This is a genomic window from Saccharopolyspora griseoalba (assembly GCF_042665275.1).
Taxonomy (GTDB): Bacteria; Actinomycetota; Actinomycetes; order Mycobacteriales; family Pseudonocardiaceae; genus Saccharopolyspora; species Saccharopolyspora griseoalba.
The window spans coordinates 1-57,033 of record NZ_JBHTCJ010000003.1 but is presented as its reverse complement, the minus strand read 5'-3'; the positions used below and the strand labels follow the sequence as shown (position 1 = coordinate 57,033).

47 protein-coding genes and 1 tRNA gene (1 of these 48 only partly in view) are annotated in these 57,033 nt (G+C 72.6%); 17 read left to right on the top strand and 31 right to left on the bottom strand.

The genetic code is table 11. The features are described 5' to 3' along the window. The 7 genes from folP to dacB form a co-directional block, all read right to left on the bottom strand. Positions 1-727, bottom strand: the 5' portion of a protein-coding gene (gene folP / locus ACFQRI_RS06820) for a dihydropteroate synthase (RefSeq protein WP_380665669.1). It extends 122 nt beyond the left edge of the window; the window shows 727 of its 849 coding nt (coding positions 1-727); it begins with the start codon at positions 725-727; its stop codon lies beyond the left edge, outside the window. After that, positions 727-1,341 carry a GTP cyclohydrolase I FolE gene (folE, locus tag ACFQRI_RS06815; protein WP_380666404.1) on the bottom strand — a complete coding sequence of 205 codons (615 nt, stop codon included), beginning with the start codon at positions 1,339-1,341 and terminating at the stop codon, positions 727-729. The genes folP and folE overlap by 1 nt, the downstream gene beginning before the upstream one ends. Positions 1,342-1,421: 80 nt before the next feature. Then, entirely contained in the window at positions 1,422-3,728 is a 2,307-nt protein-coding gene (gene ftsH / locus ACFQRI_RS06810) for an ATP-dependent zinc metalloprotease FtsH (protein WP_380665667.1), read from the bottom strand. A gap of 253 nt (positions 3,729-3,981) precedes the next feature. Continuing rightward, entirely contained in the window at positions 3,982-4,533 is a 552-nt protein-coding gene (hpt, locus tag ACFQRI_RS06805; RefSeq protein WP_380665665.1) for a hypoxanthine phosphoribosyltransferase, read from the bottom strand. Positions 4,534-4,611: 78 nt separating this feature from the next. Beyond that, positions 4,612-5,598 carry a tRNA lysidine(34) synthetase TilS gene (tilS, locus tag ACFQRI_RS06800; RefSeq protein WP_380665663.1) on the bottom strand — a complete coding sequence of 329 codons (987 nt, stop codon included), beginning with the start codon at positions 5,596-5,598 and terminating at the stop codon, positions 4,612-4,614. A 70-nt stretch (positions 5,599-5,668) separates the two neighbouring features. Then, positions 5,669-6,688, bottom strand: a complete 1,020-nt coding sequence (locus ACFQRI_RS06795) for a zinc-dependent metalloprotease (RefSeq protein ID WP_380666402.1) — start codon at positions 6,686-6,688, stop codon at positions 5,669-5,671. Between the two features lie 117 nt (positions 6,689-6,805). Next, positions 6,806-9,871 carry a D-alanyl-D-alanine carboxypeptidase/D-alanyl-D-alanine endopeptidase gene (gene dacB / locus ACFQRI_RS06790; protein ID WP_380665661.1) on the bottom strand — a complete coding sequence of 1,022 codons (3,066 nt, stop codon included), beginning with the start codon at positions 9,869-9,871 and terminating at the stop codon, positions 6,806-6,808. 146 nt (positions 9,872-10,017) lie between these two features. Here dacB and ACFQRI_RS06785 point away from each other — a divergent pair, with 146 nt between their 5' ends. Beyond that, entirely contained in the window at positions 10,018-10,506 is a 489-nt protein-coding gene (locus tag ACFQRI_RS06785; RefSeq protein WP_380665659.1) for an inorganic diphosphatase, read from the top strand. 133 nt (positions 10,507-10,639) lie between these two features. Here the strand turns inward: ACFQRI_RS06785 and ACFQRI_RS06780 are convergent, their stop codons facing one another. After that, a complete protein-coding gene (locus ACFQRI_RS06780; protein ID WP_380665657.1) occupies positions 10,640-10,849 on the bottom strand; it encodes a hypothetical protein in 210 nt (69 codons plus the stop codon). Positions 10,850-11,005: 156 nt separating this feature from the next. Between ACFQRI_RS06780 and ACFQRI_RS06775 the strand changes: the two genes are divergently transcribed. Beyond that, positions 11,006-13,582 (top strand): PEP/pyruvate-binding domain-containing protein, encoded by a 2,577-nt coding sequence (locus ACFQRI_RS06775; RefSeq protein WP_380665655.1) that lies wholly within the window; start codon positions 11,006-11,008, stop codon positions 13,580-13,582. A gap of 152 nt (positions 13,583-13,734) precedes the next feature. On the opposite strand, the gene ACFQRI_RS06770 is transcribed toward ACFQRI_RS06775, so the two are convergent. From ACFQRI_RS06770 to ACFQRI_RS06760, 3 genes are all read right to left on the bottom strand, one after another. Next, on the bottom strand, positions 13,735-14,559 hold the full coding sequence (locus tag ACFQRI_RS06770) for a hypothetical protein (protein ID WP_380665653.1): 825 nt from the start codon (positions 14,557-14,559) through the stop codon (positions 13,735-13,737). A gap of 162 nt (positions 14,560-14,721) precedes the next feature. Next, positions 14,722-15,537, bottom strand: a complete 816-nt coding sequence (locus ACFQRI_RS06765) for a DUF4231 domain-containing protein (RefSeq protein ID WP_380665651.1) — start codon at positions 15,535-15,537, stop codon at positions 14,722-14,724. Positions 15,538-15,857: 320 nt separating this feature from the next. Beyond that, the gene (locus ACFQRI_RS06760; protein ID WP_380665649.1) at positions 15,858-16,451 is read right to left on the bottom strand and encodes a M23 family metallopeptidase; all 594 of its coding nucleotides are present in this window, start codon (positions 16,449-16,451) and stop codon (positions 15,858-15,860) included. 432 nt (positions 16,452-16,883) lie between these two features. On the opposite strand from ACFQRI_RS06760, the gene ACFQRI_RS06755 reads away from it, so the two are divergent. Then, positions 16,884-18,029 (top strand): trans-sulfuration enzyme family protein, encoded by a 1,146-nt coding sequence (locus tag ACFQRI_RS06755; RefSeq protein ID WP_380665647.1) that lies wholly within the window; start codon positions 16,884-16,886, stop codon positions 18,027-18,029. 83 nt (positions 18,030-18,112) lie between these two features. Beyond that, positions 18,113-19,396, top strand: coding sequence for a DUF1266 domain-containing protein (locus ACFQRI_RS06750; protein ID WP_380665644.1), 1,284 nt, complete (start codon positions 18,113-18,115; stop codon positions 19,394-19,396). 16 nt (positions 19,397-19,412) lie between these two features. On the opposite strand, the gene ACFQRI_RS06745 is transcribed toward ACFQRI_RS06750, so the two are convergent. Continuing rightward, entirely contained in the window at positions 19,413-20,042 is a 630-nt protein-coding gene (locus ACFQRI_RS06745) for a TetR/AcrR family transcriptional regulator (protein WP_380665642.1), read from the bottom strand. Between the two features lie 99 nt (positions 20,043-20,141). On the opposite strand from ACFQRI_RS06745, the gene ACFQRI_RS06740 reads away from it, so the two are divergent. Continuing rightward, positions 20,142-20,486, top strand: a complete 345-nt coding sequence (locus ACFQRI_RS06740) for a glutaredoxin domain-containing protein (RefSeq protein ID WP_380665640.1) — start codon at positions 20,142-20,144, stop codon at positions 20,484-20,486. Between the two features lie 44 nt (positions 20,487-20,530). Here ACFQRI_RS06740 and ACFQRI_RS06735 read toward each other — a convergent pair whose 3' ends face one another. Beyond that, entirely contained in the window at positions 20,531-21,487 is a 957-nt protein-coding gene (locus ACFQRI_RS06735; RefSeq protein WP_380665638.1) for a threo-3-hydroxy-L-aspartate ammonia-lyase, read from the bottom strand. Between the two features lie 126 nt (positions 21,488-21,613). After that, entirely contained in the window at positions 21,614-22,198 is a 585-nt protein-coding gene (locus ACFQRI_RS06730; RefSeq protein WP_380665636.1) for a PadR family transcriptional regulator, read from the bottom strand. A gap of 107 nt (positions 22,199-22,305) precedes the next feature. Here ACFQRI_RS06730 and ACFQRI_RS06725 point away from each other — a divergent pair, with 107 nt between their 5' ends. Genes ACFQRI_RS06725 through ACFQRI_RS06715 form a run of 3 tightly spaced genes read left to right on the top strand, consistent with a single transcriptional unit; the run spans position 22,306 to position 25,812 of the window. Next, entirely contained in the window at positions 22,306-23,439 is a 1,134-nt protein-coding gene (locus tag ACFQRI_RS06725; RefSeq protein ID WP_380665634.1) for an aromatic ring-hydroxylating dioxygenase subunit alpha, read from the top strand. Further along, a complete protein-coding gene (locus ACFQRI_RS06720) occupies positions 23,439-24,440 on the top strand; it encodes a PDR/VanB family oxidoreductase (RefSeq protein WP_380665632.1) in 1,002 nt (333 codons plus the stop codon). The genes ACFQRI_RS06725 and ACFQRI_RS06720 overlap by 1 nt, the downstream gene beginning before the upstream one ends. A gap of 37 nt (positions 24,441-24,477) precedes the next feature. After that, complete coding sequence (locus tag ACFQRI_RS06715; protein ID WP_380665630.1) at positions 24,478-25,812, top strand: MFS transporter; 1,335 nt, start codon at positions 24,478-24,480, stop codon at positions 25,810-25,812. A gap of 183 nt (positions 25,813-25,995) precedes the next feature. Here the strand turns inward: ACFQRI_RS06715 and ACFQRI_RS06710 are convergent. Further along, positions 25,996-26,069 (bottom strand) — tRNA-Thr (locus tag ACFQRI_RS06710). A gap of 191 nt (positions 26,070-26,260) precedes the next feature. Here ACFQRI_RS06710 and ACFQRI_RS06705 point away from each other — a divergent pair. After that, on the top strand, positions 26,261-27,616 hold the full coding sequence (locus ACFQRI_RS06705; RefSeq protein ID WP_380665628.1) for a hypothetical protein: 1,356 nt from the start codon (positions 26,261-26,263) through the stop codon (positions 27,614-27,616). A 19-nt stretch (positions 27,617-27,635) separates the two neighbouring features. Here ACFQRI_RS06705 and ACFQRI_RS06700 read toward each other — a convergent pair whose 3' ends face one another. The 5 genes from ACFQRI_RS06700 to ACFQRI_RS06680 all read right to left on the bottom strand — a co-directional run bounded on the left by ACFQRI_RS06700 (position 27,636) and on the right by ACFQRI_RS06680 (position 35,883). After that, complete coding sequence (locus ACFQRI_RS06700; RefSeq protein ID WP_380665626.1) at positions 27,636-28,859, bottom strand: DNA polymerase III subunit delta'; 1,224 nt, start codon at positions 28,857-28,859, stop codon at positions 27,636-27,638. A 73-nt stretch (positions 28,860-28,932) separates the two neighbouring features. Next, the gene (topA, locus tag ACFQRI_RS06695; RefSeq protein WP_380665624.1) at positions 28,933-31,818 is read right to left on the bottom strand and encodes a type I DNA topoisomerase; all 2,886 of its coding nucleotides are present in this window, start codon (positions 31,816-31,818) and stop codon (positions 28,933-28,935) included. Positions 31,819-32,030: 212 nt separating this feature from the next. Further along, positions 32,031-32,615 carry a hypothetical protein gene (locus tag ACFQRI_RS06690; RefSeq protein WP_380665622.1) on the bottom strand — a complete coding sequence of 195 codons (585 nt, stop codon included), beginning with the start codon at positions 32,613-32,615 and terminating at the stop codon, positions 32,031-32,033. 165 nt (positions 32,616-32,780) lie between these two features. Next, on the bottom strand, positions 32,781-33,401 hold the full coding sequence (locus ACFQRI_RS06685; RefSeq protein WP_380665620.1) for a hypothetical protein: 621 nt from the start codon (positions 33,399-33,401) through the stop codon (positions 32,781-32,783). Positions 33,402-33,501: 100 nt separating this feature from the next. Next, positions 33,502-35,883: a sodium-translocating pyrophosphatase gene (locus ACFQRI_RS06680; RefSeq protein ID WP_380665617.1), complete on the bottom strand. Its 2,382-nt coding sequence runs from the start codon at positions 35,881-35,883 to the stop codon at positions 33,502-33,504. A 381-nt stretch (positions 35,884-36,264) separates the two neighbouring features. Here ACFQRI_RS06680 and ACFQRI_RS06675 point away from each other — a divergent pair, with 381 nt between their 5' ends. Continuing rightward, positions 36,265-38,634: a DEAD/DEAH box helicase gene (locus ACFQRI_RS06675; RefSeq protein ID WP_380665615.1), complete on the top strand. Its 2,370-nt coding sequence runs from the start codon at positions 36,265-36,267 to the stop codon at positions 38,632-38,634. An 81-nt stretch (positions 38,635-38,715) separates the two neighbouring features. Here ACFQRI_RS06675 and ACFQRI_RS06670 read toward each other — a convergent pair whose 3' ends face one another. From ACFQRI_RS06670 to ssd, 8 genes are all read right to left on the bottom strand, one after another. Then, entirely contained in the window at positions 38,716-39,369 is a 654-nt protein-coding gene (locus ACFQRI_RS06670; protein WP_380665613.1) for a bifunctional DNA primase/polymerase, read from the bottom strand. 239 nt (positions 39,370-39,608) lie between these two features. After that, a complete protein-coding gene (locus ACFQRI_RS06665; protein ID WP_380665611.1) occupies positions 39,609-40,010 on the bottom strand; it encodes an Rv3654c family TadE-like protein in 402 nt (133 codons plus the stop codon). 17 nt (positions 40,011-40,027) lie between these two features. Beyond that, a complete protein-coding gene (locus ACFQRI_RS06660) occupies positions 40,028-40,396 on the bottom strand; it encodes a TadE family type IV pilus minor pilin (RefSeq protein ID WP_380665609.1) in 369 nt (122 codons plus the stop codon). Next, a complete protein-coding gene (locus ACFQRI_RS06655; protein ID WP_380665607.1) occupies positions 40,396-40,587 on the bottom strand; it encodes a DUF4244 domain-containing protein in 192 nt (63 codons plus the stop codon). Before ACFQRI_RS06655 ends, ACFQRI_RS06660 begins: the two co-directional genes overlap by 1 nt. Positions 40,588-40,606: 19 nt before the next feature. Continuing rightward, positions 40,607-41,299 (bottom strand): type II secretion system F family protein, encoded by a 693-nt coding sequence (locus ACFQRI_RS06650; RefSeq protein ID WP_380665605.1) that lies wholly within the window; start codon positions 41,297-41,299, stop codon positions 40,607-40,609. Further along, positions 41,296-42,075, bottom strand: a complete 780-nt coding sequence (locus tag ACFQRI_RS06645; protein WP_380665603.1) for a type II secretion system F family protein — start codon at positions 42,073-42,075, stop codon at positions 41,296-41,298. The genes ACFQRI_RS06650 and ACFQRI_RS06645 overlap by 4 nt, the downstream gene beginning before the upstream one ends. After that, entirely contained in the window at positions 42,069-43,235 is a 1,167-nt protein-coding gene (locus ACFQRI_RS06640; RefSeq protein ID WP_380666400.1) for a TadA family conjugal transfer-associated ATPase, read from the bottom strand. The genes ACFQRI_RS06645 and ACFQRI_RS06640 overlap by 7 nt, the downstream gene beginning before the upstream one ends. Before the next feature lie 47 nt (positions 43,236-43,282). Beyond that, on the bottom strand, positions 43,283-44,365 hold the full coding sequence (gene ssd, locus ACFQRI_RS06635) for a septum site-determining protein Ssd (RefSeq protein WP_380665601.1): 1,083 nt from the start codon (positions 44,363-44,365) through the stop codon (positions 43,283-43,285). 611 nt (positions 44,366-44,976) lie between these two features. Here ssd and ACFQRI_RS06630 point away from each other — a divergent pair. The 4 genes from ACFQRI_RS06630 (at position 44,977) to ACFQRI_RS06615 (ending at position 51,135) form a co-directional block, all read left to right on the top strand. Further along, positions 44,977-45,819 (top strand): HAD-IB family hydrolase, encoded by an 843-nt coding sequence (locus tag ACFQRI_RS06630; protein WP_380666398.1) that lies wholly within the window; start codon positions 44,977-44,979, stop codon positions 45,817-45,819. Positions 45,820-46,379: 560 nt separating this feature from the next. After that, a complete protein-coding gene (locus ACFQRI_RS06625; protein WP_380666396.1) occupies positions 46,380-48,146 on the top strand; it encodes a glycoside hydrolase family 3 protein in 1,767 nt (588 codons plus the stop codon). 5 nt (positions 48,147-48,151) lie between these two features. After that, a complete protein-coding gene (locus ACFQRI_RS06620; protein WP_380665599.1) occupies positions 48,152-49,390 on the top strand; it encodes an exo-beta-N-acetylmuramidase NamZ family protein in 1,239 nt (412 codons plus the stop codon). Positions 49,391-49,398: 8 nt separating this feature from the next. Next, positions 49,399-51,135 carry a serine hydrolase domain-containing protein gene (locus ACFQRI_RS06615; RefSeq protein ID WP_380665597.1) on the top strand — a complete coding sequence of 579 codons (1,737 nt, stop codon included), beginning with the start codon at positions 49,399-49,401 and terminating at the stop codon, positions 51,133-51,135. 59 nt (positions 51,136-51,194) lie between these two features. On the opposite strand, the gene ACFQRI_RS06610 is transcribed toward ACFQRI_RS06615, so the two are convergent. Continuing rightward, positions 51,195-52,808 carry a purine-cytosine permease family protein gene (locus ACFQRI_RS06610; protein WP_380665595.1) on the bottom strand — a complete coding sequence of 538 codons (1,614 nt, stop codon included), beginning with the start codon at positions 52,806-52,808 and terminating at the stop codon, positions 51,195-51,197. 210 nt (positions 52,809-53,018) lie between these two features. Here ACFQRI_RS06610 and ACFQRI_RS06605 point away from each other — a divergent pair, with 210 nt between their 5' ends. Further along, positions 53,019-53,939: a MurR/RpiR family transcriptional regulator gene (locus tag ACFQRI_RS06605; protein ID WP_380665593.1), complete on the top strand. Its 921-nt coding sequence runs from the start codon at positions 53,019-53,021 to the stop codon at positions 53,937-53,939. 24 nt (positions 53,940-53,963) lie between these two features. Then, complete coding sequence (locus ACFQRI_RS06600; protein WP_380665591.1) at positions 53,964-54,875, top strand: N-acetylmuramic acid 6-phosphate etherase; 912 nt, start codon at positions 53,964-53,966, stop codon at positions 54,873-54,875. Between the two features lie 15 nt (positions 54,876-54,890). Here ACFQRI_RS06600 and ACFQRI_RS06595 read toward each other — a convergent pair whose 3' ends face one another. Continuing rightward, on the bottom strand, positions 54,891-55,826 hold the full coding sequence (locus ACFQRI_RS06595) for a nucleoside hydrolase (protein ID WP_380665589.1): 936 nt from the start codon (positions 55,824-55,826) through the stop codon (positions 54,891-54,893). Next, a complete protein-coding gene (locus tag ACFQRI_RS06590) occupies positions 55,823-56,569 on the bottom strand; it encodes a Fic family protein (RefSeq protein WP_380665587.1) in 747 nt (248 codons plus the stop codon). The genes ACFQRI_RS06595 and ACFQRI_RS06590 overlap by 4 nt, the downstream gene beginning before the upstream one ends. Positions 56,570-56,842: 273 nt before the next feature. Here ACFQRI_RS06590 and ACFQRI_RS06585 point away from each other — a divergent pair. After that, on the top strand, positions 56,843-57,033 hold a 191-nt coding region (locus tag ACFQRI_RS06585), incomplete at its 3' end, for an acetyl-coenzyme A synthetase N-terminal domain-containing protein (RefSeq protein ID WP_380665585.1).

Sequence of the window (57,033 nt, the reverse complement as noted above, 5' to 3'; positions counted from 1 at the left end):
CCGCGGTCGCGGTCTCCCGGCCGTCCGCCGGCCGCGGCGTGCCGTCCTCGGCGGCCAGCAGCGAGCCCAGGAAGCGCTTGCGGGAGGCGCCCACCAGCACCGGGAAGCCCAGGTCCACGAAGACGTCCAGGCGCTGCAGCAGCAGCCAGTCGTGCGCCGCGGTCTTGGCGAAGCCCAGGCCCGGGTCCAGCACGATCGCGTCCTCGGCCACCCCGGCGGCCAGCGCGCGGTCGACCTGGCGCAGCAGCTCCGCGCGCACGTCGGCGACCACGTCCTCGTAGACCGCGAGGCTGCCCATGTCGCGGCTGTGCCCGCGCCAGTGCATCAGCACCCACGGCAGACCCGCCTCGGCCAGCACCGCGGCCATCTTCGGGTCGGCCAGGCCGCCGGAGACGTCGTTGATCACCACGGCCCCGGCCGCCGCGGTCGACTCCGCGACCTCGGCCCGAGTGGTGTCCACGCTGACCGGCACGCCCTCGGCCACCAGGTCGCGCACCACCGGCAGCACCCGCTCCAGCTCGGTGGCGGCGTCCACCCGCTCCGAACCGGGCCGGGTCGACTCGCCGCCGACGTCGATGACGTCCGCGCCCATCCGGTGCATCTCGACGCCGTGCTCGATCGCGGCGTCGCGGTCGAGGTACCGCCCGCCGTCGGAGAACGAGTCCGGCGTGACGTTGAGGATGCCCATCACCGCGCAGCGCGCGGGAGCGGGCAGCGCGGCGTGCATCAGCGCCCCCTGATCAGCGACAGGGCTTCCGACCGCGAGGACGCCGAGCTGCGGAAGATGCCCCGAACCGCCGACGTCGTGGTCGTCGAGCCCGCCTTGCGCACGCCGCGCATGCCCATGCACAGGTGCTCGGCGTCGACCACCACGATCACCCCGCGCGGCTCCAGCCTGCGCACCAGGGCATCGGCGACCTGCGAGGTCAACCGCTCCTGCACCTGGGGCCGCTTGGCGTAGAGGTCGACCAGCCGCGCGAGCTTGGACAGCCCGGTCACCCGGCCCTGCGAGTTCGGGATGTACCCGATGTGCGCGTAGCCGTGGAACGGCAGCAGGTGGTGCTCGCACTGCGAGTACACCGGGATGTCCCGGACCAGCACGAGCTCCTCGTGGGCCTCGTCGAAGGTCTTGCTCAGCACCTCGTCCGGGTCGGTGTACAGACCCGCGAACAGCTCCCGGTAGGACCTGGCGACCCGCGCAGGGGTGTCCTTCAACCCGTCCCGGTCCGGGTCCTCGCCCGCGGCGAGCAGCAGCTCGCGGATCGCGGCCTCGGCCCTGGCCTGGTCGAAGTTGGGGGCGTGGAAAGAACCGTCGGGACGGGAGCCATCTCCCGCCCCGATCGGCTCGTCGACCGCATTGGTCACTTCTCGATCCTCCACTGGCCTCTCAGCGCCCGAACGGGCGCCGTGCCCGCCAGCTGTCAGCGACCGCTGCCGCTGTTGTCGTCCTGCGAGTCGCCGCCGTCCGGCCGCGACTGCTCGGGCTGCGTCTCACCCTGCTCCGGCTGCCCGCGTTCCCAGGACGGCGTCCAGTTGTACTGCTGGCCGCCGCCCGCCTGGTAACCGGAGCCCGACGGGTTGGTCGCCGGGGTCCACCCGGGCGGCGCGCCGTAGTTCGGCGGCACCGCCGAGGGAGCCTGCTGACCGGACTGCGGCTGCTGGATCTGCACGGTGCTCTGGTTGGCACCGGCCCCGGCGGGCTGCTGCTCGGCCTGCTGCGGCTCCGGCGACTGCTGCGGCTGGGCGCCGTTCTGCACCGGTGCCGGAGCGGGCGTCGGGTCCTCCTTGACCGGGGGCCACGGCTCGCCGCGCTCCTTGGCCAGTTCGCCCGGCGTCTTCACCGGCGGCTTGTCCGACGGGACGCGCTCGCCGAAGTCGTTGAACGCGGTGATCCGCGGCCGCTTCTCCACCCGCGCGAAGATCCGCTCCAGGTCCTTGCGGTTGAGCGTCTCCTTCTCGATGACCTCCAGCACCAGCTCGTCGAGGACGTCGCGGTAGGTGTTGAGCACCTCCCACGCCTCGGTGTGCGCGGCCTCGATGAGCCTGCGCACCTCCTCGTCGATCTCGTGCGCCACCTCGAGCGAGTAGTTGGCCTGCTGACCGGCGGTGCGGCCCAGGAAGGGGTCGCCCTCCTCCTTGCCGTACTTCACCGCGCCCAGCCGGGCGGTCATGCCGTACTCGGTGACCATCGCGCGAGCGATCTTGGTCGCCTGCTCGATGTCGCTGGAGGCACCGGTGGTGGGCTCGTGGAAGACCAGCTCCTCGGCGGAGCGGCCGCCCAGCGCGAACACCAGCCGGGCGATCATCTCCGAGCGGGTCATCATGTCCTTGTCGTCCTCGGGGACGACGAGCGCGTGACCGCCGGTGCGCCCGCGCGGCAGGATCGTGAGCTTGTAGACCGGCTCCAGGTCCGGCATCGCCCACGCGGCCAGCGCGTGCCCGCCCTCGTGGTACGCGGTGATCTTCTTGTCCCGCTCCGAGACGATCTTGCTCTTCCGCCGCGGGCCGCCGACCACGCGGTCGACCGCCTCCTCCAGCGCGCCGCCGGTGATCAGCTGACCGCCCTCGCGCGCGGTCAGCAGCGCCGCCTCGTTGACCACGTTCTCCAGGTCCGCACCCGACATGCCGACCGTGCGCTTGGCCAGGCCCTCCATGTCGACGTCCTGGCCGATCGGCTTGCCCTTGGAGTGCACGCCCAGGATCGCGCGGCGACCGCGCAGGTCCGGAGCCGACACCGGGATCTGCCGATCGAAGCGGCCCGGGCGCAGCAGCGCCGGGTCCAGGATGTCCGGGCGGTTGGTGGCGGCGATCAGGATGATGCCGCCGCGCGAGTCGAAGCCGTCCATCTCGACCAGCAGCTGGTTGAGGGTCTGCTCGCGCTCGTCGTGCCCGCCGCCGAGCCCGGCGCCGCGCTGGCGGCCGACCGCGTCGATCTCGTCCACGAAGACGATGCACGGCGCGTTCTGCTTGGCCTGCTCGAACAGGTCGCGGACGCGGGATGCGCCGACGCCGACGAACATCTCGACGAAGTCGGAGCCGGAGATCGAGTAGAACGGCACCCCGGCCTCGCCGGCGACCGCTCGGGCCAGCAGCGTCTTGCCGGTGCCGGGCGGGCCGTAGAGCAGCACGCCCTTGGGGATCTTCGCGCCCAGGGCCTGGTAGCGGCCCGGGCTCTGCAAGAAGTCCTTGATCTCGTGCAGTTCCTCGACGGCCTCGTCAGCGCCCGCGACGTCGCCGAACAACGTCTTGGGCATGTCCTTGGTGAGCTGCTTGGCCTTGGACTTGCCGAAGTTCAGGACGCGGTTCCCGCCGCCCTGGACGTTGTTCATCATCCACATCAGCAGCAGCACGAGCAGGCCGATGGGGATCAGGTAGAACAGCATCTGCACCCAGACGGAGTCCTGGGTGACCTTGGTGTTCCAGTTGTCGATGTTGGCGTCGCGAATCTCGCCGACCAGCTGGTCGGTGGCCCCGGCCGGGTACTGCGCGATGAGCTGGTTGCTGCCCTGGAAGCTCTGTCCGTCGTCGAGGGTCAGCCGGACCCGCTGCTCCTTGTCCTCGATGGTCGCTTCCTTGACCTTGCCCTGGGCGATCTGTTCCAGGGCCTGCGAGGTGGAGACTTCGTGGTAGGCACGAGTCTCGTCGAAGAGCACGCTGAAGGCGTAGATCAGCAGAAACGCTGTCAGGATCCACAGCAGCGGGTTGCGGAGCAGGCGCTTTCGGTCCATTCACTTGCGGCCGACGGGCGGCCTCGACCCTCCCTGACTGTCACTTCGGGTGACGGTTCCTCCGGGTGAACACCCACCGTCAACCCCTTCAGACCAGCGTACCGGCCCGTGCGCGGACGCGACCACGCCGCGCCCGGCACCGGGCGCCCAGCCTACTCCGTTCACCTGGCCCGGAGTGGGCGGGACGCCCGAATCGGACACCCCTCCGGCAACAGCAGCGGCCGCCTGCACCGCGGGTGACCGCTGCCGAGGCTCATGCCCCGGAGGTGTAAACCTTCGGATCGAGGGTTCCGATGTAGGGCAGATCACGGTATCGCTCCGCGTAGTCGAGACCGTAACCGACCACGAACTCGTTCGGGATGTCGAAGCCCACGTAGCGCACCGGGACGTCCACCTGCACCGCGTCCGGCTTGCGCAGCAGGGTGCAGACCTCCAGCGAGGCGGGGTTCCGCGACGCCAGGTTCTTGAGCAACCAGGACAGCGTCAGCCCGGAGTCGATGATGTCCTCGACGACCACCACGTTCTTGCCGGCGATGTCGCGGTCCAGGTCCTTGAGGATGCGCACCACCCCGGACGAGGAGGTCGACGAGCCGTAGGAGCTGACCGCCATGAACTCCAGCTGCGCGGGATGCGGCAGGGCCCGCGCGAAGTCGGTCATGAACATCACCGCGCCCTTGAGCACTCCGACCAGCAGGAGGTCGCCGCTCTGCGGGTGGTCGTCGTCGACCTGCTTGGCCAACTCGCTGACCTTGTCCTTGATCTGCCGCTCGCTGATGAGCACAGAAGCGATATCGCCGTCGTACACGGCCCGGCTTCCCCTCTTGTCGGATCGACTTCTTCCCCAAGCTGGAGACCGCCCCGGACGCGATGGTTCGGTGCCCCGTCAGCCATTCGGCGGCTTGCGGCCCGCCGTCTCCACCCGAAGCCTGCCATGCGCCCGGCGGAGCACAAAGTCACCGGGCAGGGCGGGACCGCCTTGGCCGCGCCAGTTCGCCACGAGCGCATCGGCCGCCCGCAGGTGCGCGTCGGAGAGCTCGCCGACCCCTTCGGCGAACAGCCAGTCGCGCAGCGCGCGACGCCGCACCGCGGCCGGAAAGTCCCGCAGTGCCAGGACATCCAGGCCTTCCGGGGTCCGGGCGCGGCGCAACACCTCGGCCGCTGCGGCGTCCAGCGCGTCGGCGTCGTCGCGCAGCTGCCGGGCGGTCCGGGCGAGGGATTCGGCGACCCCGCCCTGCAGCACTTCTTCGAGGAGCGGGAGCACTTCTGTGCGCAACCGCACACGGGTGAACTTCGGGTCAACGTTGTGCGGATCGCTCCACGGGTCCAGCCCCAGCGCCCGGCACGCGGCCTCGGTGGTCTCCCGGCGGACGCCCAGCAGCGGCCGCACCCACGGCGGGTCCACCGCCGGCATCCCGGCGATCGAGCGCGCCCCGGAACCCCGGCCGAGCCCGAGCAGCACCGTCTCGGCCTGGTCGTCGAGGGTGTGCCCGAGCAGCACCGGCGAGCCCGCTGGCCGCTCGGCGCGCAGCGCCGCGTAGCGGGCCCGGCGCGCAGCGGCCTCCGGCCCGCCGGGACCGTCGACCTCCACCGCCAGCACCTGAGCGGAGCAGCCGATCGCGGTGAGCTGCTCGACCGCCCGCTCGGCGACCGCGGCCGAGCCGACCTGCAGACCGTGATCGACCACCAGGCCGCGCACCTCGGTCCCGAAGTGCCGCGCCTCGTGCGCGGCCGCCGCGGCCAGCGCCAGCGAGTCGGCACCGCCGGAGCACGCCACGACCCACGGCACCGAGCGGTACGACTCCGCCTCGGGCGAGGAGAGCACCCGGCGCAGCGCGGTCCGGGTGGCGCTCACAGCGGGATCGGGCGGCATCCCGCGATTCTCGCACCGCGGTGCCGACCGCGACCGCCGCGTGATCGCGCCCGCTCCACCGGGGCGGGGCTCACCCGTGCACGCGGCTGATCCAGGTCTCCGGGGCGGTGATCTCCGCGCGGGTCGGGAGGGCTTCCGGGGAGGTCCAGACGGCGTTGAAGCCGTCCATGCCGACCCGGCCCACCACGTGGCGGGTGAAGGCCGCGCCCTGGGCGTACTGCTGGATCTTGGCGTCCACGCCGAGCAGGCTGCGCAGGATCCGGTCCAGCAGCCCGCCGCCCTTGCGGCGGTCGGTGAAGCGCGAGCGGATGGTCGCCACGCTGGGCACCACCTGCGGCCCGACCGCGTCCATCACGTGGTCGGCGTGGCCCTCCAGCAGCGTGGAGATCGCGATGATGTGGTCGAACGCGGCCCGCTGCTCGGGGGTCTGCAGCAGCTCCAGCACGCCCATCACGCCGGGACTGGAGGCGTCCTCGCCGGAGCGGGTCCGGGCCTCGCGCAGCACCTGCGGCAGCCGCGTCAGCAGCTCGCCGGTGCCGCCTTCGAGCTGGCCCAGCAGCTCGCCGAGGCTCTCCGCGAAGTGCTCGCGCAACCAGGGCACGGCGTTGAACTGCAGCCGGTGGGTGGACTCGTGCAGGCACACCCACATCAGGAAGTCGTCGGCGGGCACGCCCAGCGCCCGCTGCGCTGCCACGATGTTCGGCGCGACCAGCAGCAGCCTGCCCTTCTGGCCCGGCGTCCGGGACTCCCCGTAGGGATCGAACTGCCCGAGCACCTTGCCGCCCAGGTAGGCCAGCACCACCCCGGCCTGGACGCCCGCGCTGCGCGCGCCGAGCTGGCCGAGCAGGTCCTCGCCGTGCATCCCGCGCGAGTCGACCGCGGACATCGCCGCGCCGGTGAGCTCGGAGAGCCCGAAGGCCGCCCCGCGCACCCAGGACGGCCGGTCCACCACGTCGCCCTCGGCGATCGGCAGGTCGCGCCCCAACCCGGTCGTCTCGCGCACGTGGCTCTCCGCCTCGACGCTGAACCGCCGCAGCGACCGCACCGCCTCCTCGGCGTGCTCCCTGGGCACCTCCGGTCCCGGCCGCATCAGCCGGACCGCGGTGCCGACCGCGACGTTCCAGTCCAGGGCTCGCGGGCCGGTCTCGGCGGGCGGCGCGGTGGGCGTACCGGAGTTCACATCACCGACGGTACCCGCCGGGCATCGTCAGCGGCAGCCGCACGAGCGGAGGGTGTCGGCGAGCTCGTCGAGGGCCGGGCGGGCCGCCGTGGACGAGGTGCCGTTGGAGATCATCGCGAACACCAGCTGCCTGCCGTCCTCGGTGACCACGGTGCCCGCCAGGCTGTTCGCGCCGTCGAGGGTGCCGGTCTTCGCGCGCACCCAGCCCTGGCCCGCCGAGCCGCGGTAGCGGTCCTCCAGGCTGCCGCTGCCACCGGCGATCGGCAGCGCCGGGATCAGCGCGCGCAGCCTGGCGGTCCGGTCGGGCACCGAACCGTCCGGGTTCGCCGGCCTGGTGACGGCGCGCATCAGCTCGCTCAGCAGCTTCGGCGTCACCCGGTCCTCCAGCGACAGCCCGCTGCCGTCGGACATCGTGCTGCCGCCCAGGTCGAAGCCGTTGCGGCGGAGCACCTCGCGGACCGCCCGCACGCCACCGGCGAACGAGGGCTCCTCGCCGGTGGCGATGGCGACCTCGCGGGTCAGCGCCTCGGCGAGCACGTTGTCCGAGTGCTGCATCACGGCGTCCACCAGCTGGTACATGGGTGCGGACCGAACCTGGCCCAGCACCTGCGCGTTCGCGGGCGCCTCGACCGGCGAGACCGGGGCGGACACGCCCAGCCGCTCGGCCAGCTCCTGCCCGGCCTGCAGCGCCGGGGTCGGCGAGCGGGTGCTGACGTCCTCGGCCGGGTCGGCGCGCCCGCCGTCGAGCATCACCGGCTCGATCGGCGAGTAGTACCCGGCTTCGACGTCCTCGGGCAACCAGCCCGGTGCGGTGGTCGGTCCGGTGTAGCGGCTGGTGTCCACCGACACCGAGGTCACGTTCCCCCCGGTGGCCCGCTCGACCTGCGTGACCAGGTCGTCGAGCCGCGGCGCGCCCGGGTAGACCGATTCCCGGTCGCCGCCGAGCTTGGACAGCGTCGGGTCTCCCCCGCCGACGAGCACGATGCTGCCCGGCGCGCTGCCCCGCACGACCTTGGTGGTCAGCCGCGCGTCGTGGTCCATCGACAGCAGCACCGCGCTCATCGCCAGCAGCTTGCCCGTGGAGGCGGGCATCATCGCCTGCGCCGGGCTGCGCTCCCACAGCGTCTCGCCGGTGCGGCTGTCCAGCACGATCCCGCCCAGCTGGCCGAGCGCCGGGCTGGCCGCCGGACCGGTCAGGGCCCGCTCGACGCCGGAGCGGGTCGGCTCGGGCGCCTGCCGCGCCAGCGGCTCGATCGCCGGGTCGGTCAGCCGCACCGGGGCCGGCGGGTCGGCGATCTCCTGCTCGAACAGCCTCGGGACGAACGCGATCCCCGCGCCCAGCACCACCACCAGCGCGGCGGCGAGGCCGACCAGGCCCCAGCGCCGCGAGCCGGAGCCGTCCTCCTGGCTGGGGATGTGCTGCGGCACGGCTCGCTGCGCCGACTCCACCGGGACGGTGGCGCCGGAGGCCCCCTCCGCGGGCGCGGCCTCCTGCGGCGCGGCGAGCCCGGAGAAGTCCGCGGGCGAAGCCGGGCGCGGCTCCTCGAAGTCGGGCCGCGGGATCTGCTGGGTCCGCTCGGCGTCCGCCGGGGCGGATCCGCGCAGCTCGGCGAGGTCCGAGGCCTCGATCCGGGCGGTGCGCTCGGAGGCCGATTCCGGCGGGGTCTCGGCGGGCACGCGCGGGATCCGCTGGGTGCGCTCGGCCTCCCGCTCGGCGGGCTCGGCCGGCGCGGCGTCGATCTTCGGGATCAGCGCGGTCGACTCGGCCGCTCCCTCCGCCGGCGCGGGTGCGTCGTCGGTGACCCGGGCGATCTTCTGCGTCCGCTCCGCCGGTGCTTCGGGCTCCGCGACGGCGCCCGGTTCGGCGGACCCGGTTCCCTCGACGCGCTCCTGCTCGGCGGTGTCGCCCTCGGTGACGGGGTCTCGCCGCCCGGCCGGGCTCGGTTCGACCTCCGGTTCGGCGGGGTCCGGCTCAGCGGTGCCGGTCTCCGCCGCCGGCCGCGCACCGGCGTCCCCCTCCGGGGTCTCCCGCGGGGGTACCTCCGGGGCATCGGCTCCGCCGGCGCTCTCCGGCCCAGCCCCCGAGGTCTCCTCCGCGGGTTCCGGCCGCTCCGGTTCCTCGCCGGAGGTCTCCGGCTCCGGTTCGTCGGCGGCCTCCGCCGGCTCCGAGCCCTGCCCGGTCTCACCGGGCGCCGCCTCGGCCGCGGGTTCGTTCCCGGTGCCCTCGCCGGACGTCGCTTCGGCCCCAGTTCGGTCCCCGGCATCCCGGTCGGATTCGCCGCTGCCGCGGGAACCGTCGGGCGTCGCGCCGTCGGCCGCCGGTTCGGCTAGGTCCGCGGTCGCGTCCTCCGCGTCGGCTCGGTCGGTCTTCCCGGGCGCGGCCGCGTCCGAGTCGCCCGGTCGCGCGGTGTCCTCGCCGGTGCTTCCGAGCGCGGGTGCGGGCTCGTCCTCCCCGGTCGCGGTCTCGGCAGGGCCGGTCTCGTCCTCCCCGGACTCGGCGGAGCCGGACTCGGCGGAGCCGGACTCGGCCTCCCCGGTCCCGGCGGCTGCGTCTTCCGCCGGGGCCGCTGCCCGCTCGGGGACGTCCCGCTCGGGGGGCTCGGCGTCGGCCTCGGGCTTGGCGAGGTCGCCGGTCACGGACCGCGCGGTGGCGACGTTCGACTCCCCGCCGTCCCCGGTCCGCTCGGGCTCCGGCTGATCGGCCTCCGCGGTGGGGTCCCCGGTGGTCCTCGCCTTCGCGCCGGTCCCGGCCTGCGCCATCGAGGCCGCGGCGGCCGCGGCGCCACCGCTGCTCACCTCGGGCACCGCACCCGCCAGGTCGCCCAGGCTGCCCGCCACCCGCCGGGTCGGACCCGAGGGCTCGGCGGAGTCGTCGAGGACGCCCGCGACTCGATTCGGGGAGGCTGTGTTCTTGGTCTCAATCGCCTCGGAATCGGCCTGCGCACCGGACTCCGCGGGGGCGGTCGCGCCGCTGCCGGGCGGGTCGGGCGCGGGCGGGTTCTCCTCCGACTTCGCGGCGGTCGGACCGGTCGACTTCGCCTCCTCGGCGTTGGTCTCGGCCGCCGCATCCCCGCTGTTCTGGGGTTCGGGCACGTGCTCCTCCTCGACGGCGAGTCAGATTGCCAGACTGCGAGCTCCCGCACTGCGGTGGGGCCCGGGCCCCCGCCGTAGTCCACACTAGAACCCGGTCGCGCGCGCGAGCGGGCGACGCATCCGACGCAAGACGAGTGAGGAACCGCGTGGACTTCGACGTCACGATCGAGATCCCCAAGGGGAACCGGAACAAGTACGAGATCGACCACGAGACGGGACGCATCCGCCTCGACCGGACTCTGTTCACCGCCACGCAGTACCCGGCCGACTACGGGTTCATCGAGAACACCCTCGGTGAGGACGGCGACCCGCTGGACGCTCTGGTGCTGGTGCAGGAGCCGACCATCCCGGGCTGCCTGATCAAGTCCCGCGCCATCGGCATGTTCCGCATGCGCGACGAGAAGGGCGGCGACGACAAGGTCCTGTGCGTGCCCTCCGATGACCCGCGCCAGGAGCACCTGCGGGACATCCACCACCTCGCCGAGTTCTACAAGCTGGAGATCCAGCACTTCTTCGAGGTGTACAAGGACCTGGAGCCGGGCAAGAGCGTGGAAGGCGCCACCTGGGTCGGCCGCGCCGAGGCGGAGGCCGAGATCGAGCGCTCCTACCAGCGCCTGAAGGAGCAAGGCCACTGAAGGCGGATCGCGCCCACCGGGCGATGCGGAAGACCCTCCACGCAGCTGCGCGGAGGGTCTTTTCACATCCGCGGCCGAGTTCTCCCCAAGCTGTGCACAGTTGTCCCCAAGGCTGTGGATGACTGTGCACAACTCATGTGGACAACTGCCGGTCCCCGGGCGCGCGCAACGCGTGCCGCCCGTAGGCCCGCCGCGGGGTCCGAGGCCGCTCCTGCTGGTAGAACCACGCCATCGCGGTCCGCGCCCGGACCACCGCGCGCCTGCGCAGCAGGTGTCTGCGCAGCACCGGGACCAGCGACCCGGCGCACCCGACGAGGACCGCGCTCACCATCAGCCAGCTCACTGCCGCTCCTTCCTCCCACGGGTGGGATCGCCCGCTCGCGCGGGCATGACGCGGCCCGGCTCGATCACCACCCCAACGGCCCAATCGGGCTAGATTTCAACGCTCGTTGAGTTCCTGCTCCGCGCGGAGCTACCGTGCTCGGAGGGGGTGGTCCCGATGCTGCTTCCGTTGAGCCGGGTTCGGGCGGAGATGGGCGCCGAGGTCGGCGGCAAGGCCGGCAACCTCGGCGAACTGCTCGCGTCCGGGTTCCGCGTGCCGCCGGGCTTCGTGATCCCCACCGACGCCTACGCCGAGACCTGCGATCCGCTGATCGCCGACCTGCTCGACGGGCTGCCCGGCACCGCGGCCGAGATCCGCGACCGGATCCGCGGCGCCGAGCTGCCCGCGCCGCTGCGCGAGGCGATCACCGCCGCTCGCGCCGAGCTGGGCGCCGAGCACCCCGTCGCGGTGCGCTCCTCGGCCACGGCCGAGGACCTGCCCTTCGCCAGCTTCGCCGGGCAGCAGGACACCTACCTCAACGTCGTGGGCGCCGAACCGCTGCTGGACGCGGTGCGCCGGTGCTGGGCCTCGCTGTGGACGGACCGCGCCGTGGCCTACCGCGGGGCGAACGGCGTCGACCACCGCGTCGTGCGGCTGGCCGTGGTGGTGCAGCGGATGGTGGACGCCCGCGCCGCGGGCGTGCTGTTCACCGCCAACCCGGTCACCGGCTGCCGGGACGAGGCCGTCATCGACGCCAACCGGGGCCTCGGCGAGTCGGTGGTCTCCGGCGCGATCACCCCGGACCGGTTCGCCGTCTCCGGCGGCGAGATCACCCGCGAGCTCGGCGCGAAGACCGCCAGCGTCCGGGCCAGGCCGGGCGGCGGCACCGAGATCGTCGAGCGGCTCGATCGGCGCGCCTCGATCACCGACGCGCAGGTCCGGGAGCTCGCCGAGATCGGCGGGGCGGCCGCTGCGCACTTCGGCGCTCCGCAGGACCTGGAGTGGGCGATCGACGGCGACGGCGAGATCTGGCTGACCCAGGCCCGCCCGATCACCACGCTCTTCCCGCTGCCGCCGGACCCCGGGCGAGGGCTGCGGCTCTACCTGTCGGTCAACTCGGCCCAGGGCGTGCACCGGCCGCTTACCCCGATGGGCATCGCGGTGCTCGGGCTGCTGTTCACCGGGCTGCTGCAGCACCTCGGCCTGCGAACCGAGGGCTCGCGGCCGGCGCTGCTCCGCGACGCCGACGGCTGGCTCTTCGCCGACATCACCGGCACCACCCGCAACCCGATCGGGCGCGCGGTGCTGCCCAGGGCGCTGTCGGTGGCCGAGGCCAGGTCGGCGCGGATCTACGAATCCGTGCTCGCCCGAACGGAGTTCGCGCCGCGCGGGGGCGTTCCGCGGAAGCTGCTGCGCGATCTCGCCCGCGTGGTGCGGCGGACGCGCGCCCCGCAGCGGTTCGCCGCTGCGCTGCGAGCGCCGGAGATCGCCCGCGAGCAGTCCTTCGACCTGGTCGACCAGGTCCGCGCCGACCTCGACGCGATGCGGCCGGTGACCGCGCGGGAGCGGCTGGCGGCCACCCGCGACGGCTTCCTCGAAGTCCTCGCCCCGCGGCTGGCGCAGCTGCCCGGGCGGGTGCTCCCGGTCCTGGCGCTGAGCAAGCTGCTGCCCGCGATCGCGGGCACCGCCGCCACCGATGCGGAGCTGCAGGTGGTGCTGCGCGGCGTCCCGCACAACATCACCACCGAGATGGACCTGCAGCTGTGGGGGATCGCGCGCCGGATGGACCCCGGCACCGCAGCGCTGTTCGCCGACTTAGAGCCCGCGGAGCTGGCGGCCCGGTACCGCGACCGCGACCTGCCCGCGGACGTCCTCAGCGGACTGGACCTGTTCCTGGCGCAGCACGGGCACCGGGCGTTCGCCGAGATCGACGCGGGAATGCCGCGCTGGTCCGACGATCCGACGCACCTGCTCGGGCTGCTCGCCGGGTGCGCGCGCTCGGCCGCGGCGGGGCACGACGCCGCCGAGCAGTACCGCTCGGGCGCCGAGGAGGCCGAGCGCGAGCTCGACGAGATCGCGCGCCGGATCCGGAACCCGTTGCGCGCCCGCCTGGCCCGGTTCGCGATGCGCCGGGTGCGACGGCTGGCGGGCCTGCGCGAGCTGCCGAAGTACTGCGCGGTGCTGGCGATCGCGCACGCCCGCGCGCAACTCCTCGCCATCGGTGACGAACTCGCCCGCGAGATGCGGATTTCCGATCCGCAGGACGTGTTCTTCCTGGACTTCGAGGAGCTCTCCGCGCTGCTCGACGGCGCCGACCAGAGCGGGACGATCGCCGCTCGGCGCGCGGTCCGCGAGCGCGAGCTGCGCCGATCGCACCTGCCCCCGATGCTGCTCTCCGACGGGACCGAGCCGGAAACCTCGCTCGGCGCAACGGGTTCGGCGGACGAACTGGTCGGGATCTCGGCCTCGGCCGGAACGGTCACCGGGACCGCGCGGGTGGTGCGCGATCCGACCGGCGCGCGCATCGGCCCGGGCGAGATCCTCGTCGCGCCGTCGACCGATCCCGGCTGGACGCCGCTGTTCCTCACCGCGGGCGGGCTCGTCGTGGAGACGGGCGGCCCGAACTCGCACGGCGCGACGGTCGCCCGCGAGTGCGGGATCCCCGCCGTCGTCGGCGTCGCCGGGGCCACCCGGCGCATCCGGGACGGCCGCACCATCACCGTTCGCGCCACCGCGGGGATCGTCGAGCTCTGACGAGCTGAAGGGCACCTCCCGGCGCCGGGAGGTGCCCTTCAGCGGTCGCTCGGGTGATGCCGCGTCAGGGGGACGGCATCGACAGGGGGTTTCGGCGGGCGTCCGCACGCCCACGGGGTGGCTGCGGACCGCTTGGGGGCTCCGCCGCGAGATCAGTTGCCGAGCTGGGTGGCGCCGCCGAGCGGGCCGTGGCTGACCAGTCCGGTGACCTCGTCGACCGGGGAACCGGACTTGCCGACCGGGAGGTTGCCGGTCACGTTGCCGAGCGCACCGCCACCGGTCAGGCCGCCCAGCGGCGAGTTGCCGATCAGACCGCTGACGGGGTCGCCGCTGCGACCGAGCGGAACGTTGGTCCCGGCGTTCTCCACGATGCCGCTCGCCGTTTCGCCGACGACGTTGGTCGAGGGCAGCTGGCCGGGCTTGGCCTGCGGGGTGGCGACGGGCTCCAGGTTCTCCAGCGAGCCGGTCAGGCTGGTCGGCAGAACGCCGTCCACGACACCGGTCTTGGCCACCGGCAGGTCACCGGCGACCGGCAGCTGGCCGACGGTGTTCGTGACCGGACCGGTGAGGTCGCCGGCACCGGACTTGGACGCGGGGAGCGTCTCGCCGACCGGCTTGGCCTCCTGGACCGCGGAAACCGGGTCCAGGCCCTGGGTCTGGCCGGACGTCGCCTGGCCGAGGGCGTCGACGACCGGCTTGAGGACGCCGCCGGCCGGGGTGGAGCCCAGCGCACCGGTGACCGGGTCACCGGCACGGCCGGAGAGCTGCTGGTCCAGCGGGACCACGTCTCCGACGGTCTTCTGCGCCGAAGCCAGGGTTCCCGCGGCGTGGAAGGCGGTGTTGGCCACGCCGTTGTCCGTGGGCAACGTGGCCGGCAGCTGCGAGTCACCGGCGGCGAGGGCGGGGGTGGCCATGCCGACGGCGCCGACGCCACCGGCCGCCAGCACAGCGGCCGCCGTGGTAAAGGTGCGCTTCATCGAAATGCTCCTCTCTGCACAGGCCGTGTCCTGTGCCCGCCGGAGATTACGGATCAGACACCCACCACTATTCAGTGATCACACATCTCAGGAAGATCTACGTTGCGTGTTCAATTCGCCGGTGCGTCGACTCCACTTTCGTGGGATGCAGCCACAACCTGATTACTGCGCGAGCCGGTCGACAACTGCGGAAGGCAACCGTCCGGCCTTCTCCGCGCGCAGCGCTTCGACCGCCTCGGCGAATTCCGCGTAGGCCTCCCGCTCCTCGGTGAACCGGCGGTACCGGCCGACCCGCAGCTCGACCGACTCGTACTCGCGCTCCAGCGCGTCGGCGACCTGCTGCCAGGCGGCGCTGCGGTCGCGGTACTTGGCGTATCCGGCCAGCGCCGCCGACAGCGCCACCAGCAGGCTCAACCCGACGGCCAGGAACGCCACGTCGACCACCGAGGTGGCGGTGGCGGTCACCGTCGCGGCGACGATCGAACCGCCGATGACGACGGTTTGCAGCACCTGGTCCTTCCAGCGGTCCCGCCGCGCCTCGGTGCGGTAGCGCTCGATCAGATCGGGCAGCTGCGCCCGGTAGCGCTTGTGGGCGTCGAGCAGGTCCCCGGTGGCCAGTTCGTCCAGCAGTTGTTCGCGGTGCGCGCCTTCCAGCGCGCGCAGTTCGGTGTCCACCGCCCGGACCTTAAAGTGCTGGCGGTACACGAATGCGGCCGCCACGCCCACGGAAACGGCGGCCAGCGCGAACAGCACCAGCACGGCTGACAGCGGGGCCGATAAGACCGCCAGCAGCACCCCCGCGGCGACCACGAGCAACGTGCCCGGCACCGCCCAGACCCACAACAACCGCTGCACGAGCCGCGCCCGGTACAGCTCTTCGGACCGCTCGGCGATCCGGCGCTCCCAGTCCCCCTGCTGGCGATCCTCGGCGGCGAGCACTCCGCCGCCCACGATCCCGGCCGTATCCACTCGCTCCATCACATCCGGTCCTTCCAGCGCGTTAGTGAGATCGAAGTGGCTCCTGGAGTTCTACGACAATCGACCAGCAGGGTGACGCTTGACTCGGCTGTTCGGCTGATTATCGACTGCGCCGAGTGATCACCGCTGGGCTCCCGGGCCGTTCGAGGCGGATTACCCGGCAGTGATAACAGCGAGTGGTGCGATGCCGCGCACGGGTTCCAGGTCGTGCCACTGTGGCAGCGCCCCCGGACCGCCGATCAACCGGGTCGGCGGTCGGCGTCCGAGGGCACCGCGCTGCGCCGCGAAGGGCGCGTTGCGCTGGAATTCGGTGGTGGAGATCAGGAATTCGACGGGTGTCCGGGCCAATCGGTCAACGCCTCCGGTTCGCCGTAGAACGCGACCGGGTCCACGGCCTTCCCCGAGACGTCGATCTGGAAGTGCAGGTGCGGACCGGTGGATTGACCGCGATTTCCCAGCGTCGCGATCGGATCAGCGGATTCGACCTTCTGGCCCACGTGCACGCGCGTCGCGTCGACGTGCCCGTAGGTGGTGACCCGGCCGCGCCCGTGGTCTATTCGAACCCACAACCCGTAGCCGGACGCGGGCCCGGAATCGATCACCGTTCCGGCCGAGGCCGCGCGGATCGGCGTGCCGACCTCGTTGGCGATGTCCACGCCCTCGTGCATGGAGCCCCACCGCATGCCGAAGCCGCTGCTGATCTCGCCCCAGGTGGGCGCGACCCAGGGAGCCGGGCTCTTCGCCGGCTCGCCGGACTCCGCCCTGGGGACCTGGGCTCTGGCGGATGTGGCGCGGTCCTGCGGACCGGGGCGGTCGTCGGCTGCTGCGGCGGAACCGGCGCCCGCGGACAACCCGACCGCCAGCAGCAGTCCGAGCGCAGCAATGTTCGCTTTTCTTCCTGGCAAGGTGGCCATTGCGATTCCACTCCTGACACCGCACGACTCGCGTCGCGACGGCTCGGATGAATTCCTCAGCAGGCACCGGGCATTCGTCGACCGGTGCCGGGGCAGCCCGAAGATGATTCCAACCGAGCGAACTCGGCGGCGCATTCGGAGAAATCGATGGCGCAAATACGTTTAACCGCCGCTCGATGGCCCGAAAGGACCATTCGAACAATCCACCACAAGAAATCGAACGGGCACGCAGCGTCCACAGTGGCCACGATTCTCGGTGACGCCGGTTGGCCGGACCTGTCGCGCGCGGCGTGCTCATCACCCAACGTGCGGGGACCGGCCAGCCAGGCGGCGGGCCGGCAATCCACCCGCTCGAAGTCACCCGATCAGGTGGATCTTCGGCGAGTGACGGCTTCCTAGGGTGGGCACGACGGCGGCGAGAGGAGACGGGGCATGGACCGGATGGAGACGCGCGCGGTGCACGGCGGCGAGCGGCGCCCCGGGCCGGAGGGCTCGGTGGTGTACCCGATCTACCAGGGCACGGTCTACTCGGTCCCCGAGGAGACCGACTACCACGACATCCGCTACCTGCGGCTGAACTCCACGCCCTCGCAGCACTACCTGCACGACAAGCTCGCCGCGCTGGAGGGGGCCGAGGCCGCGCTGGCCACCGCATCCGGGATGGCGGCCATCTCCACCGCGCTGCACAGCGCGCTGCGCGCCGGGGACCACCTGCTGGTCGGCGACTGCCTCTACGGCGGGACGCACGACTTCCTGACCCAGCGCGCCGCCGACTTCGGCTGGACCTACAGCTTCATCGACCCGCACCGGCCGGACACCTGGCCGCGGGCCCGCAGGCCGGAGACCAGGGCGGTGCTGGTCGAGAGCATCACCAACCCGCTGGTCCGGGTCGGCAGGCTGGCCGAGGTCGCCGAGTTCGCCCGCGCCGAGGGCCTGGTCTCGCTGATCGACAACACCTTCGCCACGCCGGTGAACTTCCGCCCCGCCGAGATCGGGTTCGACCTGGTGCTGCACAGCGCGACGAAGTACCTCAACGGGCATTCCGACCTGGTCGCGGGCGCCATCATCGGCCGCGCCGAGCACGTCGAGCGGGCCCGCACCGCGGCCAACCACTTCGGCGGGAGCCTCGACCCGCACGCCGGGTTCCTGCTGGCCAGGGGCCTCAAGACGCTCGCGCTGCGGGTGCGCGCGCAGAACGCCAACGCCAGGGCGCTGGCCGCCCACCTCGCCGAGCACCCGGCGATCGCCCAGGTCAACCACCCGAGCCTGCCCGAGCACCCGGACCGCGCGCAGGCCGAGGAGCTCTTCGACGACTGCGGCGGGATGCTCAGCTTCCGCCCGCGCGGCGGTGCGGACGCCGCGCAGCGCATCATCGACGCCCTGGAGATCCCCTACGACGCGCCCAGCCTCGGCGGGGTGGAATCGCTGATCACCCGCCCGGCCGCCACCTCGCACGCGGGCATGAGCCCGGCCGACCGCGAGGCGCTGGGCATCACCGACGACCTGGTCCGGGTCAGCGCCGGGGTGGAAGCCGCCGAGGACCTCCTGGCGGACTTCGACCGCGCGCTGAGCGCCTGAGCGCGACGGGCGGGCGGACGGTCCGCTGGCGATTTGTCGCAGTGCGGACTGGTTTGGTCGGACCAGTGGGTAGCGTCGGTCGCGTGACTCTGGGCGGACCGTTCGACCCCGTCGGCGCGACCGGCATCCCCGTTGGCGCCGAGGACGACCACGACGAGATCTTCCCGCTGATCCCCGACGCCGGCTCGTGGGTGCCGCCCACCGGTGTCGAGCGCGAGCTGCGCGAGCACCTCGCCCGCGCGGACGTGGCGGGCTACCTGCGACTGGTCGCCGCGGTCGGCGGCTACCAGCCGGTGCCGCGAGCCGCGGCGGACCGCAACCCGGCGCGGCGCCTGCCGGTGACCACCGCCGCCGACGGCGAGACCGCGACCTACCTCTACACCCAGGACGTGCTGCCGCGCCCGCACCCGCACGTGGTCTACGAGTTCGTCTCGCTGCGCTCGCTGGCCGAGGTGCTCCCGCCGGACGTGGACGTGCTGGCGATCAACCCGAACACCCCGTGCGAGCTGCGGCTGCGCGTCGACCGGGCCGAGCGGGCGCGCTGGGTGGCCGCGCACGAGGAGTGCTTCACCCCGGACCGCACCAACCACCGCCTGGTCACCCGGCGGGACGGCGCGACCGATCCCGAGCTGCTGCACGGGCTGGCCTGCGGGGCCCACCTGTGCGTCACCAACGGCGACGCGTGGAACACCCTGGACTGGCACGGCGCCGGCTACAGCGCCGAGGTGCAGCGCCTCGACCAGTGGTGGGGCGTGCAGGACCGGCAGGGCTGGATCGCAGTGCAGAACCGGTTGCTGCACTGCGACGTCAGCACCTCGGATTGGGACTTCGTGCTGGGCGCGCGGAACTTCCTGGCCGAGGCCGAGGACCCGCGGGTTGACCCGCAGCGCTGGCGGGAGTGCGTGGACAGCACGATCCGCACCAACATCGCGAGCAACGTGCCGGGCACCTCGACCGAACCGGGCGAGAACCCCGACGTGGACTCCTTCGCCGAGTTCCTCTGCGGACTGGTCGGCAAGATCCTGCGCTACGAGGCGAGGTTTCGAGCGGACGAACTGCTGCCACCGGACGGGCGGGTGCGCACGGTCGCGGCCTGGGACCTCGGCCGGGCCTCGAAGATGGCCCGCTGGGGACGCGGCGCGCGCTACGCCACGGAGGGGGAGATGCACCGCGCGCTGCGGATGACCTCGCAGGAAGCGCGATCGCGGTACTCCTCGTGGGCGGAGTTCTCGGCGGGCTACGTGCTCGGCCGCTGCCTGCACTTCGACGAGGAGGCCTTCGGCGACTGGTACGCGGAAGTGCTCCTGGCGCACCGGGTCCTCGTCGCGGAGGACGAAAGCCCTTGGCACCTGGTGCCGTTCGCCTGACCGCCGGCGGGACCGCTCAGCTCGTCGGGGCCAGCCAGAGGCCGGTGAGCGCGTCGACGAGCTGGTCGGCGGTCTGCTGCCAGCTCAGGCGCGCGGTGCCCTCGGCGATGGCGCGCTCCTGCTCGGCGCACATGTGCACCATCAGGTGCCGGGTCATGTCGTTGCGCGCGACCTTCGCGGGCAGCGGGAGGTCCGGCAGGCAGGCGTTGAGGCCGTCCATGGTCCGCTGCAGCGACGGCTGCGCCAGGCTCTCCTCGACCACCAGCGGGCGCAGCGCGGGATCGGTCATCAGCTGCGTGGAGAACCGCGCGAGCGTGGAGTCGCGCAGCGAGGCGTGGTAGTCGGTGGAGGGCCGCACCAGGCAGCCCAGCCAGGACCGCACCGAATCGGCCTGCACGGCCTCCAGCAGCTCCGCGCGGCGCTGCTCGACGGGTCCGGAGTGCTTGCGCACGATGGCCAGCAGCAGGTCCGACTTCGTCCCGAAGTGGTAGCCGACGGCGGCGTTGTTGCCCTGCCCGGCGGCCTCGCTGATCTGCCGGTTGGACACCGCGAACACGCCCCGCTCGGCGAACAGCCGCTCGGCGGCGCTGAGGATCCGCTGCCGGGTGGCCTCGGCCCGGTCGGTTCGCGCGGTAGCTGCGCTCATGGTCACCACCTAGGATTAAGTCAGCTGACTTATCCAGCGTACTCCCACGCGCCGCTCCCGGCCAACCGGCCCGCGCTCCAGCCCCTGCTCGGGAGCGCGGTGGAGCCGCGCAGCGCCACCCGCACCGCCGAGCTCCTAGACTGCGCGCAACCGATCGAGGAGGCCACCATGCCCGACCGGAGCGGAGAGGTCGTCCTCTACTGGCGCCCGGGCTGCCCGTTCTGCGTGAAGCTGCGGCTGAGCCTGCTCGGCTCGAAGCTGCGGTTCCGCCAGGTCAACATCTGGAAGGACCCGGAGGCGGCCGCCCACGTCCGATCGGTGGCCGGCGGCAACGAGACCGTCCCGACCGTGGACGTGGCGGGCCACCCGCTGGTGAACCCCTCGCGCAGGCGGCTGCTCCGCGCGGTCCGGGAGCACGCCCCGCACGCGCTGAGCTCCTCCTAGGAACTGGTCCGCGGCGCGGGGAGCGCTGCGTTCCCGAACGGGGTTCAGGAGGTCAGCAGCGCCGCGTAGCGGTCCAGGTCGACGTTGCCGCCGCTGACCAGGACTCCGATCCGCTCGCCCGCGAGCTCGCCGGGCAGCTGCCGCGCCCCGGCGAGACCCAGGCAGCCGGTGGGTTCGACGACGAGCTTGAGATGAGCGGCGAACAGCCGCATCGCCTCGACGAGCTCGTCGTCGGAGGCGGTGAGCACGTCGTCGACCTCCCGCCGGATGACCTCGAAGGTGTGCTCGCCGAGGTGGGTGGTCTGCGCGCCGTCGGCGATGGTGCGCGGGGTGTCGATGCGCACGACCTCACCGGCGCGCAGCGACCGCCGCCCGTCGTCACCGGCCTCGGGCTCCACGCCGTACACCCGGCACCCCGGCGACATCTCCCGCGCGGCCAGCGCCGAACCGGAAAGCAGTCCCCCGCCGCCGAGCGGCGCGAACAGCGCGTCCAGCTCGCCGACCTCGTCGAAGAGCTCCTTGGCCGCGGTTCCCTGCCCGGCCAGCACGTCCGGGTGGTCGTAGGGCGGGATCAGCGCCAGCCCCTCCTCCTCGGCCAGCGCGCGCCCGATCTCCTCGCGGTCCTCGGCGTAGCGGTCGTAACCGACGATCCGGCCGCCGTAGCCCTTGGTGGCCGCGACCTTCGAGGCGGGCGCGTCGTGCGGCATCACGATCGTCGCCCGCACCCCCAGCAGCTGCGCGGCCAGCGCGATCGCCTGCGCGTGGTTGCCCGACGAGTAGGCGACCACCCCGGCCTCCCGCTGGCGCGCGCTCAACCGGGCGATGGCGTTGAACGCCCCTCGGAACTTGAAGGCCCCCATGCGCTGGAAGTTCTCGCACTTGAACAGCACTCGCGCGCCGACGACCTCGTCGACGATCCGCGAGCTCAGCACCGGAGTCCGGTGCGCGTACCCCTCGATCCGCTCGGCAGCGGCCACCACGTCGGCGAACTTCGAAACCATCAGCCACCTCCGCCCCCGACTAGACCCGACCGCACCGGCGCTGACCAGATCCAATCCGGGACCGCTGGCCCGCCTCCCCGGGCGAGAGACCCCGCGGGACCTCCGCGACCCGACGGCCCCCGGAGCTCAGGAGCCGTGCAGCTCCTCGACCAGCGCGAGACCGTCCTCGATCCACGCCAGCTCGGTGCGGGCGCGGGCGATCAGCCCGTCGTAGGCGTAGATCTTGAAGCGGACGGCGAGCTCGGCGTCGCGCTCGGTCAGCTCGGCGATCCTCGCCGCCAGCGTGGGGTGACTGCGGTCGACGAGGGTGGCCCGGGTCCGCTCGAGCATCGCCAGGTGCTCCTCCCAGTACTCCTGCTGCTCCCGCAGCTGCTCGCGCACCGCCGCGGGGTCGGCGAACTCGAAGTACGCCGCCTTCAGGTAGGCGGGATCCCGGGGCCGCTGCGGCACCAGCGGCGATTCCATCCACGCCCGGAAGTCGGCGAGCCCCGCGTCGGTGACGTGGTACTCCTTCTTGGTCGCCCTCTTCCCCCAGGGCACCTCGACCGAGGCGAGCAGGCCGTCGCGCTCCATCCGGTTGAGCTCGGGGTAGATCTGCGAGTCCGGCGCGTGCCAGACGTGCGCGACCGAGCGGCTGAAGCTCTTCGAGATGTCGTACCCGGTCATCGGCCGACCGGTCAGCAGCGCGATCAGCGCGTATCGCAGCGACAAAGCGGCTCCCTCCCGGCCGATCCACGCTATCCGCCCTTGCCAACTAACTATATCCATAGATAGCTTGTGGCCCACGCAACACATACCTCTCTTCGTAGGGAGTTGCCATGACCCTCACCACCCCTCCGCCGGTGGAAGCGGCAGCACCGACCAAGGCAGCGGCGAAGATCTTCAACCACCCCCGCAACGCCTGGTACGTCGCGGCCTGGGACCACGAGGTCACCGGCAAGCAGCCGCTGGCGCGCACCGTCGCCGGCGTTCCGCTGGCGCTGTGGCGCAACACCGAGGGCCGCGCCGTCGCCCTCGCGGACGCCTGCTGGCACCGGCTCGCACCGCTGTCGAAGGGCGAGGTCCTCGGCGACGAGCTGCAGTGCCCCTACCACGGGCTGCGCTACAACTCGACCGGTCGCTGCACCGGGATGCCCGCGCAGGAGACCCTCAACCCGAGCGCGGTCGTCCCCTCCTACCCCGTGGTCGAGCGGTACCGGTACGTCTGGGTGTGGGTGGGCGATCCCGACCTCGCCGACCCGGCCGGCGTGCCCGACATGCACCAGATGGACGACCCGGCCTGGGCCGGCGACGGCGAGACCATCCACGCCGACTGCAACTACCAGCTGGTCCTCGACAACCTCATGGACCTCACCCACGAGGAGTTCGTGCACTCCTCGAGCATCGGCCAGGAGGAGCTCTCCGAGGCCGAGTTCGACGTGACCCACGAGGGCAGCACGGTCACCGTCACCCGCTGGATGCGCGACATCGACCCGCCGCCGTTCTGGCTGAAGAACATGCGCGACAAGTTCCCCGGCTTCGAGGGCAAGGTCGACCGCTGGCAGATCATCAGGTTCGAGGCGCCGGGCACGATCTGCATCGACGTGGGCGTCGCCAAGGCCGGCACCGGCGCGCCCGAGGGCGACCGCAGCCAGGGCGTCAACGGGTGCGTGATGAACACGATCACGCCCGAGACCGACCGCACCTGCCACTACTTCTGGGCGTTCATGCGCAACTACTGCCTGGACAGCCAGACCATCACCACCCAGCTGCGCCAGGCCGTGCACGGCGTCTTCGGCGAGGACGAGGACATGCTGCGCGCCCAGCAGCGCGCGATCGACGCCAACCCCGAGCACGAGTTCTACAGCCTCAACATCGACGCGGGCGGGATGTGGGTGCGCCAGATCCTGGAGCGGATGCTGGCGGCCGAGGGGCGGCCGTCCGCGGCTCCCGCGGCGGGGAAGGGCGCCTGATGGCGGCCCGGTCCCGGTCCCGCTGGCAGCGGGGGCGAGTCGTCGAGGTCAGCCGCGCGGCCGACGGCGTCCGCCGGATCGCGTTGGAGGTCGAGCACCCCGAGCACGCGACTCCCGGCGCGCACATCGACGTCGACCTGCGCACCCGCGCCGGGCGGCAGACCCGTTCCTACTCGGTCGTCCGGTCCGAGAGCGGCGGCCGCCGGCTCACCCTCGGCGTGCAGCTCTCCCCCACCTCCCGGGGCGGTTCGGAGGCGATGCACGCGCTGGCGGTCGGTGATGAGCTCACCGTCACCGGTCCGGTGCAGAGCTTCCCGCTCGCGGTCGGCGCCGGCCGCTACGTCCTGGTCGCCGGCGGGATCGGCATCACCGCGCTGGTCGCGATGGCGTCCGCGCTGCGCCGCCGCGGCGTCGACTACGAGCTCGTGCTCGTCGGCCGCAGCCGCCGGGTGATGGCCTACCTCGACGAGCTCGGCGCCGAGCACGGCGACCGGCTCCGGGTGCACGCGTCCGACGAGGGCGCGCGGCTGTCGGTGCCCGATCTGATCGGCGAGATCGCCGCGGCGCCGAACGCCGCCACGACCGAGCTCTACACGTGCGGCCCGATCGGCCTGATGGACGCGATCAGGTCGAGCTGGGCCGAGCACGCGCTCCCGCCGACCAACCTGCGGTTCGAGACCTTCGGCTCCAGCGGCAGGTTCGACGCCGAGGAATTCCTCGTGCGGCTCCCCCAGCTCGACCGCGAGGTCGTGGTCGCCCCGGACACCTCGATCCTGGACGCCCTGAACGCGGCGGGGGTGGACGCGCTCTCGGACTGCCGCAAGGGCGAGTGCGGGCTCTGCCTGGCCAAGGTCGTCGAGGCCGACGGCACCATCGATCACCGCGACGTATTCCTCAGCGAAGCCCAGAAGCAGCGGTCCACCGAGCTGTGCCTCTGCGTCTCCCGCGCGGTGGCGGGCAGCACGGGCGACCGAGCCTCCGTCACCCTCCACCTCACCTGATCCGGGCGCACCGGATCCGTCACCTCGGGACACCTCCATGAACATCACCGAACGCATCGGCGCGGCTCGGATGTCCGGCTACCAGTGGCTGGTCGTCGCGCTCTGCACCTTGATGAACTGCCTGGACGGCTTCGACGTCATGGCGATCGCCTTCACCGGCCCGGCGATGACCGACGACTTCGGCCTGACCGGCTCCCAGTTCGGCCTGCTGGTGTCGGTCGGCCTGATCGGGATGGCCGTGGGGTCGATGCTGCTCGCCCCCTTCGCCGACCTGATCGGGCGTCGCCCGCTGATCCTGATCAGCCTCGCCCTCGGCACCATCGGCATGTTCGGCGCCGCGATGGCCGGGTCGGTTCCGGTGCTGGGCCTCTTCCGGCTCGTCACCGGCATCGGCGTGGGCGGAATCCTGGCCAGCAGCAACGTGATCGCCAGCGAGTTCTCGAACGCCAAGAACCGCGGGCTCGCGATCGGCATCTACACCGCCGGGTACGGCATCGGAGCGACCGTGGCGAGCCTGGTCGCGAAGTCCGCGGTGGGCGGCGACTGGCGGATCGTGTTCTACGCGGGAGGTTTCGGAACCCTGCTCGCCCTGGTCGTCGTCGCCGCGCTCCTGCCCGAGTCGGTCGCGTTCCTCGAACAGCGCCGCCCGCGGGGTGCCCTGGAGCGGATCAACCGGACCCTCGCGCGGATGGGGGCGGATTCGGTCAGCGAGGCCGACCTCGACCGGGCGGCGTCCGCCCGGGCGGACGCGGGGCGGACCAGCGCGGGCTGGCTGAAGCAGCTGCTCGCCCCCACGGTCCTGCTCTGGATCACCTTCATCACCATCATGTTCGGCTTCTACTTCGTGAACAGCTGGACGCCCACCCTGCTGGCCGAGGAGGGGCTCTCGGAGAGCGCCGCGGTCACCGCCGGGATGGCGATCTCGATCGGCGGCACCGCTGGCTCGGTGCTCTACGGCGTCGCGGCCCGGGTTCGCGCGCCGCGGGTCGTGCTGATCGGGTTCTCGCTGCTCTCCGCCGCGATGATGATCGTCTTCATCCTGAGCACCTCGACGCTGTGGCTCGGGTTCGGGATCGGCGTCGTCGTCGGTGCGCTGATCAACGGCTGCATCGCCGGTGCGTACACCGTCGGCCCGCCGCTGTACCCGTCCAACGTCCGCAGCATCGGCATGGGCTGGGCCCTCGGCATGGGCCGGATCGGCGCCATCCTGTCCCCGACCATCGCGGGGATGCTCAAGGACGCGGGCGCCTCGGCGACGCAGCTCTACGTCGGCGCCGCGGCGGTGGTCGCGCTCTGCGCGGTCGCCCTGGTCGCGCTGCGCCGGCACGACCCGGAGTCCGCCCCGGCGGCCAAGGCACCCGCCACCGCCTGAGGCATCTCCCGGGACGAGGGCGCGGGCCGATCGGAATCCGACCGGCCCGCGCCCGCAGTCCGAGACCCGGCACGAACCACGAGGAAGCGCAGGACGGGAACGAGGATGAGCGGCGACGCCGATCCGGCGGGAAGCAAAGAACCGGCCACCTTCCGGGATTCGGAAGGTGGCCGGTTCGAGGAGAGCCGCCTGCGGGAATCGAACCCGCGACCTACGCATTACGAGTGCGTCGCTCTGGCCGACTGAGCTAAGGCGGCAGCGCGCGGTCAAGTGTAGCGGGTGACCTCGCGCGGCTCGCGCAGGGGCCCGACCCGCGGACGACCCTCACCACCTGGGGCTTCTCGACCGCTCCTCACTTCGCGCGACCGGCCCGTCACCGATGCGGGCTGTGATCGTTGCTACTTTCAGCGGGAGTGATGCACACCACGTGGAGTGAGGGGATCGACCGATGCGCGTGCTTCGCCGTCTCAGTGCCTGCGCCGCGGTGACGCTGGCCCTCGCCGGCTTGTCGGCACCCGCCGCGCTGGGGCAGTCCGAGATGCCCACGACGCCCAGGCCGCACCCCGTCGACCCGGACCAACCTCCCGGGCGCGCGTTCCCCGACTTCCCCCGGCCGGTCCGCGGGCAGGCTGGCACGATGTTGGGCATCGTGCGCCTGCTGCCGAAGACCGTGCCCGGCGACTCGATCTACAACAACCCGGAGTTCGAGAAGCTGCTGCCCGAGCAGTCCGCCCTCGAAGCAGGGCTCGGCCGGGCGGTCGCCCAGGTCGACTCGGAGTCCTACTTCGCGCACGAGCACGCCAAGGCCGACGCCTCTCCGTTCGGCGTGGCGATCAACGGCAACGTGCCGCAGCCGCCCGGCGGGCTGTCGCAGACCGCGCTGCCCGACCACGCCGAGCCCACCACCTCCTCGCTCGCCCCTCCGGAGAACCCCGGCGACCGCGCGGTGCGGCTCAGCGGGCTCGACGGGAGCGTGCACGCGCGCTGGGGGGATCGGACCGGGCCGTGCGTGTCCGACCAGCTCTCCGACGCGCGCTACTCGCTCGGCCAGGGCTCGGCGGTCAACGGCCTGCCCGGCGGCATGGGCGACTCGCTGCTGCAGGTGCCCGCGCTGGCCGAAGCGCACTCGAACGTCTCGCTGACCCCGGTGGACGGGCTTCCCGGCAAGGCCGTGCGATCCACCTCGGAGCTGGAGCTCTCCCAGGTCAAGCTGTTCGCCGGCTCCCCGCAGGAGGTCACCGTCGAGGTGGTCAGCGCGCCGGAGCTGATCGCGACCTCAACCGGCAGCGAGGACACCTCCACCGTCGAGTACACCGCCCCGGTCCTGCGCGTCACCCAGGGCGGGGAGGAGCTCGGCACGATCGACGCGGCGAACCCGGCGATGGACATCCCGGTGCCCGGACCCGAGCCGCGCGTGCTCGACGCCGGCGTGATCAAGCTCAGCCTCGGCGCGATGCAGCAGCACAAGAACGGCAACGAGATCAGCGCCTCGGCCCGGCTGTTCAACCTCGACCTGCTCAGCGGGAAGGCCGTCGGCCTGCCCACGCTGGCGCAGATCTCCTTCGGCGAGCAGGTCGTGCGCGCGGTCGCGCCGGAGAACGGCGTGGACTGCAGCGCTCCCCCGCCCGCCACCGGCGGTTCCGGCGACGGCCACCAGGCCGCGCCGGCGGGCTGGATCGACCCCGACGATCGGCAGCTGGCGCTGACCGGGGCCTACCACGTCGTCCCGCTGTTCTGGGCCGGAACCGCGCTGCTGCTCATCGGCTCGGTCCTGGTCGCGGCGCTGCCCCGCAGGAAGTCCTAGCCGGCGCCCGGGGTGCTGCTCACCCGGTGTGCAGCGTGGCGAGCATCGCCTCCACGGCGATCAGGGGTTTGACGTTCTGGCCCAGGGCCGTGCGGCAGGCGAGCACCGCTTCCAGGCGGCGCAGCGCCGACTCCGAGGTCCACTCGCTCGCCGCCTTCGCCGAGGAGCGGGCGAAGTCCGGGTGGTTGAGCGCCGCGCCCGAACCGGTCTTGGTGATCAGCACGTCCCGGTAGAAGCCGGCCAGGTCCACCAGCGCGAGGTCCAGCGCGTCGCGCTGCGAGCGGGTGGCGCGGGACTTCTGCCGCTTCTCCAGCTCCTTGAGCGCCGCGTTGGCGCCCTTGGTGGCCTGGGCGGTGCCCTTGCCGGTGCCGCCCGCGCCCATCGCGGTCTTGAGCTCCTCGCGCTCGGCCTCGTCGCGCTGCTCGTTGGCGGTGACCGCCTCGGTCTCGGCCAGCTTCACCAGGCCGCCCGCCGCGGTGAACACGTCCGCGAACCGGCCGATGCCCAGCGGAACCCGCAGCACCGACTCGCGCCGCTCGCGGGCCTGCTCGTCGGTGGCCAGCCGCCGAGCGCGCCCGATGTGCCCGCCGCAGACCGAGGCCGCCCACTCGGCCAGCTGCGGATCCACGCCGTCGCGATCGCGCAGGACCTCCGCGATCGCGTCGGTCAGCGGCGTGCGCAGCTGCACCACGCGGCAGCGGGAGCGGATCGTGACCGAGACGTCCTCGGGGTGGTCCGACGGCGCGCACAGCAGGAACACGGTGCGCGGCGGCGGCTCCTCGACCGCCTTGAGCAGGGCGTTCGCCGCGCCCTCGGTCAGCCGGTCGGAGTCTTCGATGAGCACCACGCGCCACTGCCCCGTGCTGGGCCGGCGCGCGGAGGCCTGCACCAGCGCGCGCATCTCGGCCACCGAGATCGACAGGCCCTCGGGAACCACGACCTTGACGTCCGCGTGCGTGCCCTGCAGGACCGTGCGGCAGGCGTTGCAGCGCCCGCACCCCACCTGCTGCGGATCGGAGCACTCGAGGGCCGCGGCCAGCGCGCGCGCCGCGATCGAGCGGCCGGAGCCCGGCGGTCCGGTGAACAGCCAGGCGTGGGTCATCGCGCCCGGCGGGACGTCCTCCCCGGCCGCCTGCCTCCGCGCGGCCTCGGCCGCGGTGAACAGCACGCGCCTGGCGTCGGGCTGGCCGACGACCTCGGCCCACACGCCGGTACCGGGAACCTCCGGTGCGTCGGTGGGCATCGGTTCGCCTCCCCGCCTCGTGCGCTGGTCGCCGCCAGCTTAGGGGCCCGGACCGACGGCCCGGGCCCGCGGGTCACTTCGACGAGCTCGACGACTTCGAGGTCGACTTGCTCGCCGCGCTGGACTTCGTCCCGGTCGACTTCGCGCCGGACTTGGCGGGCGTGGACTTCTTCGGCGCGCTCTTGGCGGTCGTCGACTTCGAGGCCGTGCTCTTCGACGAGGTGCTCTTGGAGCTCGACGAGGACGTGCTCTTCTTGGCCGGCGCCTTCTTCGCGGGCGCCTTGGCCCGCCGCTCCGCGAGCAGCTCGACCGCCCGGTCCATGCTCAGCTCCTCGACGCTGTCGCCCTTGCGCAGCGAGGCGTTGGTCTCGCCGTCGGTGACGTACGGGCCGAACCGGCCGTCCTTGATCACCAGCTCCTTGCCGGTGTCCGGGGCGGTGCCGAGCTCCCGCAGCGGCGCCGCCGCGGCGCGCCTGCCCCGCTGCTTGGGCTGGGCGTAGATCTTGAGCGCCTCGTCCAGCGTGATCGAGAAGATCTGCTCCTCGGTCTCCAGCGAGCGCGAGTCGGTGCCCTTCTTCAGGTACGGGCCGTAGCGGCCGTTCTGCGCGGTGATCTCGTTGCCCGACTCCGGGTCGGTGCCGACCACGCGCGGCAGCGACAGCAGCTTGAGCGCGTCCTCCAGGGTCACGGTGTCCAGCGACATCGACTTGAGCAGGCTGCCGGTGCGCGGCTTGGACTTGTCGCCCTCGGGCAGGACCTCGGTGACGTACGGGCCGAACCGGCCCTCCTTGGCCACGACCTCGTGGCCGGTCCCCGGATCGGTGCCCAGGCTGCGGCCCTCCATCGGGGTGGCGAACAGCTTCTCGGCGATCTGCAGGGTGAGCTCGTCCGGCGGCAGGTCGTCGGGCAGGTTCGCCCGCTGCGAGGACTCGTCGGCCAGCGTGCGCTCCAGGTACGGCCCGTAGCGGCCGACCCGGACGTAGACCGTGCGGCCCTCCTCGTCGTCGAACATCGGGATCGAGTTGATCGCCCGCGGGTCGATCTCCTCCACCGAGGACCCGACCAGGTTCTTCAGCCCACCAGCGCGGCCGATCGAGCCCTCCGGCCCGACGTCGCCGCCGAAGTAGAAGCCGTTGAGCCAGCTGGTGCGCTCCTCGCGGCCCTCGGCGATGCGGTCCAGCTCGTCCTCCAGCGCGGCGGTGAAGTGGTAGTCCACCAGCCTGCCGAAGTGCTTCTCCATCAGCCCGACCACGGCGAAGGCGATCCACGAGGGGACCAGGGCCGAGCCCTTCTTCCACACGTAGCCGCGCTCCTGGATCGTCGAGATGATCGACGCGTAGGTCGACGGGCGCCCGATGCCCAGCTCTTCGAGGTTCTTGACCAGGCTGGCCTCGGTGAACCGGGGCGGCGGGTTGGTGGTGTGCCCGTCGGGCTCCAGCTCCGGCGCGGTGATCGCCTGGTCCTGCACCAGCCGCGGCAGCCGGGACTCGGCGTCGTCGGCCTCGCCACCGGCCTCGGCGTCGACCGCCTCCACGTAGGCCTTCAGGAAGCCCTGGAAGGTGATGGTGCGGCCCGAGGCGGCGAAGGTGCACTCCTCACCGCTGGTCGCGTTGCCGGTGATGCGCACCGACATCGTGGTGCCCTTGGCGTCGGCCATCTGGGAGGCGATGGTGCGCTGCCAGATCAGCTCGTAGAGCTTGAAGCCGTCGATGTCGTTGCCCAGCTCCGCGGCGACCTCGCCCGGCGTCCGGAAGCTCTCCCCGGCGGGGCGGATCGCCTCGTGCGCCTCCTGGGCGTTCTTGACCTTGCGGTTGTACTGCCGCGGCTGCGACGAGACGTACTGCTCGCCGTAGAGATCGCGGGCCTGGTTGCGCGCCGCCGCCAGCGCCGTCTCGGACAGCGTCGTGGAGTCGGTTCGCATGTAGGTGATGTAGCCGTTCTCGTAGAGCCGCTGCGCGGTGCGCATCGTGCGGTCCGCCGAGAAGCGCAGCTTGCGGCTGGCCTCCTGCTGCAGCGTGGAGGTCATGAACGGCGCGTAGGGCTTCCGGGTGTAGGGCTTCTCCTCGACGCTGGAGACGTGCAGCCGCGCGTCCTCCAGGCCGGCGGCCAGGGCGCGCGCCTCGGCCTCGGTGAGCACCCGGCTGTCGTTGTTCTTCAGCTGCCCGTCGGGGCCGAAGTCGCGGCCGGTGGCCAGCTTGGCGCCGTCGACGGTGACCAGCCGCGCGCCGAACCGGCGCGGCGAGGCATCGGCTCCCGCGTCCATGGTCGCGCCGATGTCCCAGTACTCGGCGGGCACGAAGCGGATGCGCTCCCGCTCGCGCTCGACGACCACGCGGGTGGCCACCGACTGCACGCGGCCCGCCGAGAGCTTCGGCATGACCTTCTTCCACAGCACGGGGCTGACCTCGTAGCCGTAGAGGCGGTCCAGGATGCGCCGGGTCTCCTGCGCGTCGACCAGGTCCTGGTCCAGGTCGCGGGGGTTCTGGGCGGCGGCCTGGATGGCGGACTCGGTGATCTCGTGGAACACCATCCGGCGCACCGGCACCTTGGGCTTGAGGGTCTCCAGCAGGTGCCAGGCGATCGCCTCGCCCTCGCGGTCACCATCCGTCGCGAGGTAGAGCTCGTCGACCTGCTTGAGGGCGTCCTTGAGCTCGGTGACCGTGGCCTTCTTGTCCGAGCTGACCAGGTACAGCGGCTCGAAGTCGTTCTCCACGTCCACGCCGAGCCGCGCCCAGGCCTGGCCCTTGTACTTCTCGGGCACGTCCTTGGCGTTGCGGGGCAGATCGCGGATGTGCCCGCGCGAGGACTCCACGATGAAGTTGGAGCCGAGGAAGGAGGCGATCTTCTTGGCCTTCGCCGGTGACTCCACGATCACCAGGCGGCGGGCAGCGGAGCCAGCAGACTCCGAAGCCCGACCGGCCCCGCCGCCGGCCTTCTTCGTCCGTGTCGTCCCAGCCACGCTTACCTGCTCTCTTCTTCCGGAAGCATCCCTTGCGCCCGGTTCGTGTTCCGACAAGTTCCACAGTGTGCCTGCTGCACGCTGTTGTGCCGCACCGGGAAGGCACAGGGTTGCACATAACACGCCGATATTCGCCGACGTCTTGCAAGACGAACGTATCGGGTCACCGCCGGGTTCCGTTTCGTGACCTGGCGTGATGTGCGTCAAGCCGGTCAGGAGACCAGCGGAATCATTCCCTCGATAGCACCATCGGGCAATGGTCCGACGAGCTCCGAGAGCCGCGCCAACCTGCGCCTTCCGGTCACGCGCAGCGCCGGCCCACCGGCTCGAACACCGATGGTCCTGGCTGGTATTCCGCAGCGGCGCAGCGCCTCGGCGAGGGGTTCGTGGGTGTCCGGGGCGTGCGGGTCCAGCCCGAGCCGGTAGCCGGTGTGGTCGGCCGAGCCCGCGGTCAACGCCCAGATCCGCAGCGCCCAGCCGTCCGGGGCGAAGCCCGCGGGCACCGATTTGACCGCGCCGCGCAGCCAGTGCGCCGCGATCTCGGTGAGGTCGGCGCGGAACGCGGTGCGCACCAGCGGCCTGCCCTCGTCGGATCGGGCCAGCTCGGCCTGCACGCCGCGTTCCGCGCAGGCCGAGGCCAGGCAGCGGGCGCGCCACTCGGCGTCCACGACGACCGACAGCCGGGCCGCGGTGCCCCTGCCGAAGCCGACCGCCTGGCCGGGGCCGCACAGCATGCCCGCGAGGTCGGCCACCGCCGGGAGCCGAGCCTCAGCCGAGTAGAAGGACAGCTGGTCCACGGTCGCCGATGCTAGAACAGCAGTTCGAGATTATCCACCACATTGCCCCCATCGATCGACTAGAACCTCGGCGGAGCCCCAAATTCCCTGGTATTCCGCCCGCGAAAAACGAGGGAAATCCACGGGCGAAAACCAGGGAACTTCAAGCCTCACTCGATCGGGTGATCAGCCGGGCTTGTCGGCCGGTGGTTGCTGCGGCGGCGCCGGCTGCTGCTGTTGGGGCTTCTGCTGGAAGAACGGCTTGCACTCCGGAGCCCGCTCGGCGGCTCGCTTGAGCTCCGGGGTCTGCTCGAGCTTGCCGAACTTGCCGGCCAGGTCGATCTGGTTGCTCTTCTTGAGCTGGTTCTGCAGGGCGGCGACGCCCTCGTTGAACTTCTGCTTGTCCCGGACGTCGATCTGACCGGCCACCGCGCGCGCCTGCTTCAGCACGTCGCGGACCTCGCCGAAGCCCTGCTGGAAGCTCTGGTTGACCTCGTCGGCCCCGTTGATCGGGGCGGGCCCCAGGCCCTTGAGGCCGTTCACGGTCTCGTCCGCGGCCCCGCTCGCGGCGTCCAGCCGCGCCGAGATCGAATCCTTGACCGTCTGGGTGTTGGTCTTGTCCACCGGCGGCAGCTGCTTCTGCTTCTGCGAGAAACCGGTGACCAGCCCGCACATCTTGCCCGCCCACTGGACCTGCTCGGTGGTGGGAGCCTTCGGCTCCGGAGCGCCCGCCTGCGGAGTGCCGCAGGCCGACAGCGCCAGCGGGATCGCGGCGAGCACCGCCACCGACGTCCTACGGATGTTCATGCGCACTCCTCGGAGTTGCTTGGCCCTGCAGCCCGGACTCTCGCACGACGACGGGCGCCACCCCTGAACCGGGGTGACGCCCGCTCACCTGCGATTTCTCCTAGCTCGGTGCCCCGTTGACCGCCTTGTCCGGACTCTCCGACTCGGCGATCGCGGTGGAACGCCGCTTGGAGATCACCACCGCGGCCACGATCACCGCGACCGAGACCACCGCGATGACCACGCGGGTGGTCTGGTGCACCGCCGAATCGCTGACCACGAAGTAGACCACCGCGGGAGCGATCAGCACCGACACCAGGTTCATCACCTTCAGCAGCGGGTTGATCGCCGGACCGGCGGTGTCCTTGAACGGGTCGCCGACGGTGTCGCCGATGACGGTCGCCGCGTGCGCCTCGGAGCCCTTGCCGCCGTGGTAGCCGTCCTCGACCAGCTTCTTCGAGTTGTCCCAGGCACCACCGGAGTTGGCCAGGAAGATCGCCATCAGGGTGCCGACGGCGATCGCGCCGCCCAGGTAACCGGCCAGCGCGCCCACGCCCAGGCCGAAGCCCACGGCGATCGGCGCCAGCACCGCGAGCAGACCCGGCGTGGCCAGCTCGCGCAGCGAGTCGCGGGTGCAGATGTCGACCACCCGGCCGTACTCCGGGCGCTCCGAGCCGTCCATGATCCCCGGCTTGTCCCGGAACTGCCTGCGCACCTCGTAGACCACCGCGCCGGCCGCGCGGGAGACCGCGTTGATCGCCAGGCCGGAGAACAGGAACACCACCGAAGCACCGATGATCACGCCGACCAGCACGTTCGGCGCGTAGACGAAGAACTCCTCGGTGGAGAGCTTGCCGCCCAGGTCGGCCAGCGCTGCGCTGATCGCATCGGTGTAGGAGCCGAACAGGGCCGTGGCCGCCAGCACCGCGGTGGCGATCGCGATGCCCTTGGTGATGGCCTTGGTGGTGTTGCCCACCGCGTCCAGCTCGGTGAGGATCTGCGCGCCGTCGCCCTCGACGTCACCGGACATCTCGGCGATGCCCTGCGCGTTGTCGCTGACCGGCCCGAAGGTGTCCATCGCGACGATCACGCCGACGGTGGTCAGCAGGCCGCAACCGGCCAGGGCCACCGCGAACAGCGCCACCGCCAGCGACCCGGACAGCAGGAAGGCGCCCAGCACCGCCGCGGCGATCACCAGGGCGGTGTAGACGGCCGACTCGAAGCCGACCGAGAGCCCGGTCAGGATCACCGTGGCCGCACCGGTGAGCGCGGACTTGCCGACGTCCTGCACCGGGCGGTGCTCGGTGGCGGTGAAGTACCCGGTCAGCTTGAGGATGACCACCGCGAGCAGGATGCCGATGATCACCGCGACCAGCGCGATCAGCGCCGGGCTGCCCTCGGTGCCCCGGATGGTCTCGTCGACGCCGGTGAGCTCCGCGAAGGTGCTCGGGAGGTAGAGCATCGCGGCGATCGCGCACAGCACCGCCGAGATCCCGGCCGAGATGTAGAACGAGCGGTTGATCGCCGTCAGCGCGCTCTCGCCGCTGCGCGCCTTGGTGATGTAGACGCCGATGACCGCGGTGATCACGCCGATGGCGGGCACGATCAGCGGGAACAGCAGGCCGTGCAGGCCGAACGCGGCGGTGCCCAGGATCAGCGAGGCCACCAGGGTCACCGCGTAGGACTCGAAGAGGTCGGCGGCCATGCCCGCGCAGTCGCCCACGTTGTCGCCGACGTTGTCGGCGATGGTGGCGGCGTTGCGCGGGTCGTCCTCCGGGATGTTCTGCTCGACCTTGCCGACCAGGTCCGCGCCCACGTCGGCGGCCTTGGTGAAGATGCCGCCGCCGACTCGCATGAACATCGCCAGCAGCGCCGCGCCGAAGCCGAAGCCCTCCAGCACCCGCGGGGCACCGCCCGCGTAGACCAGCACCACCAGCGAGGCGCCGAACAGGCCGAGGCCGACGGTCATCATGCCGACGACGCCGCCGGTGCGGAACGCGACCCGCATCGCCTTCTCGCGGCCCTGCCCGGTCTCCTCGCGCGCGGCCGCGGCCACCCGGACGTTGGCGCGGGTGGACAGCCACATGCCGAGGTAGCCGATCGCCGCCGAGAACGCGGCGCCGAACAGGAAGAAGATCGAGCGGCCGATGCGCTCGCCGATGGTCTCGGCGGGCAGCGCGAACAGGACCAGGAACACCGCGACGGCGAAGATCGCCAGGGTGCGGAACTGCCGGTTCAAGTACGCCGAGGCACCTTCCTGCACGCCTCTGGCGATGTCCTGCATCTTCGACGTGCCTTGCCCGGCGGACAGCACCTCCTTGATCAGGACGTAGCCGAAGGCCAGCGCTGCCAGGGCGATCACCATGACGACGCCGACGACCGCGTAGTCGCCGCCGGCGAGCTGGATCGCTCCGTGGCCTTGGGCGAGGTCCGTCCGGGGCGACGAGCTCGGTGGTGCAGCGCCCTGGGCCCAGCTGTGCTGGACCGGGGTGAGCAGGGACATCCGTCCTCCTGGGTTGTGCTCGGTTCAGCACCGGAAGACCCGCACGCACTCACCGGGCTCCGATGCGCGGTAGGCGGCCCCGCCCGGTACGGCCGGTAGTCGTTCGATGGCCGTCCGTGGCGACGTCGTGGGTCGGGAGTCTATTCAGACACAGAGTGGCTTACCTCACGGTGTGATACGTAACTCTCGACGACGTGCGCATTCGTTACCGAATGATCGATCCAGACCGGCGCTTGATACCCCGAACGGACAAATCTCGATTTGGACCGATCGGGGGACGTGATGTAAGGGACTCCGCGGCTCGCGGAGCCGCGAAATCCCCGAACGGGCGATACCTGGACCTGGCAACGGTCCGTCGCCCGGTTGTGCAAGGCTCCTGGTGTGCGTTCCGAGCAGAAGGGCAGTCGCCTCCTCCGCCGAGCTCTGGCCGGCACCCCGGTCGAGAACTCGCCGGTCACGCACGTCGCCGACCGCCCCGCGCGCCCCGCGCGCACCACCGAGTGGCCGGAGTGGGTGCCGCACCGGGCCGTCGAGGCCTTCCGCAAGCGCGGCACCGAACGCCCCTGGACGCACCAGGTCGAGGGCGCCGAGGCGGTGCACCGCGGCGAGCACGCGGTGGTGGCCACCGGGACCGCCTCCGGGAAGTCGCTGGTCTACCAGCTCCCGGTGCTCACCGAGCTGCTGGAGAACCCGAAGTCCACGGCGCTGTACCTCGCCCCGACCAAGGCGCTGGCCGCCGACCAGCTGCGCGCGCTCACCGAGCTGGACCTGCCCGGCATCCGCCCCGCCCAGTACGACGGGGACACCCCGCGGGTGGAGCGGGACTGGATCCGCGAGCACAGCCGCTGGATCTACAGCAACCCGGACATGCTGCACTTCAGCCTGCTGCCGGGGCACGAGCGCTGGGCGCACTTCTTCCGCAGGCTCACCCACGTGGTGATCGACGAGTGCCACACCTACCGGGGCGTGTTCGGATCGCACGTCGCGCTGCTGCTGCGCCGCCTGCGCCGGATCGCCCGGCGCTACGGCGCGGACCCGGTCTTCGTGCTGGCCTCGGCCACCGTCGCCGATCCGGCCGACCTCGCCGAGCGGCTCACCGGCGCCCCGTGCCGGGCGATCACCGAGGACGGTTCGCCGCGCGGTGCGCGCACCATCGCGTTCTGGGAACCGCCGCTGCTGGAGGAGATCACCGGGGAGAACGGTGCTCCGGTGCGCCGGGCGGCCGGCTCGGAGGCCGCCCGGGTGCTCACCGAGCTGGTCATCGAGGACGCCCGCACGCTGGCGTTCATCCGCTCCCGCCGGGGCGTGGAGGTGGCCGCGCTGCAGGCCAGGCGCGCGCTGTCCGAAGTGGATCCCGAGCTGGGTTCCAAGGTCGCCGCCTACCGCGGCGGCTACCTCCCGGAGGACCGGCGCGAGCTCGAACGCTCGCTGATGGACGGGGAGCTGCGCGCGGTCGCCACCACCAACGCGCTGGAGCTCGGCGTGGACATCTCCGGGCTGGACGCGGTGGTGGTGGCCGGGTACCCGGGCACCCTGGCGTCCTTCTGGCAGCAGGCCGGGCGGGCGGGCCGCGACGGGGACGGGGCGCTGGTGCTGTTCGTCGCGCGGGACGACCCGCTGGACACCTTCCTGGTGCACCACCCGGACTCGGTGCTGGAGCGCCCGGTCGAGGCCACCGTCCTCGACCCGACCAACCCCTACGTGCTGGAACCGCACCTGGCCTGCGCCTCGGCCGAGCTGCCGCTGGACGAGGAGTCGCTGGAGCTCTTCGGTGGCGCCCCGGCCCGCCGCTCGGTGGAGGCGCTGGCGGCCGAGGGGGTGCTGCGCAGGCGCCCGCGCGGCTGGTTCTGGACCTCGCGGGAGCGCCCGCACCCGAACGTGGAGCTGCGCGGTTCCGGCGGGCCGCCGATCGCGGTGGTGGAAGGCGATTCGGGGCGCATGCTCGGCACCGTCGACCAGGACTCGGCTCCGTCCACAGTGCACCCCGGTGCGGTGTACCTGCACCGGGGCGAGTCGTTCGTGGTCGACGAGCTGGACCTGGAGTCGGCGATCGCGCTGGTGCACGCCGAGGACCCGGACTGGACGACCTCGCCGCGCAACACCATCGACATCGCGGTGCTCGGCACCGCCGAGCGGCACGACACCGGCGCTGGGGTCACCGTGTGCCTCGGCGAGGTGGAGGTGACCTCCCAGGTCATCGGCTACCTGCGCAAGCGGCCCTCGGGCGAGGTGCTGGACCAGGTGCCGCTGGACCTCCCGGCGCAGACGCTGCGCACCCGCGCGGTCTGGTACACGGTCGGCGACGAGCTGCTGGTGGGCAGCGCGCCGGGGGGCGCCGGGCTGGAGCCGGCGCGCATCCCCGGCGCGCTGCATGCCGCCGAGCACGCGGCGATCGGCCTGCTACCGCTGTTCGCGACCTGCGATCGTTGGGACATCGGCGGGGTTTCCACCGCGCTGCATGCCGACACCGGGGAGGCAACGGTGTTCGTGCATGACGGTCATCCGGGAGGGGCCGGATTCGCCGATCGCGGTTTTGCCGCATTGGTCCCCTGGCTGGCCGCTACGCGGGAGGCGATCGCGTCCTGCGATTGCCCGGCAGGGTGCCCGTCCTGCGTTCAGTCGCCCAAGTGCGGGAACGGCAACGAACCGCTGGACAAGGCGGGGGCGGTGGCTGTTCTCGATGCGGTGTCGACCGTGCTCGGGGACGGCTTCGACGGCTCGGGTGGGCCACCCAGTCGGGCGCAGGGCTGATCGTCGCGTCCGACCGGGTCGGGGTTGGCCCGGGGCATCAACCGAGGGTCGTCGAGGCCGGCACGGCCGGCAGGCTGGTCGTCACCTGCCCGCAGCGAGCGGTTCAGCCACGTTCTCGGGGTCGAGGGCTTCGAGCAGCGCGTCCTGCACGAAGTCCGGGTCGGGCAGTTGCCAGGCGCACACCTCGGGCTTGACCCGCCAGTGCACCGCGCCACCGGGGTAGCTGGAAGGCGGGAGCGGAACCCAACTCCCGTCGGCGTGCAACCGGATTCCGTCCCGGGCGGCGAGTTCGCCCGCGAGCTCGCCGCCCGAGTTCATCAGGAAGAACCAGTCACCGGTCGGAGTGGACACGATCGGCACCGGGAACCCGCTGGCGCGCAGCACCTTCGCCGCGCGGAACCCGAGGGTCGCGTCGACCTCGATCGCGTCGAGCGCGGTCCCGGTCGCCACGAGGAGGTTGTGGGGCCGCTCGTCCCACCAGGACATGATGTCGTCGAGGTCGGCGCCCGGCCGCTTGCGCCAGTCGCGCAGGACCGGGGCCGGGCCGTGCTTGCGGCGCCCGACCTGACCGATCCACTCCCCTCGATCCGGATAGGTTCCGGGCAGCACGGGCCAACCGCGCGACGCGAAGTCGATCGCTTGCACGCGCAGGTCGATCCGACTGCTGGTCAACCCGGCCGGGTGGGCCGGGACGCCGCGGAAGGAGCTGGGCCACCTCTCCGCAGACCGTTGCATTTGCTCCGCCTCCTTGCTTCTTCGCGTGATCGCGGGCTCGGCGGTTTCGGGGGACCGCCCGGTCGGGACTCCTTTGTCCCGCGGGCCTCGGTGGTGAACCTGGGCTCGCCGCGCTCACACATTCCAATCAACGGCATCGACCCCCACCGCGTACAGAGGGTGTCGATGACCGGTCGACTGGTCGCGGTGAGCGACGATCGGCCAACATGCGGGCCGAAAGATCAACGGCGTCGGAGGGGTCATCCGGGCCGTTCCGGAGCTCCGATCAGTGGTCCCGGGACCGCTCGTCGACCGTTCGTCGTTAGGCCCGGGTGGTGCCCGCCCACCGGCCCGGAATGAGCACGCGCGCTGGCACTTCGCCCGACGCCGAGGACTTCGGGCGCAGGCGCGGACACCTCCACCCGGGCATGCCGACCGCTCGTCCGGCACTCGTCGAGCACCCCACCCATCGCCTCGACCACCCGACGCGCCCGCCCACACGCGCCCTGGTGCCCTTGCGCGGCGTGCGCGGCGGCCGCGAGAGCCGCCAGGTCGGCGGCGCCCTCGGCGCGGTGCCGGGTGATGGTGGCCGCGCCCAGCTGGACGGCGAACCAGAGCAGCGCGGGCAGCGCGAGCGAGAGCACGGCGGCGAGGGCGGTCATCGCGCCCCGGTCCCGATTCACCCGCGCTGGCCCGGTTCGAGCACGGCGGTCGCCTCGGCGCGCAGCGAACGGCCCGGCAGCAGGCGCAGCGGAGCGGTGACCGCCACGTCGACCTGATCACCGTCGACCGCGCGCTCCAGCCGAGCGCCCTCGGGCGCGATGGCGCGCACGGCCTGCCCGGCGCGCTCCCGATCGCCGCGCGCGAGCAGCCGGGCGGCCTCCACCGCGGCGTCCTGGCAGCGCAGCTGGTCGAACAGCGCCCCGGCCCCGCTCAGCAGCAAGCCGAACACCACCACCAGCGAGCAGATCCCGAGCGCCGCCTCGACCGTGACCGAGCCCCGGTCCGCCCCGGCGCCGACGGGCGCCGGGGCGAGCCGGGCGGGCATCAGAGGCCACCGCCCTGCAGACCGCGTTCGACGAGACCGGTCAGGGCCTCCTTGACGGGATCGCCGGTGACGATCCCGTAGAGCGTGGTCGCGAACGCCACCGCGGCGATCGTTCCCACGGCGTACTCGGCCGTGGACATGCCCGCGTCCCCGCGCAGTGCGTGCCGCAGCCGGTCGATCAACTCGCGCATCTCTCCTCCTTCGTCGAAATCACCAGGTCACGGGGAGCTCGTGCAGCATTCCGAGCACGATCGGGAGCACCCCGAGGCACAAGAAGGCCGGCAGGAAGCACAGGCCCAGCGGTGCCGAGATCCACACCGCACCGCGCTGCGCGCGGGCCTCGGCGTGCTCCGCGGCCCGGCCGCGGCACCGCTCGGCCAGGTCGGCAGCGGTCGCGGCCAGCGCGCTGCCGGTGCGAGCCGTTCTGCGCGCGGCGCGGGCGAGTTCAGCGGTGTCCGGATGCGCGAGAGCGGGTTCCCACCCGGCGACCGGATCCGACCCGAGCGCGAGGTGATCGGCGACCTCGCGCAGCACCCGGCACGCCCGGCCGTCCAGCTCGGCGGCCACGGCCCGCAGCACCACCGGCGGCGGCAGCCCGCTGCGCATGCCCGCGGCCAGCAGGTCCCACCCGGCCGCCAGCAGCAGCGGATCGGCCCGGTGCTCGGCACCGGCGCGCCAAGTGCGGGCCCGGCGCACGCCCACCTCGACGAGCGCTCCGGCGAGCAGTCCGGCCGGGCCGATCAGCTGGAAGCCGAGCGGTGCCGCGGCGATCGGCACCAGCGCACGTCCCGTCCGCCGGGCCCGCCGCTGCGGCCGAGGCCGCAGCGAGCGCAGCCGGCGCCTTGCCGCACTGCCCGGAAGCAGCAGCAATGCCAGCGCGGTCAGGGCGATCGCCGCGCTCACGGCCGCACCACCGAGCCGGTCAGCCGCTCGCTCCACAGCACCCCGGCCGCCAGCAGCGCAGTGCCGGTGAGCAGCACCAGCTGACCGGACAGGCCGCCGGAGAGCACCTCCAGCGGCCGGGCGCCCATCGCCTCCCCGAACAGCAGACCCAGCAGCGGAAGCCCGGTCAGCACCGCGGCGGTGGCGCGCGGACCGGCGAGCTTGGCGTCGACCTCCCTGCGGAACGCGGTGCGCCGCTCCAGGTCTCGGCGAACCGAGTCGAGGAGATCGGCCAGCGCCACGCCGTGCCGCTCCGCGAGAGCCCAGGCGCGGATGAGCCGCCCCAGCGATGCGCGCAGGTCGGGAGGGGCCTCGTCGAGCGGTAGCGAGGTGACCTCGCCGCCGAGCCGCGCGGTGGCCGCCAGGTCGCCGAACGGGCCGGCCACCGCCGGTCCCGCCTCGGCGGCGGCGTCGGCTGCCGCCACCGCCGGGTGCGCGCCCGAGCGCAGTTGCGCGACCAGCAGACGCAGGGCCTCGGCCAGCTCGTCGGCGTGCCGCAGGCCGCGCTCGCCCGCGCGGCGCGCCCGGCGCTGCCTGGCGACCAGCGCGCTGCCCGCCAGGCCGGCCACGCCGCCCGCGGGGCCCGCCAGGACCAGCCCCAGCGCGGCCATCCCGGCTGGGAGCGGCCAGTTCCCGAAGCGCACCACCACGTCCCGCCCGGGCCGGCGCAGCCGGTCGCGCACGGGCACGCGCGGCCAGCACAGCAGCGCGGCGGCGCACGCGACCAGGCTCAGCACGATCGTTCACCTCCTCGCGCGGCGAGCAGCCCGACCAGGTCGGCGCGGCCCTCGTCCCACCCGGTCTCCCGGAGCCAGGCCGGTACGACCCGCACCCGTTCCCCCTCGCGGCGCAGCACCCCGATTCCCGCCAGGTGCCTGCCGGTGGCGGTGCGCCGCACGTGCAGCACGACCTGGACGGCCGCGGCGAGCTGTCCGTGCAGGGCCTCGCGGGACAGGCCGCCGAGCGCGGCGAGGGCCTCCATCCGGGCCGGCACCTCGCTCGGGGAGTTGGCGTGCAGGGTCCCGCAACCGCCGTCGTGCCCGGTGTTCATCGCGGCCAGCAGCTCGCGGAGCTCGCCACCCCGGACCTCGCCGACCACCAGGCGGTCCGGGCGCATCCGCAGCGCCTGGCGCACCAGGTCGCGGACGCCGATCTCGCCGACGCCCTCGACGTTGGGCGGCCGGGTGAGCAGCCGCACCACGTGCGGGTGGGCGGGACGCAGCTCGGCCGCCTCCTCCACGCAGACGATGCGCTCGGTGCCCGCGACCTCGCCGAGCAGCGCCGCCAGCAGCGTGGTCTTGCCGCTCGCCGTGCCGCCGACGACCAGGAACGCCAACCGGGTGGCGACGATCTCGCGCAGCACCGCGCCGATCTCGGCGTCGAAGGCGCCGGAGGAGCCGAGCGCGGCGAGGTCGTGCGCGGCCGGTCGCAGCACCCGCAGCGAGATGCAGGTCCCGTCGCCCGCCACCGGTGGCAGCACGGCGTGCAACCGGACCGCCCCGGTCCCGCCGCGCTGCGGCAGCCAGGCGTCCACCCAGGGCTGGGCGTCGTCCAGGCGGCGGCCGGTGGACATCGCCAGCCGCTGCGCGAGCCTGCGCACCGCGTCCTCGTCGGACAGCCGGACGCCCGCCGGGCGCAGCCCGGAGCCGTGGTCCACCCAGACCCGGTCCGGGGCGGAGACCAGCACGTCGCACACCGCGGGGTCCTGCAGCAGCGGTTCGAGCACACCGGCTCCGGAGAACTCCTGCTGCACCGCGCGCAGCGCGGCGAGCACGTCGGCGTCGGCGACCAGGCCGCCGGACTCGGCGCGCACCGCGGCGGCCACCGCTTCCGGCGTCACCGGGGCACCGGCACCGACGAGCCGGTTGCGCACCCGCGCGAGCAGCTGTCCGTCCACGGATGTCATGGGTTCGTCTCCTCTCCGCACCGTCGGCGGGGAACTCGTCAGGCGGGCGCCGCGTCGAGCTCGGCGAGCACCTCGCCCGCCGCGCGTGCGAGCGGACCGCGGCGCAGCGCGCTGAGCTGGCCCCCGCGATCGGCGGCCAGCGGCAGGCCAGGTTGCGGCCGCATGGCGGCCAGCACCGGCGCACCCACCGCCTCGGCGATGTCAGCGGTGCGCAGGCCGCTCGGTGCCGGGCCGCGCACCACCAGGCGCAGCGGGCACCCGGAGCGCTCGTGCGCCTCGGCGACCAGGCGCGCCGCGGCGGCGCAGGCCCGCACCTCGGCCGGGACGACGACCACCGCGAGCTCCGCCTCGCGCAGCGCCGTCTCGGCCGGTGCGCTCAGGCCGCCGGGCAGGTCGCAGACCACGAGCGCGCCCGACCGCCGCCCGGCGTCCAGCACCGCGCGCACCCCGTCCGGGGCGAGTCCGGTCGGCGGTTCCGAGCGGTCGCAGGCCAGCAGGGCTAGCTCACCGGGTCCGACCCGGAGCTTGGGCAGCGCCTCGATCAGCGCGGTGCTGCCCAACCGCCCGGAGCTCATCGCCAGCCCGGACCAGCGCATCCCGTCGACGTCCTCCAGCCCGAGCGCGAGATCGAGCCCACCGCCGAGCGGGTCGCAGTCCAGCAGCAGCGATCGCCGTCCGGCCCGCGCCTCGGTCACCGCGACGGCGGTGGCCAGCGCGGAGGCGCCCGCACCACCGCGCCCGCCGAGCACGGCGAGCACCCGTCCGGCTCCTGCGGGCTCGCCCGCATCGGCCAGCAGCTCGATCAGCTCGCTCTCCGCGGCCGGCAGTTCCAGCACCCGCTCGGCGGCGAGCTCGAAGGCGACGCGCCAGAGCTGGTCCGCGGGGCCCTTGGACAGCAGCACCACACCGCGTCTTCGCGGCAGCCCGCGCTCCAGGCACGCCTCCGCGGTCGGCAGGTCCACCAGCACCAGCGGGGCCTCCCGCCAGGAGGCGGGCCGCAGTCGGGACTCCCGCCGCAGTTCTCCGCCGGAGGCGGCGGCCAACCGGGAGACCTCCTCGGCCAGCTCCGGCTCCCGCATCACCAGCACCGGTTCGCTCGCACTGCTCTCGTCGATCGGCACGGCGGTCCTCCCCCAGCGATGGGCATTTCGGGAAACGACGTCTTCCGGGGCGACCGAAAGACGGAGCGCAAAGCCGCGAACGGCGGCGCGAGAACCAAAATGGCGCTCCCCGAACCCGCACACCAAGGGATTTCCGAAATCTGTGGATGAACCGGTCGGCTGTGGACAACTCGAACGCGCTCGGGGCGAATGCGGTTCATCCCGATCGAGTTCGCGTCGAACTTCGCGAACTCCGCTCGAATTCACCGGGGAGAGCGCGGCATCGACGCGGGCCGCCATCGCTCGCGGCGGACCGGCCGACCGCGGAAAAGGGACGACCCCCGCCAGGGGGGAGGGGGCGGGGGCCGTCGGTGGTTCAGCTCCGGGGGGTCGAGCTGAACCGGTCCGGCGACGCCGGACCGCCCCACACTGTATCCCGCAGATCCCCTCGGATGCCTCCCGTCCATTTGAGGGAACGCCCTAGCTCTCAGTGCAGATCATTCCCATTCAAAGCACGCATTCGCGCCGCCGAAAACAACCCAACGAGATAATCCCCAGCACACCCCCTGCACCGAGTGTGAAATCTGTGGACCCGGGACCGCGCCGTGGCCACGCACCGCGGACCGGCTCGTATGCTGTGCGGCGTGACTGAGCCCGCGACTCCCGCCGAGGCCACCGGACGCCGGGTGGCCGCGTTCTTCGACCTGGACAAGACGATCATCGCCAAGTCGAGCACGCTGGCCTTCAGCCGGCCGTTCTTCCAGGAAGGCCTGATCAACCGGCGCGCGGTGCTCAAGAGCGCCTACGCGCAGTTCGTGTTCATGCTCGCCGGGGCCGACGCCGACCAGATGGACCGGATGCGCGCGCACATCACCTCGCTGTGCACCGGCTGGGACGTCGAGCAGGTCAACGCCATCGTCGAGGAAACCCTGCACGACATCGTCGATCCGCTGGTCTACAAGGAGGCCACCCAGCTGATCGCCGATCACCAGGAGCAGGGCCACGACATCGTCGTGCTGTCCGCCTCCGGCCAGGAGGTCGTCGCGCCGATCGCCAAGCTGCTCGGCGCCGATCACTGGGCGGGCACCCGGATGGTCGTGGCCGACGGCCGCTACACCGGCGAGGTGGAGTTCTACTGCTCGCACGAGAACAAGGTGACCGCCGCCCGCGAGCTCGCCGTCGAGCACGACTACGAGCTCGACGAGAGCTTCGCCTACTCCGACTCGGTCACCGACCTGCCGCTGCTGGAGCTCGTCGGCCACCCCACCGTGGTCAACCCGGACCGCGGTCTGCGCAAGGAGGCCGTGCAGCGCGGCTGGCCGTCGCTGGCCTTCGAGCACCCGGTCTCGCTGCGCGCCCGCATCCCCACCCCCTCGCGCGCCGCGGTGACCGCGGCCGGCGTCGGCCTGGGCGCGGTGGCCGCCGCGGGCGCGGCGACCTGGTGGGGCGTGCGCGCCTGGAAGCGCCGCCAGTGACCGTCCGAGGACCGCGAACCCCGGCGTGATCATCGGCGGGAGACGGGCACCGGCCGTAGCGCGCCGACCCCTTGCAGTGACCGTCATCACGGTCTACAAATGAAGTACGGACCCTGGTTGGCCAGGGACGTTACGGAGGAGAAGTAGCGTCCACCCCGACACAGGCTCCGTGCGCGAGAATCGGAGCACCCACGCGTCGCCGCATATAAGGCCGAACGTCGACAGGGTTGCGTACCGGGACGCCGGACGCCTAGCCCGTAGTTACGACAAGAAGCACGCTTGGTAACCCGATCGCTCGCGCGAGGAGGCGGGGCCGTCGATCGAATCGGCGGCCCCGCCGTCGTGCGCGGGGGCTGCGGATTCGACGCCCCCGCATCCCGGCGGTCTTCCCACCCGACCGGGCGCCGGGCCCGCGGACCGCGGGAAATTCCGAGCAATAAAATCGCGGTCGCGTCGTTGACCCCGGAATGCGGTGTGAGTAACTTCCGAACTGGCTCGCATTCCTGGTGAACCTTTTCCGCTCGGGAGTTTTCCCGCTCCGCTGGGAGGCCGAAGTGCCCCTGAAGTCCCGTACCCGACGCGCCGCGGTCGCGCTGAGTGCGCTGGTCATCGGTGCGGCCGCGCTGTCCACCACCGGAAGCGCGACCTCGCAGCGCCCGCTGACGGCCGACGAGCTGCTCCGCGAGATGACCCTGGAGGAGAAGGTCGGGCAGCTGTTCGTCACCTACGCCTACGGCCGCACCGCCGACACCGCGGACCCGGCCAACCGCGAGGAGTTCGGCGTCGACACCCCGGCGGAGGTCGTGCGCAAGTACCACCTCGGCGGGATCATCCACTTCAGCTGGACCAACAGCCTCTACGAGCCCGAGCAGATCGCGCGGCATTCCAACGGGGTGCAGGAGGCCGCGATCAACTCCGGCGCGCGCGTGCCGCTGCTGATCTCCACCGACCAGGAGCAGGGCAAGGTCACCCGCATCGGCGAGCCCGCCACCCAGTTCCCCGGCAACATGGCGCTGGGCGCGGGCCGCAGCCCCGAGGACGCCCGGCTCGCCGCCGAGATCACCGGCCGCGAGCTGCGGGCGATGGGCCTGAACGTGAACTTCGCGCCGGACGGGGACGTCAACGTCAACCCGGCCAACCCGGTGATCGGGGTGCGCTCGTTCTCCGCCGACCCGCAGCTGGCCGCGCGGCTCACCGAGGCGCAGGTGCGCGGCTACCAGGACGCCGGGGCGCGGGGCGTGTCCAGCTCGGTGAAGCACTTCCCCGGCCACGGCGACACCGCCACCGACAGCCACACCGGCCTGCCCGTCATCGAGCACAACCGGCGGCAGTGGGAGCAGCTGGACAAGCCGCCCTTCGCGGCCGCGATCCGGGCGGGCACCGACTCGGTGATGAGCGCGCACATCGTGGTCCCCAAGCTGGACGACTCCGGTGATCCGGCGACGCTGTCGCCGACCGTGCTCACCGGGATGCTCCGCGAGGAGCTCGGCTACCGGGGCGTGGTCGTCACCGACTCGCTGCAGATGCAGGGCGTGCGCGAGCAGCACCCGGACGCCGAGATCCCGGTGCTGGCGCTGCAGGCCGGCGCGGACGTGCTGCTGATGCCGCAGAACCTGCAGGTGGCCATCGACGGCGTGCTGCGGGCGGTGCGCGACGGGCGGCTCACCGAGCAGCGCATCGACCGGAGCGTCCGCCGGGTCCTGGAGCTCAAGGAGCGCCGCGGGGTGCTGGCCAACCCGTTCGTCGACCCCTCGGAGGTGGACTCCGCGGTCGGGACCCCGGAGCACCTGGCCGACGCGCAGCGGATCACCGACCGCACCACCACGGTCCTGCGCAACGAGAACGTGCTGCCGCTGCGCGACCCGCGGAAGGTGCTGGTCACCGGCGCGGGCGAGGACGCGACCGCGGCGCTGGCCGAGGACGTCGGCGCCCGCGGCCCGCGCAGCACCGCGCTGCCCACCGGCAAGCAGCCCAGCCCGGAGGAGATCGACCGGGCGGTTCGGCGGGCAGCGGACAACGACGTGACCGTGGTGCTGACCAACGCCGCCTGGGACGCGGACAACTCCGCGCAGCTGGACCTGGTCGACCGGCTCGCGCGGACCGGCAAGCCGGTCGTGGCCGTGGCGGTGCAGGACCCCTACGACGCCGGGCACGTGGACGCACCCGCTTGGGTGGCGACCTACTCGGACAAGGCGGTGGCGATGGAATCGCTGACCAAGGTGCTCTTCGGCGAGCGCTCCCCGGCCGGCGAGCTGCCGGTCGAGGTCCCGGACCCGCAGCGCCCGGGCAACCCGAAGTACCCGTTCGGCTTCGGCCTGACCTGGTGAACGACATGGGATTGAATCGCAGGCGCTTCCTCACCGCCTCCGCGGCGGCCTCCGCGGCCGGGCTGGCCGCCACCTCGGCCTGCGCCGCCGAACCCGGGGCCGCGACCGAAGTGCGCGCAGGCGCGGACGTGCTGGCCGACCGGGGCTTCTCCGACCTGCGCGGCAGGCGGATCGGCGTGGTCACCAACCCGACCGGGATCCTGCGCTCGCTGCAGCACGTGGTGGACGCGATGCACGAGGCGGGCTCGGTGGACATCGCCGCCGTGTTCGGCCCGGAGCACGGCTTCCGCGGCACCTCGCAGGCCGGCGGCTCCGAGGGCGACCACCGGGACCCGCGCACCGGCCTGCCCGTCTACGACGCCTACGGCGCGGACGCGGCGCAGCTGGCCGAGATGTTCCGCAAGGCGGGGGTCGAGCAGGTCGTGTTCGACATCGCCGACGTCGGCGCGCGGTTCTACACCTACATCTGGACGATGTACACCGCGATGCAGGCCGCGCAGCGCCTCGGCCTGGGCTTCGCGGTGCTGGACCGGCCGAACCCGATCGGCGGGAGGGTCGCCGGGCCGCGCCTGGACCCGGCCTTCGCCTCGAGCGTGGGGCGACTGCCGATCGTGCAGCAGCACGGCATGACCGTCGGCGAGCTCGCCCGGCTCTTCGACCGCGAGCACCTGCCCGAGCGGCTGCCGCAGCTGCACGTGGTTCGGGTCGACGGCTGGCGCGGGCGCACCGAGGCGACCGGGCTGCCGTGGGTGCCGCCGAGCCCGAACATGCCCACCGCGGACACCGCCGCGCTCTACCCCGGAACCGGGTTGTTCGAGGGCACGGTGCTCTCCGAGGGGCGCGGCACCACCCGACCGTTCGAGATCATCGGGGCTCCCGGGGTGGACTGGAAGTGGGCCGAGGAGCTCAACGCCGCCGGGCTCGACGGCGTCCGGTTCCGCGAGACCTACTTCGCGCCGACCTTCTCCAAGCACGCCGAGAAGACCTGCGGCGGGGTGCAGATCCACCGCGACGGCCCGGTCGACCCGATCCGCGTCGCGGTTGCGATGCTGGTCACCGCCCGCCGCCTGTACCCGCAGGTGTTCGCCTGGCGGGGCGACGGGATGGTCGACAAGCTGTCCGGGTCCGCCCGGTTGCGCGAGATGATCGACGCCGGCGCGGACACCACCGAGATCGTCGAGTCGTGGCACGGGGACGTCGTGGGCTTCCGTCGCCAGCGCGATCCCTACCTGCTGTACCGCTAGGGGGACACATGGGCAGGACGGTTCTGGCCGCGGTCGCGCTGCTGTCGGTCACCGCGCTGACCGGGTCGGCCGCGGCCGCACCGGGACGCGCCGCCGGGCACTTCGACCGGCCGCAGCCGGGATTCGCACCCGCCGACACCCACCTGATGGAGGGCACCCCGGCCGGGGCCGGGCTGGATCCCGACCCGATCGCGGCCGCGCAGCGGCAGCTGGACGCCTGGACCGAGCGGACGCCCGGGCGCGAGCACCCGATGTACGGCGGCGCGGTGAGCCTGCTGGCCCACGACGGGATCGTGGTGCACCGCGAGGCGACCGGCGAGGAGCTGCGCTACGCCGACGACCGGGGCACCGAATTACCCGCCGACCATCGGGAACCGATGCGCACCAACACGATCTTCGACGTCGCCTCGATCACCAAGCTGTTCACCTCGATCGCGACCCTGCAGCTCGTCGACGGCGGCGAGCTGGACCTGGACGCCCCGGTGGCGCGGTACCTGCCGGAGTTCGGCAACCGCGGCAAGGAGGAGATCACCGTCCGGCAGCTGCTGACCCACACCTCCGGGCTGCCGTCGATCGTCGAGCTGTGGAAGCTCCCGCCGGAGCAGCGGATCCCGCACGTCATGAACCTGACCCCGGAGCACCCGCCGGGGACGAACTACGAGTACTCCGACCCGAACATGATCACGCTCGGCGTGCTGGTCTCCCGGCTCGCCGGGGAGCCGCTGGACCAGGTGGTGCGGCACCGGATCACCGAACCGCTGGGCATGGCCGACACGGGTTACCGCCCGCCGGAGTCGGAGCTGCACCGCATCGCCGCCACCGAGTTCCAGACCGACCCGCCGCGCGGCATGGTGCGCGGCGAGGTGCACGACGAGAACGCCTGGGCGCTGGGCGGGGTGGCCGGTCAGGCCGGGATCTTCTCCACCGCCGACGACCTCGCGGTGCTGGGGCAGGCGCTGCTCAACGGCGGCGCCTACGGCGGGCACCGGATCCTGTCGACCGAGCAGGTCGAGCAGCTGATGACCAACTTCAACGAGGAGTTCCCCGGTCACGCGCACGGTCTCGGCTTCGAGCTCGATCAGCGCTGGTACATGGCGGGGCTCTCCGGCCCGCGCAGCGCCGGGCACACCGGCTACACCGGCACCTCGCTGGTGCTCGACCCGGCTTCCCGGTCGATCGCGGTGCTGCTGACCAACCGGGTCCACCCGTCCCGGGAGTGGGGCTCGAACAACCCGTCCCGGCAGGCGCTGGCGCAGGGCATGGCGAAGGCGCTGGCGGTGCCGCCGCGGCGCGGCAGCACGTCCTGGCACGCCCCGGCCTCCGGCGTGCTGACCACCGACGAGCTCGGTCCGACCGCGGGCCCGGTCCAGCTGTCCTTCGAGGCCTTCGTGGACACCCAGGACGACCCCGACGGGCGGGACGCGCTGTCGGTGGAGTCCAGCGTGGACGGCGCGGACTGGCGGCCGGTGCCGCTGACGGCCTCCGGCGAGGGTGCCCCGGAGGGGCCGCAGCGGTCGCTGGCCGGGGCCGGGCACCGGGCGTGGTGGAGCGTGCGGGCGGAGGTCCCCGCCGAGCCGGGGCAGCGAGTGCGGTTGCGCTGGCGGTACGACACCGACGAGCAGTACGAGGGCCGCGGCGTGAACGTCGACGCGGTCCACGCCGCCGATCACGACTCGACCCTGCTCGACGGCGAGGCCGAGGCCGGCCGCCTGCGCCCGAAGGGCTGGCAGGAGGTCTCCCGCTAGACCGGACCCGTTTTCATCAAAGGTCCTGCGGAGGCGGCGACTTCTGCTGAAACGGCCCATCACCCGGGTGGTAGGACGTGCTCGCCGGTCCTGTCCGTGGTGACGCACAGGGAGCAGATGACGCCGCCCTTCGCCGAGGCGAGGACGTCCGGGCGCTCGAAGTCCTGCTCGCACACGTCGCAGGTGTATCCGGTGGCCACGGGGGTGCCGTCGGCGTCGAAGCGCGGCTCGGCGATGCCGTCGTCGGTGCGGCGCAGGTAGTAGCGGCCGCGGGTGGCCACCGCCATCAGCGGGGTGATCACCACCGCCAGCACCACCGCCGCGATCGGCGAGTAGGGCTGGACCGCCGCTCCGAACGCGCCGAAGTGCATCGCGATGGACACGATCGCCGAGGTCAGGAAGGCCGTGACGCCGACGGGGTTGACCGCGTGCAGCATGCCGCGGCGGAACTCCGGCTCCTTCGGGGAGATCTTCAGGACGAACTTGTTGATCAGGATGTCGGCCGCCACCGCGCACACCCAGGCGATCGCGCAGTTCGCGTAGAAGCTCAGCACCGAGTTCAGGAACGCGAACATGTCCGCCTCCATCAGCACCAGCGCCACGGCCAGGTTGGCCAGCACGAACACGATCCGGCCCGGGTACCGCTTCGTGACGCGGGTGAAGGAGTTGGTCCAGGTCAGCGAGCCGGAGTAGGCGTTGGTGACGTTGATCTTGACCTGGCTGATCACCACCAGCACCACCGCCAGCGGGATCGCCAGCCACAGCGGCAGGAACAGCTCGTAGATCCCCATGAACTGCTGCACCGGCTCGGTGGCCGCGGCCCCGGCGGCGCCCATGATGAAGAACGCCAGGAAAGCGCCCGTGGCCTGCTTGATCGCGCCGAAGAACACCCAGCCGGGACCCGCGACGACCGTGGAGATCCACCAGGACCGCTCGTTCGCCTCGGTGCGCGCGGGCATGAACCGCAGGTAGTCGATCTGCTCGCCGATCTGCGCCATCAGCGAGAGGGCGACGCCCGCGCCGAGCATCACCGAGGCCGCGTTGAGCCCGGCGCCCTGCTCACCGCCGAAGGACAGCCAGGAGGACACCGAACCGGGATCGACGGCGACGAGGTAGCCGATCGGCCCGACCATCAGCAGCAGCCACAGCGGCGTGGTCCACACCTGCAGCGCGCTCAGCGCCCTCATCCCGTAGACGACCAGCGGGACCACGACCAGCGTGGTGATCAAGTACCCCAGCCACAGCGGCACGCCGAGCCCGACCTCCAGCCCCTGAGCCATGATCGCGCCCTCGGTGGCGAAGAAGATGAACGTGAAGCTGCCGAAGATGACGCTGGTCAGCACCGAGCCGTAGTAGCCGAAGCCGGCGCCGCGGGTGATCAGGTCGAGGTCGATGTTGTACCGAGCACCGTAGTAGGCCAGCGGCAGACCGGTGACGAAGATGATCGCGGCGGCGACCAGGATGGCGACCAGCGCGTTGAGCGTCCCGTAGCTGAGCCCGATGCCCGCGCCGATGGAGAAGTCCGCCAGGTAGGCGATGCCGCCGAGGGCGGTGGTCGCCACGACGCTCGGCTTCCAGCGCCGGTAGCTGCGAGGCGCGAAGCGCAGCGTGTAGTCCTCCAGCGTTTCGCGCACCGCCTGGTCCTGGACCTTCTCCGGCGTTTCGACGGCCATGCGCTGCCTCCCCGTCGGCCGATCTCGTCGGCGGACAGCGTCCGGTCGGGACGTTTCCGGCGATCGCGCCGCACGTTTCGATCACGTGAAACCCGGTGACGGCCGCGTCGTGCCGGGATGCAACCCGGCGCCTGGTTTGCCACGTCCACCGGACGGATATCCAGGAGATACGCATTGACCTGCAGAACAGGCGGTTAGTAAGTTTCCCACATGGTCACCGACGGCTCACCCGCCGAATCCAACGAGGGCAGCCCCCTCGTCCAGATTCGCTCCCTGCTCCCCGGCCTGGCCAGGGCCGAGCAGCGGGTGGCCAACATCGTGCTCGCCGATCCGGCGGCGATCTCGCGGCAGAGCATCACCGAGGTCGCCGAGGCCGCGGGCACCAGCGAGACCACGGTGACCCGGTTCTGCAAGGCCATCGGCGTCGGGGGCTATCCGGACCTGCGCATCGCGCTGGCCGCCGACACCGCGCGCACCTCCACCCGCGATCGCGAGCTGGGCAGCGACATCGCGCCGGACGACGACGTAGCGCAGATCATCTCCAAGATCGGCTACACCGACGCCAAGGCGGTCGAGGAGACCGCGGGGCAGCTCGACCCGGAGGCGCTCGAAGCGCTGGTCGCGGCGGTGGCCGCGGCCCGCCGGGTGGACATCTACGGCGTCGGTGCCAGCGCCTTCGTCGCCCAGGACCTGCAGCAGAAGCTGCACCGCATCGGGCTGACCGGCTTCGCCTGGTCGGACACCCACGCGGCGCTGACCTCCGCGGCCGTGCTCGGGCCCGCCGACGTCGCGATCGGCATCTCGCACACCGGGGCCACCGCCGAGACCGTCGAGGCGCTGCGCGAGGCCCGCCGCCGGGGCGCGACCACCGCCGCGCTGACCAACTTCGCGCGCTCCCCGATCACCGAGACCGCCGATCACGTGCTGACCACCGCGGTCCGCGAGACCACGTACCGCTCGGGCGCCATGTCCAGCCGGATCGGGCAGCTTACGGTCATCGACTGCCTCTTCGTCGGCGTCGCCCAGCGCCACCTCGACCAGACCAAGGCGGCCCTGGAGGCCACCTACGAAGCGGTCGCCGGGCACCGCCTCGGCAGCCGCCCCGACCGGCGCAGGCACAAGGAGCCATGACGCCGTGACCGCTGAGGAGAACCGATGAGCCGGGACAAAGCGATCCGCGTGGCCTCCCCGACCGAGCAGAGCGACCCCGCCACCAGGGACATCGACCTGCTCCCCACGCAGGAGGTGCTGCGGCTGATCAACGAGGCCGATCGCATCGTGCCGGAGGCGGTCGGCCGGGTGCTGCCGGAGCTGGCCGAGGCCGCGGACGCCGCGGTGGCCGCGCTGCGCGGGGGCGGCCGGGTGCACTACGTCGGAGCGGGCACCTCGGGACGGCTCGCGGTGCTCGACGCCGCCGAGCTGGTCCCGACCTTCAACGTGCCCCCGGAGTGGTTCCTGGCCCACCAGGCGGGCGGTCCGGACGCCTACCAGCAGGCGGTGGAGAACGCCGAGGACGACGCGGAGGCGGGCGCGCGCGAGATCCGGGAGTCCGCCTCGGGCAAGGACTTCGTGCTCGGGCTGGCGGCCTCCGGGCGCACCCCGTACGTGATCTCCGCGCTGGCCGCGGCTCGCGAGCTCGGGGCGGGCACCGCGCTGGTGACCGCCAACCCGAACCCGGGCGAGGTGCCCGCGGACGTGGTGATCGCCGCCGACACCGGGCCGGAGCCGATCAGCGGATCGACCCGGATGAAGGCGGGGACCGCGCAGAAACTGGTGCTGACCTCGTTCTCCACGGCGGTGATGATCCGGCTCGGCCGGGTGTACTCGAACTTCATGGTCAGCATGCTGGCGACCAACGCGAAGCTGCGGGGCCGGACGATCAACATCCTGCAGGAGGCGACCGGGGAGGCCGAGCACGCCTGCTCGGAGGCGCTGACCGCGGCGGGCGGGGACCTCAAGGCCGCCCTGGTGCACCTGCTCTCCGGCGCGGACGTGGAGCGCTCCGCGGCGGCGCTGGCCCTGGCCGACGGCCAGGTCCGCGACGCGCTCCGCGACCTGGCGGGCTGACCCGCTCGGGTCCCCTCAGGTCGGGAGGCCGTCCGATGCCCGGCGGAAGGAGTCCGCGAGCAGGGCCCAGAAGCGGTCGGCGTCCAGTTCGGTCGCGACCGCGGCGTTGAGGTCCGCGGCGTCGAAGTCGGTGACCGTCATGCCGGTGGTGAACCGGCCCCTGGTCTCCACGTCGACCCTGGCCGGGACCGTGGTGATCAGGCTCGGGTCGATGAGGTGGGCGACCGCGCAGGCGTCGTGGATCGCCGGGCCGAGCTCGCGGTAGCTGCGGTGCCTGCCGTAGAAGTCCAGGCAGGGCGTGAGCAGCTCGGCCTCCAGCCGGCCCAGGTCGGCGAAGCGCTCGCGGACCTCGGCGGTGGCGCGCGCCTGGTGGGTGAGGTCCAGCCCGACCATCGTGGTGGTCCAGCCCGCCTCGAACACCACGGCCGCCGCGTCCGGGTCGGCGAGGACGTTGAACTCGGCCGCCGGGGTCCGGTTCCCGCGGGTGTAGGAGCCGCCCATGATCGTGAAGTCGGCGGCCCACTCGGTGATCCGCGGCTCGGTGCGCACCGCGAGCGCGATGTTGGTCAGCGGGCCGGTGGCCACCAGGCTGACCTCGCCGGGTGCCGCGCCGAGGGTGTCGATGATCAGCTGCACCGCGTGCCGCGGGTCCAGCTCGGTGCGCGCGGCGGCCAGCTGCGCCTCGCCGAGCCCGGCTACGCCGTGCACCGCCGGTGCGTTGATCGGCTCGGTCACCAGCGGCTGGCCCGCGCCGCGCGCGACCGGGGCGGTCATCCCGAGGAAGTCGCGCAGCCGCAGCGCGTTGTCGGTGGTGTGCGCGAGCTCGACGTTGCCGCCGACCGTGGTCACCCCGAGCACGTCCAGCTCCGGCGAGCCGTGCGCCAGCGCCAGGGCCAGCGCGTCGTCGATGCCCGGGTCGCAGTCGATGAGGACCTTCTTCACCTGCGTCATCCCTCCTGGGCGGCGTCGGCGATGGACACCGCCTCGCGCGCACCGGCTTCCAGGGCCGAGCAGCAGTAGGTGATCCAGCCCGCGACCGCGTCGGGGTCGCCGCTGGCGAAGCCAAGGGCGCGCTCGGCGTAGTCCTCCTGGCGCCGGAAGTAGGCGACCTCGGGCACCACGAGGCCCTTGGGGTCCAGGCCGCTGCCGATCACGCTCAACCGCGCGGCCGCGCGCGCGATCACGCCGTTGGCCTGGCCGAACGGGGTGAGCGCGAGCAGCTCGCCGTGCACCACGGCGGCCAGCACCGGGCCGGCGCCGTGCGCCTGCGGATCGGCGATGATCTCGGAGAGCAGGTCGAGCCGCTCGGAGACGACCGGGTCGGCCTCCGGGCGGCCGAGCTCGTCGGTGTCCTCGACGAGGTCGGCGGCGCCGAGCACGTGCATCCGGGCGAGCGCCTGCCGCGGCGCGCGCTGCCAGGTGGGCAGCAGGGCGCCCATCGCCTCGGCGATGCGCAGCGATCCGGCCAGCAGCGGGTCGCTGACCTCACCGGAATCCGGGATCTCGGCCGCGCCGCCCGCCACGGCCGCCGAGGCGCGGGCGGCGCGCACCGACGCCTCCGCCGCGGTGGTCGGCCAGCCGCGCCGGTTGGCCGGGTGCCGGTGCACCTCGTCGATGGCCGCGCGGGCCGAGGTCACGGCGTCGGCGACGCCGTCCAGGTCCAGCAGCGGCGCCAGCGATGGCTTGTCACTCACGCCGCCGAACGCTACCCGCCGCGAACCCGGCACCCCGCGCGCGGGCGCGATTGCGAGTTGTGCCACAGTGATCGCGTGGTAGCCGCCCGTGTCGACGCCGTTACCGCAGGCCACCGCCCGGATGATCGATTCAACCGAGAATCGGGCGCGCGGGAGCGAGCCCGATCTGCCCAATTGGTCTGAACCATTTCGCGCGAACCTCTGTCGCGGTGAGCAGGATCGCACTACGGTTCGTCTAGCACTGCGTACACAGCACGAGGGAGGTTCCCGGCAATGAGCCAGCCCGACGGGCAGAGCAACACGCTCGACAACCTGCTGACCGAGAGCAGGACTTTCCCGCCGTCCGAGGAGTTCGCGGCGCAGGCCAACGCCACGTCGGCGCTGTACGCCGCCGCGGATGCCGACCGGGAGGCGTTCTGGGCCGAGCAGGCCGATCGGCTGCACTGGGACACCAAGTGGGACCA

Bases quoted from the DNA above. Each gene is read 5' to 3' on its own strand.
- ftsH (WP_380665667.1), bottom strand. From the start codon at position 3,728: ATGGACCGAAAGCGCCTGCTCCGCAACCCGCTGCTGTGGATCCTGACA.
- tilS (WP_380665663.1), bottom strand. From the start codon at position 5,598: ATGCCGCCCGATCCCGCTGTGAGCGCCACCCGGACCGCGCTGCGCCGG.
- ACFQRI_RS06795 (WP_380666402.1), bottom strand. From the start codon at position 6,688: ATGCGGCCGGGACCGGAGGTGCCCAGGGAGCACGCCGAGGAGGCGGTG.
- ACFQRI_RS06775 (WP_380665655.1), top strand. From the start codon at position 11,006: ATGCTGCTTCCGTTGAGCCGGGTTCGGGCGGAGATGGGCGCCGAGGTC.
- ACFQRI_RS06770 (WP_380665653.1), bottom strand. From the start codon at position 14,559: ATGAAGCGCACCTTTACCACGGCGGCCGCTGTGCTGGCGGCCGGTGGC.
- ACFQRI_RS06765 (WP_380665651.1), bottom strand. From the start codon at position 15,537: ATGGAGCGAGTGGATACGGCCGGGATCGTGGGCGGCGGAGTGCTCGCC.
- ACFQRI_RS06760 (WP_380665649.1), bottom strand. From the start codon at position 16,451: ATGGCCACCTTGCCAGGAAGAAAAGCGAACATTGCTGCGCTCGGACTG.
- ACFQRI_RS06755 (WP_380665647.1), top strand. From the start codon at position 16,884: ATGGACCGGATGGAGACGCGCGCGGTGCACGGCGGCGAGCGGCGCCCC.
- ACFQRI_RS06745 (WP_380665642.1), bottom strand. From the start codon at position 20,042: ATGAGCGCAGCTACCGCGCGAACCGACCGGGCCGAGGCCACCCGGCAG.
- ACFQRI_RS06735 (WP_380665638.1), bottom strand. From the start codon at position 21,487: ATGGTTTCGAAGTTCGCCGACGTGGTGGCCGCTGCCGAGCGGATCGAG.
- ACFQRI_RS06725 (WP_380665634.1), top strand. From the start codon at position 22,306: ATGACCCTCACCACCCCTCCGCCGGTGGAAGCGGCAGCACCGACCAAG.
- ACFQRI_RS06720 (WP_380665632.1), top strand. From the start codon at position 23,439: ATGGCGGCCCGGTCCCGGTCCCGCTGGCAGCGGGGGCGAGTCGTCGAG.
- ACFQRI_RS06715 (WP_380665630.1), top strand. From the start codon at position 24,478: ATGAACATCACCGAACGCATCGGCGCGGCTCGGATGTCCGGCTACCAG.
- ACFQRI_RS06705 (WP_380665628.1), top strand. From the start codon at position 26,261: ATGCGCGTGCTTCGCCGTCTCAGTGCCTGCGCCGCGGTGACGCTGGCC.
- ACFQRI_RS06700 (WP_380665626.1), bottom strand. From the start codon at position 28,859: ATGCCCACCGACGCACCGGAGGTTCCCGGTACCGGCGTGTGGGCCGAG.
- ACFQRI_RS06685 (WP_380665620.1), bottom strand. From the start codon at position 33,401: ATGAACATCCGTAGGACGTCGGTGGCGGTGCTCGCCGCGATCCCGCTG.
- ACFQRI_RS06680 (WP_380665617.1), bottom strand. From the start codon at position 35,883: ATGTCCCTGCTCACCCCGGTCCAGCACAGCTGGGCCCAGGGCGCTGCA.
- ACFQRI_RS06670 (WP_380665613.1), bottom strand. From the start codon at position 39,369: ATGCAACGGTCTGCGGAGAGGTGGCCCAGCTCCTTCCGCGGCGTCCCG.
- ACFQRI_RS06665 (WP_380665611.1), bottom strand. From the start codon at position 40,010: ATGACCGCCCTCGCCGCCGTGCTCTCGCTCGCGCTGCCCGCGCTGCTC.
- ACFQRI_RS06660 (WP_380665609.1), bottom strand. From the start codon at position 40,396: ATGCCCGCCCGGCTCGCCCCGGCGCCCGTCGGCGCCGGGGCGGACCGG.
- ACFQRI_RS06655 (WP_380665607.1), bottom strand. From the start codon at position 40,587: ATGCGCGAGTTGATCGACCGGCTGCGGCACGCACTGCGCGGGGACGCG.
- ACFQRI_RS06630 (WP_380666398.1), top strand. From the start codon at position 44,977: ATGCTGTGCGGCGTGACTGAGCCCGCGACTCCCGCCGAGGCCACCGGA.
- ACFQRI_RS06620 (WP_380665599.1), top strand. From the start codon at position 48,152: ATGGGATTGAATCGCAGGCGCTTCCTCACCGCCTCCGCGGCGGCCTCC.
- ACFQRI_RS06615 (WP_380665597.1), top strand. From the start codon at position 49,399: ATGGGCAGGACGGTTCTGGCCGCGGTCGCGCTGCTGTCGGTCACCGCG.
- ACFQRI_RS06610 (WP_380665595.1), bottom strand. From the start codon at position 52,808: ATGGCCGTCGAAACGCCGGAGAAGGTCCAGGACCAGGCGGTGCGCGAA.
- ACFQRI_RS06605 (WP_380665593.1), top strand. From the start codon at position 53,019: ATGGTCACCGACGGCTCACCCGCCGAATCCAACGAGGGCAGCCCCCTC.
- ACFQRI_RS06600 (WP_380665591.1), top strand. From the start codon at position 53,964: ATGAGCCGGGACAAAGCGATCCGCGTGGCCTCCCCGACCGAGCAGAGC.
- ACFQRI_RS06595 (WP_380665589.1), bottom strand. From the start codon at position 55,826: ATGACGCAGGTGAAGAAGGTCCTCATCGACTGCGACCCGGGCATCGAC.